Consider the following 57,671-nt stretch of genomic DNA (forward strand, 5'->3'; position numbering starts at 1 on the left):
TAGCCACACATAGTCTCAGTTTGCAAAATTATGGTGGATTTTTAGAGATGCCCAAAAGTCTATCAGCGCATATTAAATGCTAAAAGCCATGAAATTATTCTAGAGATTTTTAACGAACCAATAGCTGAGAACGAATTTTCTAATTGGTCAATGGGGTTCTGTTACGCCCCAATCAGTGTTATACAAAAATTATCTCAAGAAAAATGGTTAAACGACTCAATGAGTTTGCAAACTAAAAAATACAAATCTCACGGTTTAGAAATGTTAAAAACGTTTTGGAACAGCATGAACGCGAACCCAGCCATTTAAAAGTCGCCCATGTTAAAACTGTATCGCACGGGCATTAAAACGGCTCACGCATCACCATGATATTAAAACAAGTTTACAAGGCATTTGCACGAACCAATTTAAAAATCAAAATGGATTCCCGCGTACGCGAGAATGACGGGGTTTGCGAGGTTTTTAGATTTAACAAGCAACGGTGAAAATTCAACGCTTTAACGCTTTTAAACTTAAATCTCCTGCTACCGCGCCTGTTTTGCTGTGTTTCATGGGAGTTTTCGGCAAGCGGCTGTTTGAGCCAAATGATTTTTTTGGCGAGTTTCCGCTTGACGCCCATGAAGCACTGCAAAACAGGAATCAAGCGGTAGGGAGTAGCTTTTTCTTTGGTTACTTTCTTTTGGCTAAACAAAAGAAAGTAACTCGCCAGTCGCGCGAGAGCGACTTCTTACATACGGTGCGATGCCTTTTTGTTATTGCACCCTGCGCTTGCTAATAGCAAAATCTAAACTAAGCTTACTGCGCACCGAACTTCTTCAAAATAGAAATAATCTTATCTTTGGAGCCGTAAAAGTAGTCCTCAGGTATTGAATTAACCAGTTCTAATGAAGTCATTCCATTGCGATTTTTGATGTTTGGATTTGCACCACTTTCGAGCAAAATTTCTACTATATCTGGATTTTTGCTGCCTATTGCAAGTTCGAGTGAGCTAACTAAAATTGGCGGATTTTTATTTGATAAACTCTTCATAATGTCGAACTTAGTATTAACATTCAATCCTTTGTTAACTAAAAATCTTAAGTTTTCTAAGTTTTTATTCTTATTTCTCAATTTCCCATAATTCACGCTAGCGTGTTCATCATTCTGTCGTGCTATGTCATAAGCAGCAAAGGGACTTGAATTTAGAAAATCAATATCACTCTTATTTCCTCTGTAATTTTTCAAATGAATATCGCAAAGCGCAGGACTATAAGGCAAATAAAAATTAATATACCTCATCCAATATGGTATTTTTAACTGACTATTAGCTGTATTTAACAATCTCGCGCCGTAGTGTGTGCAATCTGTAATTCGACTGATACTTTCTCTTGGCAAGCCATAAAAGAAGAGCGCAGCATAAACTGCCGTTACAACAATCATCAAGGCAAAAAATACAGTTGTAAACTTTTTCATCTAAAACTTTTCAACCACCGCGCCGCATCCATCGCAAAATAAGTCAAAATCCCATCTGCACCAGCCCGTTTAAACGCTAACAAACTCTCCATCACACAAGCCTTTTCATCCAACCAGCCATTTTGCGCAGCGGCTTTCAACATGGCATACTCCCCACTCACTTGGTAAGCAAAGGTTGGCACACCAAACTCATCTTTCACGCGTCGCACAATATCCAAATACGGCATGCCTGGTTTCACCATCACCATGTCTGCACCTTCTGAAATATCGAGCGCAACTTCCTGCATCGCCTCGTCGCTATTAGCTGGATCCATTTGATAAGTATATTTATTACCTGAACCTAAATTGCCCGCAGAACCTACTGCATCTCTAAAAGGACCGTAAAACGCAGACGCGTATTTGGCTGAATAAGCCAGAATTTTGGTGTGAATGTTACGTGTGCTTTCTAGCGCCTCGCGAATTTGACCAATTCGACCATCCATCATGTCACTAGGTGCGACAATATCCGCCCCAGCATTAGCGTGAGAAATAGCTTGTTTCACTAGCACTTCAATGGTTTCGTCATTCATCACATAGCCAGAGTCATCTATCAAGCCATCTTGACCATGTGTGGTGAATGGATCTAAAGCCACATCGGTCATTACGCCGAGTTGCGGGAATGCGGCTTTTAATGCCATCACAGCGCGTTGCGCCAAGCCTTCTGGGTTGTAAGCTTCAGCGGCATCTAAGCTTTTAAATTTGCTATCCACCACGGGGAATAATGCAATAAGCGGAATGCCAAGTTCTACACATTTAGCAGCCGTTTTGAGTAAAACATCAATGCTTTGACGTTTAACACCCGGCATAGAAGCGACTTCTTCTGTGCGATTTTCACCATCTAACACGAATACTGGGTAGATTAAATCATTGGTCGTTAACACATTTTCACGCATCATTCGGCGTGAAAAATCATCTTTACGCATACGGCGTGGGCGGGAATAGGGATAGCTCATTTTGGTTACCTCAGTGATATAACTTTATACTCCCTCCCCATTTTAAGGGAGAGGGTTGGGGTGGGGGTAAAACGGTGAAACTTATCATGTTCTACCCCCATCCTAGCCTTCCCCCTTGAATGGGGAAGGACTCTCTTATAATTATCCAAATACTCTAGCTAGCTCGGCACCTGGGTCTGGTTGACGCATAAACGCTTCGCCCACTAAGAACGCATGCACATCGTTATCGCGCATTAACTTCACGTCTTCTGGGGTAAAAATACCCGATTCAGTGACCACAAAGCGGTCTTCTGGCAACACTTTTAATAAGTCTAAAGTCGTTTGCAGTGTTACATCAAAAGTGCGCAGATTACGATTATTGATGCCAATTAAAGGAGTATCTAACTGCAAAGCGAGTTCAAGCTCATCAGCATCGTGCACTTCTACCAACACTGCCATGCCTAAATCATGTGCGAGTTGTTCTAAAGCGCGCATTTGCTTAACTTCAAGCGCGGCTACAATCAGCAAAATACAATCTGCTCCCATTGACCGTGCTTCAAATACTTGGTATGGGTCTATCATAAAGTCTTTACGCAAAACTGGCAGCTTGCATGCTTTACGTGCTTGTTTTAAATAATCTGCGCTGCCTTGAAAATACTCAACGTCAGTAAGCACTGACAAACACGCCGCGCCGCCTTTTTCATAGCTTTTAGCGATTTCGGCAGGATTAAAATCTTCACGAATAATGCCTTTTGAGGGGCTGGCTTTTTTAATTTCAGCAATCACCGCAGGTTTGTTAGCACTAACTTTTTTAAAGATGCTTCCCACAAAATCACGCGGATCGCCTTGCGCTTCGGCCTGCTTTTGCAGCTCGGCCAAGCTTACAAGGCCTTTGCTAGCTTCAACCTCTTCACGTTTAGTGGCTAAAATTTTGTTTAATATATCACTCATATTTTTTTCCGTTATGTTCTAACCAACCAGCCGCATGATTGCCGCGTGGGTCTTTATGTGTCCAATGCACTGTGCCGCCCTTAGGGGTGTAAATGTACTCACCTTTAAAGCTCACTGTATCGCCCTCGTGAAGATCATCCACACGTTGTGCCAAATCAATATTATGTGCGATTAAAATCGTAATGTCGTCACTGACTTTCAGCAAAAACTTTTGGTGCTGTAAGCCCTTAGTGTCATCTTTTAACACCTTAACTACAATGCCACTGCCTTGTACTTGCGGTAGATTGCGATGCGCGCTGTAGGCTTCAACAATTGCGCCAGCATCCATATTAGCAGATGAAGCAACTGGTATTGACTCAAGCGATTGTGGGTTATTTGGTGCGTGGCAAGCGGAAAAACTTAGTGCTAACCAAATTGCTAATAATATTAAAAACTGCTTTTTCATTGCATTATTTCCCTTTTGCTGTCATTCCCGTGAAAACGGGAATCCATTTTGACTTTGGTATTTAAACCTAACATGGATTCCCGTTTTCACGGGAATGACGGATAGTAAATAATTTTAAGTTTTTCGCAAAAGCATTAAGCTGCTCTCAACGCATTTAATTTAGCTAGCGCTAACCCACTATCAATCACGTCACGCGCTTTATTGATGCCACTTTGCAAGCTATCTACAACGCCAGCCACATAAATGGCAGCACCTGCATTTAATAAAACAATGTCACGAGCAGCGCCTTGCTTACCGTCTAGAACCTCTAAAATCATCGCTTTTGATTCTTCAGCGTTTTTCACTTGTATGGTGTTTAAGTCATGTATTGGCATATCAAACTGGTTGGGGTTAATGGTGTATTGATTAATTGCACCGTCTTTTAACTCGGCCACATAAGTGTCACCAGTAAACGAAATTTCATCCATACCGTCAGCGCCGTGCACAACCATGACGTGCGTGCTGCCTAAGCGTTGCAATACTTGCGCAAGTAGCAGTGTAAGGTCTTTATGAAACACTCCCATCACTTGCCGTTTAGCGCCCGCAGGGTTAGTCATCGGGCCAAGCAAGTTGAACAGGGTGCGAATACCCATCTCACGACGTACAGGCGCGGCGTGCTTCATGGCGCTATGATGATTGGGGGCGAACATAAAACCAATGCCAATGCTATCCACGCACTTAGCCACTTGTTCGGGTGTTAAGTTAACGTTCACACCTAAAACTTCCAACACATCTGCACTGCCACAAGTGGACGAAACAGAACGTCCACCATGTTTGGCTACTTTTGCACCCGCCGCTGCGGCGACAAAAGCACACACCGTTGATACGTTAAAGGTTTGAATGCCATCGCCACCTGTGCCGCAAGTATCAATCAAGTGGCTTGTGTCGTTAATTGTGACTTTAGTTGAAAGGTCACGCATGACTTTAGCGGCGGCAGAGATTTCATCCACCGTTTCGCCTTTCATGCGTAAGCCCATCAGCAGGCTAGAAATTTGCACCGCAGTTAACTCGCCAGACATCATCATCCGCATGATTTCTAGCATTTGCGCATGGGTAAAGTGCTTGCGATCCAGTAGTTGCTGCAAGGCTTCTTTGAAGGTGATATCGATTGTCTGTCCTTCAGCCATCACTTTTCCTTCAAGAAGTTATCCAGCAACTCGTGGCCGTATTCCGTGAGGATAGACTCTGGGTGGAATTGCACGCCTTCTACCCGCAAAGTTTTATGACGCACGCCCATAATTTCGCCATCGTCAGTCCATGCGGTGATTTCTAGGCAATCGGGTATGGTTTCTTTTTCTATCACAAGCGAATGGTAACGCGTTGCGGTGTAAGGGTTAGGCAGGTCTTTAAACACGCCAATATTTTTATGATGTATCAATGAAGTTTTACCATGCATCAAAGTTTTAGCTTTGATAATGCACCCGCCAAAAGCTTGACCGATACTTTGGTGCCCTAAACAAACACCTAGCAATGGAATTTTGCCTGCGAATTCTTTAATGAGTGGCACACTAATACCCGCCTCATTTGGCGTGCATGGGCCAGGTGAAATAACGATATGGTCAGGTTTAAGTGAGGCGACCTTTGCTAAATCAATTTCATCATTGCGATACACCTGAACGTCTTGCCCTAACTCGCCCAAATACTGCACCAAGTTATAAGTGAAGGAGTCGTAATTATCTATCATAAGTAACATATTAATTCCCTGCTTTCGGTGCCGCTTCTAGGTTCGAGTCTAAACCGGCTTGGACTAATTCAGCCGCACGTAGCACTGCTTTGGCTTTGTTCTGGGTTTCTTCCCACTCCGAGAGTGGCACGGAATCCGCCACGATGCCAGCACCCGCTTGCACGTAGAGCATCTTATTTTTAATCACGCCAGTTCTAATGGCAATTGCCACATCCATGTCACCATTAAAGCCCAAATAACCCACCGCACCAGCATATATGCCGCGTTTGCTTGGTTCTAGCTCATCAATAATTTCCATTGCGCGTACTTTTGGCGCACCGCTTACCGTACCTGCAGGGAATGTTGCTTTAATCACATCAATCGCGTCCATGCCAGCTTTGAGCTTGCCTTCTACGTTGCTAACGATATGCATCACGTGTGAATAGCGCTCGATCATCATATTGTCGGTAACTTTTACACTACCAGTTTGCGCAACGCGACCGACATCGTTACGGCCTAAATCCATTAGTTGCACATGCTCTGCACGCTCTTTAGGGTCGGCTAACAGTTCTACCGCAAGCGCTAAATCTTGCTCACGGGTTTTGCCGCGCGGACGCGTACCTGCAATCGGTCTTGCCGTGACAGTACCATTTTCTAAACGCACTAAAATCTCAGGGGAAGCGCCGACCACATGGTGATCGCCCATATCGTAATAGAACATATAAGGTGATGGATTTAAGCTGCGTAAAGCACGATATAAACTTAATGGCGGCGCGGTAAATTTTTGCGACATGCGTTGTGACAACACCACTTGCATAATGTCGCCATCTAAAATGTATTGTTGGGCTTTTTTAACCGCGGCTTTGAAATTATCTTCACCAAACTCTGAAACGGCTACTGAAGATTCTGATGGACTTGATTGTGGAATCGTTACATTTTTTCGCAACATTTTACCTAGTTCATTCAAGCGATTGAGCGCTGTCTCGTAAGCATTTTCTTGATCAGTATTGGCGTAAACAATGAAATATAGCTTGCTGCTTAGGTTATCAACAACGGCAATTTCTTCAGATACCATGAGCAACACATCAGGCACATTAATCGCATCTGGCTTTTGCACGCCAGCTAAACGTTTTTCAATATAGCGCACAGTTTCATAGCCGAAATAGCCTGCCAAGCCACCAGTAAAACGCGGCAAACCTTCATAAGGCGGCGTTTTGTAGCGCGCTTGAAAGCTTTTAACAAAGTCTAATGGGTTGGTATTTTCGACTGTTTCAACCACGACATTATTTTCGAGCACTTGTACTTGATTATCGTGCGCTACGATACGTATTTTAGCTGGCAAGCCAATAATCGAGTAGCGGCCAAAACGCTCGCCGCCTTGTACGGATTCAAGTAGATATGAAAAAGGTTGATTGGCTAATTTCAGATACAGCGACAAAGGCGTATCTAAATCAGCAAAGGTTTCCAGCACTAGCGGGATGCGGTTAAATCCTTTTGCTGCTAGAGCATCGAATGCTGTTTTGTTAATTGTGGTAAACATGATGTAAAAATCTTTCTAATAATTTTCTAATATTTGCGACTTCACTTTTGCGGTTTTGCTCGACCGCATTGGCTACATTTCGCCTGTTGGTTGCTGGCAAGGTCGGCTCAGCTTCGCCAAGAGCCACGCCAGCTTAGAAAATCATTTTCAAAAGTCATCATATTTATTCTGTTCGTTAAGCAATTAAGCCAAAAGTGTTACTAAATCTTGTGAAACTAATTCGGTTAAGTCGGCAATCATTGCATCGACTTTAGACTCGTCAATTAACCGTCCCTGATTATAACCGTAAGGCACGGTAACAATAAAGCAACCTGCCGCATGGGCCGCTGCAATATCAGTTTCTGAGTCGCCGACTAACATCGCCTCAAAAGTATGAACGTCTAGCTTTGCGCAAATATGCTGCAATTGCATAGGGTTAGGTTTCTTTTTTGGCAAACTATCGCCAGACACTACTATCTCGAAAAAATCTGCCAAACCGCTTTTTTGCAACAACGGCAAAGTGAATTTTTCTGGTTTATTAGTCACACAAGCCAGCTTCAAGCCTTTATCACGCAAGGCCTGCAGGCCTTCCACTACGCCATCATACGGCTTACTATTGCTTACATTATTTGCATAATGAGAAAAAAACGACTTCTCAGCTTGAGCAAATAACGCCGCATCAGGTTCATCGTTCAAGCGACTAATCTCCAACTGGCTATTCAAGCAGCGCTTAATCAGTACAGCAGCGCCTTCACCTATATAACTTTCAACTTGCTTCTCAGGCAGCGCTGGCCGATTTAAATCAGCCAGCATTGAGTTGATTGCCGATGCGATTTCTGGCGCACTGTGGACTAGTGTGCCGTCGAGATCTAGCATGACGGCTTTTACTTTAAACATGGGCAGTCAACTTAAATGCTAAAGATAATTGAGCTTTTAAACAGTGGCCAATGCCGCGCGCATTTCGCCCACTACAGTGTTGTAACGGTTTTTATCGCTATCGTTACCTTTTGTGAAAATCGCGCTACCCGCTACAAATGTATCAGCACCTGCACGAGCGATTTCAGCGATATTTTGCGCATTTACGCCACCATCTACCTCTAACCAAATTTGACGGCCTGTTTTTTCGTAGTAAGCATCAATTCTAGCGCGAGCTAATTTCAATTTTTCCAATGTTTCTGGAATGAATTTTTGACCACCAAAGCCAGGGTTCACTGACATCAATAAAATCATATCGACTTTATCCATCACGTGGTCTAAGTAGCTTAATGAAGTTGCTGGGTTAAATACCAAGCCTGATTTACAGCCCAAGTCACGTACCATTGCCAAGCTGCGGTCGATATGATCAGAAGCTTCTGGGTGAAATGTAATGATGTTCGCGCCCGCTTTAGCAAAGTCAGGAATGATACGATCCACTGGTTTTACCATTAAATGCACATCAATCAATGCGCCGGCTTTTTGCGAAATTTCACGAATCGCATCACAAACTAAAGGACCAATCGTCAAGTTAGGCACGTAGTGATTATCCATCACATCGAAATGCACCAAATCTGTACCGGATGTGATCACATCTTCAATTTCTTGACCTAATTTAGCAAAGTTTGCAGAAAGAATACTAGGGGCAATTCTAAAAGTTTTATCCATGACGAAAATCCAAAAGTCCAAAAAATTAAGTAATAAGTCGTTATTTTAACGCGATTTTACACTTTTTGGATATGTGCCTTGCTTAACATAAGCCAATACATCAAAATTACGCTTCTAAGGATACTTGTATCAATACAAGTTTCTAAATGAGACAAGGCGCTAGCAAAAAATAATGACGTGGCATATAGATTGATATGTAAGGAATTATTTTTGGTCAGCAACGCAGTATAATGACGAAAATTGTATTGATACAAGCATCCTTATGCAGCTATATGTAATCGGCGTCAATCACACGACCGCACCCGTTCAGATTCGAGAAAATGTCGCTTTTACCAGCGAACATCTAGGTAGCGCCTTGCGTGAGCTCACCTCGCACGATGCGACTGAAGCGGCGATTCTATCTACATGCAACCGTACAGAACTCTATTGCAGCGCAGAAAATCCCGAAAAACCACTGCAATGGCTATCGCAATACCATAAGCTAGATAGCTCCATTATTCAGCCTTACATTTACACACTACCCAATGATGAAGCGGTAAAACATGCGTTCAGAGTCGCATCAGGGCTTGATAGCATGGTGTTAGGCGAAGCACAGATTTTGGGACAATTTAAGCAGTCTGTTAAAATCGCTCAAGATGCAGGCACACTTGGCACTTTATTACACAAGCTATTTCAACGCACGTTTGAAGTGGCAAAAGAAGTGCGCACTAACACAGACATTGGTGCAAACTCCATTTCAATGTCCGCGGCTGCAGTCAAGCTGGCTCAACGTATTTTTGGCGACATCAGCCAGCAAAAAGTGTTGTTTATTGGCGCAGGCGAAATGATAGAGCTATGTGCCGACCACTTTGCCGCACAAAAACCTAAAAGCATCATGGTCGCCAACCGAACCCTAGAACGCGGTACGGCTTTGGCAGAGAAAATTTCTGCGCAAGGTATTAAAGCGCAAGCAATCTTGCTAAACGATCTGCCTGAACGCTTTGCCGAATTTGATATTGTGATTACCAGCACGGCCAGCCAATTGCCAATTGTAGGTTTAGGTATGGTAGAAAGCGCGATTAAAGCCCGTCGCCATCGTCCAATTTTCATGGTCGATTTAGCCGTACCACGCGACATTGAAGCAGAAGTTGCACAGCTAGATGACGTATTCTTATATACCGTTGATGACCTTGCGCAAGTGGTGACTGATGGCATGGCGAACCGTCAAGAAGCGGCTGTGGATGCTGAAGTAATTGTGACCGCACGCGTGGAAAATTTTATGCAGTGGATGAAGAAGCGCGATGCCGTGCCAACCATAAAAGCATTGCGCGACCAAGCAGAAGCCACTCGTCAAATGGAGTTAGAAAAGGCAATCAAGCTCATTCAAAAAGGTGAAAGCGCAGAAAAAGTCTTAGAAGCACTAAGTAATGCGCTCACCAACAAATTCTTACACGCGCCAAGCCATGCGTTGAATCGAGCGCATGGGGATGAGCATGCCAAGCTGGAAGATGTCATTAAACAGCTCTATCTAACTAAAAGTTAGCCACCTTAAATGCCTAATACATACTTAAATTACCGTCATTTCCGCGCAGGCGGGAATCTAGTCGATGTGAATTTCAGTATTACATGCTTCTACAACTAGGCATGACCGCCATCTAAACTGGATTCCCGCCTACGCGGGAATGACGGATTTTTGATAGATTTACTCAAAGCAACGCGTAAAACTGATGCATGCAAAGCGCTCTAACTAGATCTCGCCATACTCAGAATGACAGAGTTTGAAGCATTTAGGGTTAAAATAGCCCAAATCGAAATCCACCATAAAAACATATTACAAAGAATCACCCTATGAAACCTAGCATGATTAGAAAACTCGCCACATTGAGCGAGCGTTTAGAAGAAATCAATCGCCTCATGAGTTCTGAGGGCGTGACTAACAATATGGACAATTATAGAAAACTCACTCAAGAACATGCGGAAATCACGCCGATTGTTGAGCAATATCATCTGTATGAGCAAGCTGAGGCTGATATGGCTGAAGCACAAAAAATGTTGAGCGACCCTGACATGAAAGAGTTTGCTCAAGAAGAAATTGAAGCTGGAAAAGAAAAATCGGAGCAAGTTGAAAAAGCACTGCAATTACTACTTTTGCCAAAAGATCCTAATGATGATAAAAACCTGTTTTTAGAGATTCGCGCAGGTACAGGCGGCGATGAATCTGGCTTGTTTTGTGGCGACCTGTTTAGAATGTATTCTAGATACGCAGAAAAACAAAAGTGGAAAGTCGACATCATGTCTGCCAACGAAAGTGAAGTGGGCGGCTACAAAGAAATTATTGTCAAAATTGAAGGCTATGGCGCGTACTCCAAACTCAAATTTGAGTCAGGCGGACACCGCGTACAACGTGTGCCAGATACCGAAACACAAGGTCGCATTCATACCAGCGCCTGCACGGTAGCGGTGCTGCCAGAAGCAGATGAAGTTAGCGATGTAGTCATCAACCCTGCCGATATTCGCATTGATACTTACCGCGCCAGTGGTGCGGGTGGTCAGCACATTAACAAAACCGACTCCGCAGTACGTATTACCCATGCGCCTACAGGTATCGTGGTGGAATGCCAAGAAGGTCGCAGTCAGCACGCCAACAAAGCACAAGCCATGGCCGTACTCGCCGCACGTATTAAAGCTAAACAAGTGGATGAACAAAATAGCAAAATAGCCAGTGAGCGTAAAAGTTTAATTGGTTCAGGCGACCGCTCAGAACGCATCCGCACTTACAACTACCCGCAAGGCCGCATTACCGACCATCGTATTAACCTGACACTGTATAAAATTGATGCGATTACCGAAGGTGATATGGATGAATTGATTGGTGCATTAGCGGCCGAGCATCAGGCTGATTTGTTGGCAAGCTTGGGTGAGGATAACTAAGGAATATTGCTATGCTTGATAGCCTGTACGGAAAAACTTTTCTAATTCTAGGTAGTCAATTAGGATTGACTTGGTTAGTAAGTCTAGCGGCTATATCTATATTCCGAAATCTCTTTTGGTCACAAACCAGCTGGGTTTCAGGCTCAATTGATGTTAATGGAACCTTAGACTTGGAACTCGACTGGGAGGTAATAAAACCTTATTTCTATAGTCTGCTTGTAGTAGATATACTTGTATTTTTAGCACTACTTTTTCACGGCACATCTAATCCAATTATAGGAATACCTCTTTTTTACCTATGGTCAATTATTACAGGTATTGAACTAGCTTTGTGTCTCATCGATGTAGATGAAAACCTTGGTGGGCAGATACTTGGATTAACTGCGCTTATCACCTTCGCTGCTGGACTTATTGGTGCAAAGTCAGGTATAGACTTTTCATTTCTTGGTAAGGGGCTATTTATATCCTTACTACTATTAATCGTTTTTGGCTTAATCCGCATATTTTTTTCTATTCCGCGCTGGATTCAGCGTATGGGCGCCCTTGCTGGAGTGGTTATTTTTACTGGATATTTATTGTACGATTTTCAGCGACTTAGTTTATTAAATGAAAATATAGCCTCGAATAGCTGGTCAACTGCAATTAGAGTTTCGATAAGCATCTATCTAGACATTATTAATCTTTTTTTAGATTTACTAGACTTAATAAGCAAGTAGAACTCGTAGGTCAGAATACGCATAGCTATTGACGCCCTACAAAACCTAAAACCAAGCTGTTATCATCGCGTTAATGATAAACCCACAAACCGTTAAAAATACCCTGACTTCTGCCGCCGCACTTTTAAATAATGATGAGGCTACGCTAGAAGCGCAATTACTCTTACAACACGTGTTAAATGTAAACCGTGCATGGCTGATTGCGCATTCGGACGATGCCCTACAAGCCAATACTCTAGCGACTTTTGAGGCGTTACTTAAAAGAAGATTAAGCGGCGAACCGATTGCTTATATTTTAGGCGTTCGTGAGTTTTACGGTTTAGATTTAATGGTAACGCCTGATACCTTGATTCCACGCCCTGATACTGAAACGCTGGTGGAGGCTGCACTGGATAAAATTAATAGTCCGTCATTCCCGCGAAAGCGGGAATCCATTGGCATTTCAGAAGGTCAAATTCTTAAAGTGGATTCCCGCTTTCGCGGGCATGACGGTGCAGAAAATAGTGATGCTGATTTATCTGGATTGAGTGTTCTAGACCTCGGCACTGGCACTGGTGCTATCGCACTAGCCATTGCTAAAAACCGTCCGCAAGCTTTTGTAACAGCGGTAGATGCCTCCGAAGCCGCTTTAGAAGTTGCAAAAAAAAATGCTCAAAATCTCAACATCCCTAACGTGCAATTTATTTTAAGCAATTGGTTTGATGCATTTTCAACTGAAAAATTTGACCTTATAGTAAGTAACCCGCCCTACATCGAGCAAGATGATGCGCATTTAAACCAAGGAGACTTACGCTTTGAACCGATGAGCGCATTAGCTTCTGGTGTGGATGGTTTAGATGATATTCGCCAAATTGTGAGCAACTGTCTAGTTTACTTAAAACCACAAGGCTGGCTGATGTTGGAGCATGGCTATAATCAGGCGTTACAGGTTGCAGATTTAATGGCAGATGCGGGTTTAACTAATATTGAAACGATTAAAGATTTAGGTAACAATGACCGCGTGACTATTGGTAAAAATCCTTTAATTGTTAGTACACATTGGGATTAGTACTGAAATTAACAGCTCGACTAACACTTTGATAGAAATTTTTTTTAATAAAATAATCAATAAAAAATTAGAGAATAATAATGATAAACAATATTCGCCTCGCCATTCGTAACGATTTAGAAGCCCCTGCCGAAACGCGCACATTTGGCTCTGGTTGGCTCAGCGGCGTTGCGGCTTTAGTGATTGGGATTGCTGGTTTATTTTTAATGCTGAGTTCGCAATACTCTGCATTTTTCTCGACCAAAGAGCTTGGTGGTTTATACAAACTGCCTTATTTAAATTTAATCATCCAAATACTATTGGGCATTGGCTATGCCTTAGCTTGCGTCAACATGATGCTAAGACGTAACAGAGTGCTTGGTTTTAGCGCGATAGCTGTGGTATTTCTAGCCACGATTATTGGTGAAATGAGTTCTGGCGCGCTTGGCGTCACGGATACAACTGGCGCAGATCCAAATGCAACGCACTTAGCCTCGCTTGGTTTAGATTGGTTTGTGTTGAATATACTATTCACAGGCTTGCTTTTTGTGCCATTAGAAAAAATATTCGGCCGCCTTAATCAACCACTTTTCAGAACTGAATGGCGTGAAGATTTATTCTATTTCTTGCTAGGCAGCTTACTAGTACAAAGCTTGGCATTCCTCACACTGGCACCTTCTATGACAATTTTGCAGCACACTAGCAATTGGGCTGAATTTAGGCAGATGATGGCAAGTCAGCCATTATGGCTACAAGTAATTGAAATCATGTTTCTCACTGATTTTGTGCAATATTGGTTTCATCGCGCATTCCACCAAATCCCATTCCTATGGGGTTTTCATGCGGTGCATCACTCGGCTAAATATATGGATTGGCTGGCGGGTTCGCGCATGCATATCGTCGAAATTGTTGGCTTGCGTTCTATGACGATTATTCCTATGTATGCGCTAGGTTTTGCTGAAAACGCGCTGCATATTTATATTTTTCTAGTGTATCTCAATGCCACCTTTATTCACGCCAACGTGCGTTTTAATGTGGAATGGCTTAAACCTTTCATCGTCACGCCGCGCTTTCACCACTGGCATCATGGCATTGAAAAAGAAGCAATAGATGTGAATTTTTCTATTCACTTTCCACTGATTGATCGATTATTTGGCACTTATTATATGCCGCCAAAACAATGGCCTAGCGGCTACGGAGTGGGCGGACACCCAGTGCCAAATGGTTATTGGCAGCAGTTTTGCTATCCATTTAAACGCAAAGTCTAAATTGACGGGCGGTAACAAAAGCCCTCAATTTAGGTTTTCAGTATAGGTTTTTCAGTTGCACATAATTATCGGCTGATGCCATTAAACCTGCGATTTCTTCTTGTGTTAATGCGCGGATTTTCTTAGCAGGGCGACCCACATATAAATAGCCGCTTTCCAACACTTTACCTTCTGGCACAAGGCTACCCGCGGCTAGCAATACGTTCTTTTGCACCACGGCTTTGTCCATTACGATACTGCCCATACCAATCAAACAAGCGTCTTCAATGGTACAGCCATGCAAAATCACCGTATGCCCTATCGTGACATTATCGCCAATGATTAAGGGTGAGCCTTGCGGATCAGCGCTAGATTTGTGGTTTACATGCAGCATGCTTAAATCTTGGATATTGGTATTTTTGCCAATGCGGATAAAATTCACATCACCGCGTATCACTGCACTAGGCCACACTGAGCTATTTTCGCCTATGCTCACTTCACCAATAATGGTAGCGGATTCGTGCACATAGGCGTTGTTGGCCAATTGCGGTGTTTGATTCTGGAATGTTTGAATGTTTCGCACGATTGATCTCAATTAAAAATAAATTCATCTAAAGCCTAAAGTGCGGTGTTTATTTGCCGTAAACGCTAATGAGGCTCAAAAGGCCGATACTTTAATTTAACCTTTATAAAGGATAAAACGATGATTTCAGAGAATAATTCTCTCTCACTTTTAGCTTATACCAGTATAGCTAACCATTACATGTCACACCAAGAATTGATTGATTTACTTGCCGTATGTCGTGAAAATAACAGTCATGCAGATGTAACTGGCATGCTGCTTTACTTAGAGGGTTGTTTTTTTCAGGTATTAGAAGGCGAGCACGATAAAATTGAGGCGCTTTATGAAAAAATTTCTAAAGACAAGCGACACCATAGTGTGATGAAGCTGACTTTTGAGCCACTAGTTGAAAGAGGCTTTGCGAATTGGACGATGGGCTACCAGAGCGTCACTAGGGAGGAGTTGGCAGAAATTACGGGGCTCACTGACTTCTTAGATACTGAAAATACTGGCTTTCATGGCATGGAAACGACACGCGCACTCAAACTGATTGAATGCTTTCGCGATGGACGGTGGATTCGCAAAGATTTAACGCAATATAAGCCTATTAGCATAGGCGCTTAATACGTAGCTGCTTAATATGTGGCGGCTTAAAACAGACCTCGAGATTGAGCAATGTGATATTTATCAAACGCCATAGTATAATTGGCGCATGTCAGAAAATAACAATACCACAGGCTCAGTAGGGATCGTTGCTCCTCAAACCGCACATTTCAATACACTACTCACGCTTAAAAGCGGAGCTGTACTACCTGAACTTGACCTCGTTTACGAAACCTACGGCACGTTAAATGCAGATAAATCAAACGCGGTTTTAATCTGCCATGCGCTTTCTGGCACGCATCACGTAGCTGGAAAATATACTGAAAATGATAAATATCCAGGTTGGTGGGACAATTTAGTTGGCCCGAACAAGCCTTTAGACACGAATAAATTTTTCGTCATTGGACTCAACAACCTTGGTGGCTGTCACGGCAGCACTGGGCCAGTCAGCATCAATCCTGAGACCAATCAACAATGGGGTTCACAATTTCCTATCGTGACAGTTGAAGATTGGGTTAAGTCTCAAGCGTTATTAGCGGATTACTTAGGTATTGAGCAATTAGCTGCAGTCATTGGCGGTAGCCTTGGTGGTATGCAAGCCCTGCAATGGACTATTGCTTACCCAGAGCGTGTACGTCATGCTTTGGTCATCGCCTCTGCACCCAACCTTACGGCACAAAACATAGCGTTTAACGAAGTGGCTCGCCAAGCCATTATTACTGACCCTGAATTTCATGGTGGCGATTATTACGCACACAATGTATTACCACGCCGCGGCCTACGAATCGCGCGTATGCTTGGTCACATTACCTATTTAAGTGACGATGCGATGGGCGCTAAATTTGGTCGTAAACTTAAAGGTGACATTAAATACAGTTTTGATGCTGAGTTTGAAATGGAGTCATACCTGCGTTATCAAGGTGATAAATTTGCGGGTGAGTTTGATGCCAACACTTATCTGCGCATGACGCGGGCTTTAGATTATTACGACCCTGCGCTCAATTTCGATGGTGATTTAAGCGCCGCTTTAAACAAAGTCACTGCAAAATTCTTAGTGGTTTCTTTTACCAGTGATTGGCGCTTCTCACCTGCGCGCTCACGTGAAATTGTAAAAGCACTGCTCGACAACGAACGCACGGTCAGTTATGCAGAAGTCACCGCTGCGCATGGTCATGATGCATTCTTAATGCCAGACGCGCATTACCACAACATTTTGCGCGCTTATTTAAATAGTATTGAAGTTGGTATTCACCATGCAAAATAATGTAAATATTACAAATTCAACGCAAGAGTTCAGACAAGACTTTGCAATTATCTCTGGCTGGGTGAAGTTTGGCTCAAAAGTGCTCGATTTAGGCTGTGGCGATGGTGCATTATTACAATTTTTACGTAGCGGCTTGGAAGTAAAAGGTTACGGCGTAGAAAAAGATGATGCCAATTGGTTGGCATGTATGAATAATGGCGTCAATGTTATTCAAATGGATTTGGAAGATGGGTTGTCAGGCTTTGAGTGCCAATCCTTTGATACAGTCATTCTGTCGCAAACACTGCAAGCCATGCACAATACAGAACGAATTGTGTTGGAGATGTTACGTGTTGGTCGCGAAGTGATTGTCACTTTTCCTAACTTTGGCTATTGGCGCAACCGCATACAGATTCTCACGGGCAATATGCCTGTGTCTAAAATATTGCCATATCAGTGGTTTGATACGCCTAACGTACACCTTTGCACGATTAATGATTTTGACCAATTTTGTAAAAATCACAAAATTTCAGTGCTAGAGCGCAAAGTGATTACTGATGGCAATCAAATAGATTTTATGCCTAACTTCTTAGGCAATTTGGCTATTTATCGCTTGAAAGCTAATTACTTGAAGGCCAATTGATAGTGCAGCAAAACGCCGCTCAGCCGAGCATCTGGCAATCGATTTTCACTAAAAGAATGTTGGCCTGCGTGTTCTTGGGCTTTACGTCTGGCTTGCCTTTATATTTGCTTTTGCAACTACTACCTGCGTGGTTACGCTCTGAAGGCATGAATCTCAAAACGATTGCCGCATTTGCATTTATACAACTGCCATACTCATGGAAGTTTGTATGGGCGCCACTGATGGATCGATACAACCTTATTCCACCGCTTGGTCGCAGACGCAGTTGGATGCTCATTACGCAAGTCGCACTTTTTATTAGCATGGTGGCTTACGGCTTTTATGAGCCAAAGCTCAGCATCACTACTATTGCTGTTATTTCAACGCTGATTGCGTTTTTCTCCGCCAGCCAAGACATAGTGATTGATGCTTTTAGGCGCGAAATTTTAAGCGACCATGAGTTAGGGCTTGGTAATAGCATCCATGTGAACGCATACCGAATTGCAGGTTTAGTGCCAGGTTCACTTGGGCTGATTTTGGCAGACCACTTGCCTTGGTCATCTGTGTTTTGGATTGTTGCGCTGTTTATGTTGCCGGGCATTATCATGACTCTGGTGATCAAAGAATCGAATAAGATTGCTGCGCCAAAAACACTGTACGCCTCAGTAGTTGAGCCCTTTCATGAATTTATTACGCGCCAAGGCTGGCAAAGCGCGTTATTAATTTTGGTATTTATTTTGCTCTACAAACTAGGCGACAGCATGGCAACCGCCCTTGCCACGCCATTTTATTTAGACATGCATTTTACAAAAAGTGACATTGGCGCCATTGCAAAAGGCAGTGGCTTAGTCTTGCAAATTGCAGGCGCTTTTGTGGGCGGCTTGTGGATGCTAAAACTAGGAATAAATCGAGCCTTGTGGGTGTTTGGTATTGCACAAGCTGTGACTATTTTAGGCTTTGCTTGGCTAGCCCACGCAGGGCCTTTTGATGTCATTGGTGCAGCTGAACGCAGCATGCTTGCTATTGTGATTGGTGCAGAAGCCTTTGGCGTCGGCTTAGGCACCGCCGCATATGTGGCCTATATGGCGCGCGAAACTAACCCCATTTATACCGCCACGCAACTCGCTTTATTTACCAGCTTATCTGCCGTACCACGCTCAGTGTTTAACGCACTAACAGGCGGCATGGTAGAAAATTTAGGGTGGGAGAATTTCTTTTATGTTTGTACATTCTTAGCTATTCCTGGCATGGTACTTTTGTTAAAAGTAGCGCCTTGGCAAGCGGCTAAAGTAAATGATTAGTCCTTCATTCCGTGCTTACCACGGAATCCAGCGGTATATTATCCAATTGTAAGTAATACCTCAAGTTAGCAAGCCTTGCTGAAGACACTTGATTCCGACCTGCGTTGGAATGACGGTATAAAAAATTTTGTAAGTTTTCTGCGATAACTCCGACCAACTCCTAGTAATCACAAAAAAGGAGTTTGACCATGCGCCTTATCACCAAAGTAGCATTCACTTTAAGCTTAGTTAACCTTGTCTGCCAGCCCGCAATCGCTGCAGAATGTAGCGCCAAAAGCGGCGCAGCAACAGTACCCTTACTCGAGCTATATACCTCAGAAGGTTGCAGCAGCTGCCCACCAGCAGATAAGTGGTTAAGTGATTTAAAGCCAGACACTAAAAAAATCATTCCGCTCGCTTTTCACGTAGATTATTGGGATTACATAGGCTGGAAAGATAGATTCTCTAAGGCAGAATACTCCGATCGTCAACGTAGAACTGCCGCGTTTGCAGGCGCTGGTTTTGTCTATACCCCGCAATTTGTATTAAGCGGTCGTGACATGAAAGGCGCAGATACCTCGCGTTTAAACCAAGCGGTTTCTGCCAGCCAAAAACTAGCCTCGCGTGCCAATTTAAGTCTTGATGCAATGACACAGGCGAACGGTGAAATCACACTCAAAGCCACTGCACAGGCGGTTAACCCCGCAGACATTAACAATGCAGATATTTTTGTGGCAATCTATGAAAACAAATTAGTCAGCCAAGTGAATGCAGGTGAAAACAACGGCCGCGAGCTAAAACATGATTACGTGGTGCGTGATTTATTAGGCGCTTATCAACTGAGTAATAAAAATGAGTTTGCAAAAACCATAACCTTAAAACCTGAGTGGAAAGGCAGACAAGCAGGCGCTGTGATATTTGTGCAAAATTCAAAAAATGGTGAGATTTTGCAAAGCTTACAGTTGCCATTTTGTAGCTAAATTTAGAGCAATCAACTAGCTCATCAAAATTTGAGGTGAGCAAAAATTGATACCAATTTAAGATAGAATATGGCTCTACCCTTAATATAGTAACGTTACGTGAACACCGAGCACCCTCAAAAAGGCATTTTATTCATCTGTGCCGCCGTGTTTCTCTTTGCAAGTAGTGATGCACTCTCAAAATACCTCACCAATTTTTACCCTGTGGTGATGGTGCTATGGGTGAGGTATGTGGTGCATGTTTCACTAATGTTAGTCGCATTAAGGCCACCATCATTAAAGTCATTAATCGCCACTCAAAATCCCAAGCTACAGATTATTCGTGGCTTATGCATGGTGAACACCAACTTAATGTTTATCAGTGCCTTACACTATATTCCACTAGCGGAAGGCACCGCGATTATTTACCTCAGTCCGTTAATAGTCACGGCGTTGTCGGCTCCACTTTTAGGTGAGCACATTGCACGTATACAGTGGATTGCGGTAGCCATCGGCTTTATCGGCGTGTTATTCATCGTACGCCCTGGTGGCAGCATGTTCCACCCAGTCGCTTTGCTGGCCTTAGGTGCTGCTCTCTCGTTCAGCGTGTATCAAATCATTACCAGAAAACTTAACTTTACTGACAGCTCAAGTACCACAAACTTTATCAGCGGACTAGTGAGCACCTTGGTCACTAGCTTGTTGCTGCCTTTTTTCTGGAAAACACCCTCCCTATATTTTGCATTATTGATGGTGATATTAGGTGTATCCGCACTCGTCAGCCACTTATGGATGACCAAAGCCTACCAATACGCAAAACCCTCCACACTTGCGCCTTTTTCATACATGCAGCTATTATTTGCAGGCTTAATCGGCTATGTCTTTTTTAACCAATTACCAGATTTCTTAGGATTGATTGGCATGCTGGTGATTGTGGCGGGCGGGTTGGTGGTGTTTAGTAAAATTAGTTACAAAAAATAAGGTAGAAAAAGCTGTGCTATCTAGCCTAAGCACAACAAGCACTCAGCATACTCAAAAAAGGGGAAATTAAGCGTTTAGCTATGATGCAAACTTAATTAAGGTGACCTTACAAATTAGCCCATTTTCTAACCAGCCAGCTAGATATTGTGCCGCAGTTGCCATGGCTTGCTCCTCATCCATTTCAACTTCCAGGTTAGCGCAAATTTCTCCAAAGGTTGCTCCCATCACCGCCATATTTAAGGCAATAACTTCCATTTCTGTTGTCAGCCTAAATTGTGAATTGAAATTCTTTCGCCAAATGAGCCATGATTGATAAGTGCTTTCTTGCGCTGGCTTTGGTGGCATTTCTTCTACTTCGAGCGCTTGCCAAATCGGTATTGTGTTCCAACGGGTACGGACGAATTTGATGGCGGGTTGAAATTTAAAACTTAGCGCATCCCAGTTTTCTGGCGGAATGGCGGAAAGTTCTTGCAGACTTAATTCCGGAACATCTTCCGCATCAAAAGCAAGTGATAGCGCCGATTCAAAATCCGCCATCTCAGCGGCGACAGGGTGCTGCGCTAATGTAGTGAGTAAGTACTCGCGCATCTCACTACCATACCAGCGTAAGTTTCTATAAGTAGAAGGGTAAGCAGTAATATATTCACGGGCAATCTTATTAAACAACACGTCGCCTAACAAGGCTTTTAGCTGAGGGTAAGCAGTAGCGAGCGCTTCTATAATGCGAAGTCGATAGGCATCGTGGTAAATACTAAGGCGCTTTTTCGCACCTACTTTGTTGTCGTCAATCATCGCTTTTATGAAACTTGAGCTTTTAACATCATCTAATAAATAGGCCTGAAAATCAGCTTGAAGTTTAGCTAGTTGGGTCATGCTGCTGCTCTGAGTACGTTGGCTGATAGGTCACGTGCGATTTGCAGCTCTTGCACTAGTACATCTAATTCTGGAATGTTGTCATCACGCTCTATCATGGTAGAAACGTCTCCAATTTTAGAAATTGCGTAGCCATATAACTCCCACACTGGATCTATGATGGGCGCATCATGAGTATCAATAATATAATCGCCATTATTTTGATGCCCAGCTAAATGTATTTGCTGGACTCTCTGTTGAGGAATGCCGTCAATAAATGCTTTTGCGTCAAATTGATGGTTGTAGCTGCTGACGTAAATATTGTTGACGTCTAATAACAATAGGCAATCGGCTTGCTCACAAATGAGAGAGATGAACTCCCACTCACTCATGTTGGAATCTACATAACTCGCGTAGCTAGAAACATTTTCCAGTAAAATTTGGCGGCCTAGATAATCTTGCACAATCTTCACACGCTCGGCTACGTGTTTGGCGGTTTCTTCGGTGTAAGGTAATGGCAATAAGTCATGAATGTTTTGACCGTGTATGCCAGTCCAGCATAGATGGTCAGAAATCCATGCGGGCTGAATTCTATCGGCTAGTTTTTTTAAGTCTTTTAAATACGTTAGGTCGAATGGCTCTGTAGAACCAATTGATAGTGATACCCCGTGCATCACCACTGGATAATCTGCACGAATACGGTCTAAAAAATTAAGCGGCAAACCGCCTGGTATCATGTAATTTTCAGAGAGTGCTTCAAACCAATCCACCTGCGGCTTGGTGTCTAAAATAGCATTGTAGTGCTCTGTTCGTAAGCCAAGACCAAAACCTAAAGCGGGTAAATTGTTACGCATATTGATCTCAAATAGTCACGTAATTTATAAATAGCAAATTGAGCATGGCATGCCACCATCACCATGCTCAGCTCGACTACTAAACTAAATGACCGCCTTTAGCATCACAATCAGCGCCTGTTAAAGCTAAGTGACCCTGACCCTTACACTCGTTTTGACCCTTGCATGCGTTTGCAGCAGTTTTGCATGAGCCTTGGCCTTTACAAGCATTGGCTGCAGTTTTACAAGAATTATGCCCTTTGCATGCATTGCCAGCAGTTTTACAATCGCTAGTGCCTTTACATGAGTTTACGCCTACACATGCGCCCACTGTGCTATTAGCCGCTGTATTAGTGCCTGCGCCGGTTGCTGCACAGCCTGCTAAGATAAGTGCCGCGGCGCCAATCGCCAATAGTGCACCGCGACGAGTTTTTGATGTTTCAATAGACATGATGATTCCTTCCAAATTGATGATAAAAAGCTTCCATCTCAAGTTTTCTAGACTTCTGAATTTATTGAAGCCTAACAAAATCAATTAGAAACGTAGCGTATTTAATTACGTGAGATTGCATAATTTAGATGCATCATGCGCCACACTCAATTTAGTCGTAGTGAATAATCAGTCCTTACAAAATAATTCAAAAAAATTTATATCCTCAGTTGCTATGCTAAATACTCAATAATTAAAGGCGCATGATCGCTAAAGCGCTCAGCTTTATAAATACTGGTTGAAACCGCTTTTGCCGCAGTTGCTGGCGTAGCAATTTGATAATCAATACGCCAACCAACATTTTTCGCCCAAGCCTGTCCGCGGTTGCTCCACCATGTATAGCTTTCATCTGTGGTATCGGGGTGTAGGGTTCGGTAAACATCCACCCAGCCCACCTCATCAAATAACGTAGTTAGCCAAGTGCGTTCTTCTGGCAAAAATCCTGAGTTTTTCTTGTTGCCTTTGTAGTTTTTAAGGTCAGCCTCTTTGTGTGCGATGTTCCAATCGCCACAAACAATGACTTCACGACCACTACTTATCAGCGCTTGCATGTGCAACATAAAGCGCGTCATGACGCTAAATTTGAAGGCTTGGCGCTCCTCTCCGCTAGAGCCGCTTGGTAAATACAGCGAAATTACGCTTAAATTACCAAACTGGCATTCTAAATAACGGCCTTCGCTATCAATATCTTGCACGTCATTATTAGAGCCGCCTAAACCTTCAATCACGGCATCTGGCTTGGTTTTACAATAAATACCAACGCCGCTGTAGCCTTTTTTCTCAGCATAATGAAAATAGCCGTAATAACCAGCAGGGTTAAGCATTTCTGGTGTCATATCGGCTTCTTGTGCTTTAATTTCTTGCATACAAACGACGTCAGCATTTTGTGTTTGCAGCCAAGTTTGTACGCCTTTATTTGTTGCGGAGCGTATGCCATTCAGGTTTAGCGATATAATCTTCAAAACTTAATTCCTTAATATAATTATCTAGAACATGAGCACGAAACATACAATTGAGCAGTCTGACCAATTCAGACAAGAGTTTATCGCATTTGCCATTAAAAAAGAGGTTTTACGCTTTGGTGAATTTACAACTAAAGCGGGTCGCCTAAGCCCCTATTTTTTTAATGCCGGTTTGTTTAATGATGGCGAAAGTTTGATGAAACTTGGCGAATTTTATGCGGCCGCCATTAAAAATTCGGGCATAGAGTTTGATATGCTTTTTGGCCCAGCTTACAAAGGTATTACGCTAGCGGCAAGTATTGCCATTGCATTTGCCAAAGATGGTCACAATGTGCCATACGCTTACAATCGTAAAGAAGCCAAAGATCATGGCGAAGGCGGTGTGATTGTTGGAAGCCCACTAAAAGGTCGGGTTCTTATCATCGATGACGTAATTTCGGCAGGCACGTCAGTGAGGGAGTCTGTTGACCTTATTCGCCAGAATGGCGCTATTGCTTGCGGCGTGGCTATTGCCATAGACAGGCAAGAAAAGGGTTTGGGCGAGCTATCAGCGGTGCAAGAAGTCATTAAAAATAATGAAATACCAGTCTGTGCAATCGCTAATTTGAATGACTTATTGACCTATCTAGAGAATCAAAATGATATGGCACAAAATTTGCTACTGGATAAAGTCATGTCGTATCGCCAAATGTATGGCGTTATTTAATTAATTTAAGGTTGAAAACAGCGCCTTAAGAATTGGTCAAAAATGGTGAGAAAGAAGCTTTAACTTTATAAAATGAGACCGTTAGCTGAAATTAACTCACTTTGTGCCGACAAGGCTAGACTTGATTATTCGAGTTCAGCCTTATTTGCTTTGTTTTTTTCTGGCTTACTGATACTGACTAGCTATTCGCATCTGGCGCATGCAGATGGCAGCAAAATCGTGAAATGGAAAGACGCAAGTGGCGTCACTCATTATGGCGACAAGATGCCAGCGCAAGAATCAGGTCGTAGTAATAGTGTGTTAAATAATCACGGTACCGTAATTAAAACAAATGAATCTTTTAACCCTAAAGATAACACTCAAGAAGCCGAAAAACTTTCAACAGAACAACAAAGGCAAGACAAGGCTTTGTTAGCGTCTTATTCCTCTGTAGAAGAAATTGATATGGCGGAAAAACGTAACTTAAAGAGTGACGAAACGGCTTTACTCACTTTAAATCAAAATCAAGAAGAAACTAAAAAGTTACTGGCGAATATTTACGCGAAATTTTCTGGAAAAAAAATGCCCAGTCAAGCCGCAGAAGATGCTCAGAATTATCAAAACCAAATGATAAAAACAAAATCACAAATTGTTGCCGTGCAAAATAGTATTGCTCAAACAAAAACTCGTTTTAATCAATATCGATCTAGGTATGTTGAGCTAAAACCACAATAAAGCGCACGTAAAAAAACAACCATAAGCTTCTAATAAAAAAGCCGCCAATGCCCGAAACTTTCTCGTCACTGGCGGCAATTTACTTTATAGCCACTGAATTTTTAACTTACAGGTCTAGCTTAGCTTTTTCTTCAAAATGTCGTTCACTTGCGCTGGGTTGGCTTTACCTTTTGAGGCTTTCATGGCTTGCCCTACTAAAGCATTAAACGCTTTTTCTTTACCCGCTTTAAACTCTTCAACCATGGCAGCATTTGCGGCTAAGACTTCGTCAATAATCGCTTCAATTGCGCCGCTGTCGGACTCTTGTTTTAGGCCTTTTGCCGCGATAATTTCATCAATGAAAGATAAGCTAGCTGTTATCGTAACTGTACTAATAGCGCTTGCAGAAAGACTTGTCCACATTTCCTCAAAAGCCACTTTAGCGCCATTATTAGCCAGCGTTCCATCTTGCAAGCGTTTCAATAGGCTAGCTAAAGCCAACGATGATATATTAGATTTAGAAATATCTATACCAGTCTCATTTAGCTTTGCTGTCAAAGCCCCCATAATCCAGTTAGCCGCTTGTTTTGCATCAGCACCTGCATCAACGGTTGCGACAAAATAATTGGCTAAATCTCGTGAGGTGGTCAGCGCGTTTGCATCGTAGCTAGACAATGCATATTGCGCTTCAAAGCGTGCTTTCATCGCTTCTGGCAACTCTGGCATCTTTGCTCTTACCGCATCTTTATCTGCCTCTGAAATGACTAATGGTAATAAATCTGGGTCTGGAAAATAACGGTAATCGTTCGCCTCTTCTTTGCTACGCATAGCTTTGGTTTCGCCCGTATCTGGGTTAAATAGCACAGTAGCTTGTTGGATTGTTCCACCATCTTCTAGCGTTTCGATTTGCCAACGTGTTTCATACTCAATGGCTTGCGTCATGAATTTGAATGAGTTCAGGTTTTTAATCTCGCGGCGCGTACCTAGCTTTTCTGTGCCTTTAGGGCGCACAGATACGTTGACATCACAGCGGAAACTACCTTCTTGCATATTGCCATCGCAAATGCCTATCCATTGCACCAGTTCGTGCAATTTTTTGGCATACGCCACAGCTTCAGCCGCAGAGCGCATATCTGGCTCAGTCACGATTTCTAACAAGGGCGTACCCGCGCGGTTTAAATCAATACCACTCATGCCTTCAACAGCACCATGGACAGACTTACCAGCATCTTCTTCCAAATGCGCGCGCGTGATATTCACCACTTTTTCATACGCTGCATTTTTACCTACCGCAGGCACTTGCATGGTGACCGCGCCTTTGCCAACCACAGGCAACTCAAACTGACTGATTTGATAACCTTTTGGTAAGTCAGGGTAAAAATAATTTTTACGTGCAAATACAGAGCGCGGCGCAATATGGGCATTAATCGCTAGGCCGAATTTAATAGCACACTGCACGGCTTCCTTATTCAACACTGGCAACACACCTGGCAAGGCAATACTCACTTCACAAGCCTGCGTATTAGGCTCTGCACCATACTTAATGGATGCACCAGAAAAAATCTTAGTATTTGTTTTTAGTTGGGTGTGAGTTTCTAGCCCAATGACGACTTCCCATTCCATGCTTTACTCCAAACCTGCTGGCATACGGGTATGCCAATCTGTCACTTGTTGATATTGATGCGCCACATTCAACATACGTGCCTCATCAAAATAATTACCGATAATTTGCAAACCAACGGGCAACGATACACCATCGTCACTTTGGGCAAACCCAGCAGGTATACTCATGCCCGGCAATCCAGCTAAATTAGTAGAGATGGTATATATATCTTGCAGGTACATGGCGACTGGATCATCCACTTTTTCACCTGCTTTAAACGCAGTGGATGGCGCAGCTGGTCCCATAATCACATCGCATTTTTTGAAAGCTTCAACAAAGTCTTGCGCGATTAAACGGCGAATTTGTTGGGCTTTTAAATAGTAAGCATCATAATAACCTGCGCTTAACACATAAGTACCAATCAAGATACGGCGCTTCACTTCCGCGCCAAAACCTTCAGCGCGACTCTTGTTATACATGTCCATCAAATCAGTGTACTCAGCAGCGCGATGGCCATAGCGCACACCGTCGTAGCGCGACAAGTTACTTGAAGCTTCAGCGGGTGCCAACACATAATAAACAGGAATCGATAAGCCAGTATTAGGTAATGAAATATCAATAATTTCAGCACCCAATTTTTTGTATTCGGCAATCGCCGCTTCAATCACTTTGCCTACATCGGCATCTAAACCTTCGGAGAAATATTCTTTTGGCAGACCAACTTTTAAGCCTTGTAACGGCTTGGCTAAATCGCGGGTGTAATCTTCTTTTTCACGATTCAAGCTAGTTGAATCGCGCTCATCAAAACCTGCCATCACATTCATCATCAGCGCGCAGTCTTCTGCACTTTTTGCCATTGGGCCCGCTTGGTCTAATGATGATGCAAAGGCAATCATACCGAAGCGTGACACTGCGCCATAAGTTGGTTTTAACCCAGTAAAGCCACACAATGAAGCTGGTTGACGAATTGAACCACCAGTGTCTGTACCTGTTGCAGCTGCACACAGTCTTGCAGCTACCGCCGCTGCGCTACCGCCGCTGCTGCCGCCTGGCACACGGTCAAAACTCCAAGGGTTTTTTACACCACCGAAATAAGAAGTTTCATTCGATGAACCCATCGCGAACTCATCCATATTGGTTTTGCCTAAATTCACCGCACCTGCAGCATCAAACTGGGTGATGATATGCGCATCGTATGGTGCAATAAAATTGGCAAGCATTTTAGAACCGCAAGTGGTCTGCCAGCCTTTTGCACAAAAAATGTCTTTTTGCGCGATTGGTATACCCGTTAACGGGGCGACATTGCCAGCAGCGATGCGCGCATCGGCTGCTTTGGCCTGTGCCAAGGTTTTGGTTTCGTCTAGAGAAATATAGGCATTAATACTGGGGTTGTATTGCTGAATTCTATCTAGAAAAGTTTGTGTCAATTCAACACTAGAAATTTTCTTCGCTTGGAGCATCTCGCCCAGCTGTTTTAGGCTGCTGTTAATCATATTCAAGTCTTATTTTAAAGTCTTATATTTAAGTGTTTACTCAATTACTTTAGGTACCAGATACAAACCACCTGCTACCGCTGGCTCTGCTGAGCCATTGCCAAGTGCAGGTGCGTTTTTCTGAAATTCTTCGCGCAGATTCGCTTTAGTGACGACATCGTCACGCAAACGCTGGCTTAAATCTTGAGAATGCGACATAGGCTCAATACCCGTGGTATCTACAGCTTGCATTTGCTCAATCAGACTAAGGATCCCTGTCAGCTTAGTGAGCGTAGCCGCGGCGTCACTTTCGCTCACTTCAATGCGCGCTAAATGTGCAACTTTTTTGATGTCTTCAATGCTTAATGCCATGTTTCATTAACCCGAAATTTAGTTAGACTATTTTAATGTTCAAAATGAGTCACTTGTTATGACTTCTCTTTGTAATTAAGTTGCAATCACATCTTAATTTTCAACGTAATATGCGGTATTATACCTGCAATTTACTGACGTCTTAATTGCGCTTTAACATTTACTTCGCGCCACAAATCGTCATCTTGCATCAAATCACAGGATAAACACAATGTTCGGTTTTATAACTAGCTATTTTTCAAACGATCTTGCTATTGACTTGGGTACAGCAAACACGCTGATTTACTCTCGCGGCAAAGGCATCGTTTTAGATGAACCTTCAGTGGTTGCCATTCGCCTAGAAGGCGGCCCAGGCGGCAAAAAAATTCTACTGGCTGTAGGTGCTGAAGCCAAAGGCATGCTGGGCCGTGCGCCAGCAAATATTCAAGCGATTCGCCCGATGAAAGATGGCGTGATTGCAGACTTTACTATTACCGAGCAAATGCTCAAATACTTTATTCGCCGCGTGCATGACGCACGTTGGTTTTCACCAAGCCCACGCATTATTATCTGTGTACCAGTCGGCTCCACTCAAGTAGAACGTCGTGCGATTAAAGAATCTGCGGAGCGTGCTGGTGCTAAACAGGTATTCTTAATTGAAGAGCCAATGGCAGCCGCGATTGGTGCTGGCATGCCAGTTTCAGAAGCAACTGGCTCTATGGTGGTGGATATTGGTGGCGGCACTACTGAAGTGGGGGTTATTTCACTTGGCGGTATTGTTTATGCGAAGTCTGAACGCGTTGGAGGTGATAAATTCGACCAAGCGATTATTGATTATATTCGCCGCAATTATGGCATGCAAATTTCTGAGCCTACTGCTGAAAACATCAAAAAAACCATTGGTTCAGCTTTCCCAGGTTCGGCCGTGTTAGAAATGGAAGTCACTGGTCGTAACCTTGCAGAAGGTTTGCCACGTAAATTTACCATTTCTAGCAATGAAATTTTAGAAGCGTTAACTGAACCATTGAATGCAATCGTTGGCGCGGTAAAATCAGCGTTAGAACAAACCCCACCAGAGCTAGGCGCTGACATTGCAGAAAAAGGCATGGTATTAACAGGCGGCGGCGCTTTATTGCGTGATTTAGATAGATTACTAGTAGAAGAAACTGGTTTGCCTGTCATCGTAGCTGAAGATCCTCTAACCTGCGTAGCACGTGGTTGTGGCCAAGCTTTAGAAGAAATGGATAAACTAGGCAGTATCTTTGCTTACGAATAATAACGACTGAATAGCCTGCGTGATGAAGTAAATTTAGGCCGTGCTACACGGCCTAAATCATATAAGAAGTTAAACTTCTACCTTAAAGAGAAATTGAATATCGCTTAACCAATGGCACTCCGCTTTAATCACAGACTCGAGCAACAATCCGCCCCAGCATTTTTTGTGCGCGGTCCAAGTCCGCTTGCGCGCTTGGCTTTTTTCTCAGCGCTTTCGCTAGCATTAATGGCGGCGGATTCTCGCTTTGAATATCTCAACAGCGTGCGCCAGAATCTACAAGCGCTATTGCACCCTTTGCAACTACTGGCCAATGCGCCATCAAGGCTTTATCGCGATACTACTGAATACTTTTCAACGCATGAGTATTTACTGAGCGAAAATCGAAAATTAAAACAAAACGCACTTAAGCAAGCGGTAGAACTGCAAAAGCTCAATACACTTGAACTTGAAAACAATAACCTTCGCCAATTGTTACAAACCAACAAATCAATCGTTGAGACCAGTGTAGCGGCTGAAATTATGCACGTAGGGCGCGATTTATTTACTAAGAAAATCATCGTGAATCGTGGTGCATCCCATAACATCGCAGCAGGCGAAGCTGTGGTGGATGCGACAGGTGTGATTGGTCAAGTGACGCGTATTTACCCACTGAGCAGCGAGGTCACGCTCATTACAGATAAATCATTAGCCATTCCAATACAAGTCGAACGTAATGGTTTGCGTGCGATTGCATTTGGGCATGGCCGCGACAATACCTTGGATTTACCATACCTACCAACCAATGTAGACATTCAACGTGGCGACAAATTAGTGACATCAGGCATCGATGGAGTTTATCCCGCAGGGCTAGCTGTTGCAACTGTTTCGCAGATTGAAATTACACCAGACTCACCATTTGCACGCATTATTTGCGTACCGACGGGTGGCGTAGAAAATCATAAACAAGTACTTTTAGTTAGCATTCCACACGCAGTAGCCCCTGTTGAAACCGAGATAATTACGCTAATCAAACCAGATGCAAAAAACAAAAAATCTGAAATTAAACCCATACCGATAAAACCAATAGTAGCTAAACCTGAAATGACAAAACCTGCTGCAATTAAAGTTGAACCAGCCAAGCCAAAACTTGCATCAGAAACAAAGCCAATATTAGCCACCCCTCCCAACAACACGAGCAAGCCACATGCCGCCGAGTAAGCTCAAATCTATCTACCTATCGCTAATAATAGCGTTCGTTTTTCTACTGCTACCATGGTCTGGATTTGCACTGAAAATACGTCCAGATTTTATATTGTTGGCCATTATTTTTTGGTTAATACGTGCGCCTAATTTATGTAATGTAGGCACAGCTTGGTTTTTAGGTCTTTTTGTAGATTTAGCCACGGGTGGAATATTTGGCCAATTTGCTTTGGCTTATACTATTACGGCCTTTTTTGCGGTGACCTATCAGCGCCGCCTAGTATTGTTTAATCATACGCAGCAATTATTTTATGTATTTTTGCTATTGATGATTTCGCAGATTGTATTGCTCATCATTAAGACATTCTCTGGTGCAGATGCTTTAGGTTGGAGTTATTTCTTACCAAGTATTCTTGGCGTTTTATTATGGAGAGTTGCTGTCATTTTTGGCTTGAATACGGGCGGTCGCTCGCGTGGGACTTAACAATCTCATGGCTGGCATTTAACTATGCGCGCTGAACTGAAGAACTTTCAGCACGAACAATATTACTTTAAGCTGAGATTAGGCTTCACAGGTTTTGTTGTAATAGCGCTATTTGGCGTGCTAGCGCTACGTTTCTCTTATTTGCAAATCAAGCAATATAAACACTATCAAACGTTGGCTGAAAATAATCGCATTTCACTCGTGCCAATTGTGCCTAACCGTGGTTTGATTCTAGATAAGAATGGCGTGGTCCTTGCCCATAACTTTTTCGTCTACACTTTAGAAATCACCCCATCCAAGGTAGATGATCTGGAAAAAACTATTTCCGAAGTCAGTAAGTTGGTAGAAGTCAGCTCATTAGACCGAAAGCGCTTTAACAAACTTAGAGAAGAAAGCCGCAATTTTGAAAGTGTACCTATTCGTACGCACTTAAATGAAGTTGAAGCTGCCAGTTTTGCGGTTAACCACTATCGATTCCCAGGAGTGGAAATCAAGTCGCGATTATTTAGGCACTACCCACTAGGCAAGCTAGGCGCGCACATGGTGGGGTACATAGGACGCATCAACGATAAAGATTTAGAGAGTCTTGAAAAAAATGGCGATCTTTCTAACTACAAAGGCTCTGACCATGTAGGCAAAAGCGGCATAGAGCAGTTTTATGAACGCCAACTGCATGGCACCACAGGGTTTCAACAAGTAGAAATTGATGCTGATGGTCGTGCAGTGCGAGTATTATCAAGCACACCACCTGTGCCTGGCAGCAACCTTGTTTTAACGATTGATAGCAAAATTCAAGAGATTGCTGAAACTGCTTTTGGTGAACATCGCGGTGCATTAGTCGCCATTAACCCAAAAACGGGTGAAGTACTGAGCTACGTTAGCCAGCCGACTTTTGACCCCAATATGTTTGTAGATGGCATTGATGTGGAAAATTGGAGGCTACTCAATGACTCTTTAGATAAGCCACTGATTAATCGACCCATACGCGGCATTTATCCGCCAGGCTCTACTTTCAAGCCCTTTGTTGCAATGGCTGGGCTAGAAAATGACAAACGCGTTCCACCTTTTAGCATCAGCGATCCCGGTTACTTTACTTTAGCCAATAGTGTGCATAAATATAGAGACTGGAAACCCACAGGTCACGGCATGGTAGACATGCAGCGCGCCATCACAATATCTTGTGACACTTTTTTCTATGGTCTAGCATTGGAATTAGGGATTGATAAACTGACAGACTTTGTCAGACACTTTAACTTTGGCAGGAAAACTGGCATAGACATTCAAGGTGAAAATGCAGGGCTATTACCAACACCAGAGTGGAAAATGCGGCGCTTTAAACAGCCTTGGTATCAGGGCGAGACCGTCATAGTTGGTATCGGTCAAGGCTACACCTTGGTGACACCTTTGCAGCTAGCGCAAGCCACGGCGACATTGGCAAACAATGGTGTGGCTATGAAACCGCATTTAGTCGCAAAGATTCAAAAAGCCATTAGCAATGAAACGCAAACGCTACCATTAGTCGTGCAAGATACTATTCCACTAAAACCTGAAAATATTGATATTGTTAAACGTGGCATGATTGCGGTAACGCAACCTGGCGGTACCGCAGCCGCCGTGGGTGCAAATGCGCCATATGCCATTGCTGCAAAAACAGGTACAGCTCAAGTGATTGGTATCAAACAAAATGCAAAATATAATGCTAGTAGCATTGATGAACGCCATCGCGACCATGCTTTATTTATAGCCTACGCTCCAGCTGAAGACCCGACAATCGCGATTGCGGTCATTGTAGAAAATGGTAATCACGGCGGCACCACAGCAGGACCAATCGCCAGAAAAGTAATGGATTACTATCTATTAGGTAAAATACCTGTGCCTGAACAAGCCAAGGATGATAAAAAAGTACCGACAAAACCACCTAATAATGCATTAGGTGCAGCGGCAACTCAACCAGTGCCAGAAGAAGAATTGCATGATTAGTAAACTGTTAAAGCAATTTCTCAAACACATCGACCCATTCCTCATGGTGTGTTTGTTTTTCACCTTAATGGTAGGTTTATTCGTGCTGTATAGCGCATCTGGGCAAAGTGTTGCTCGCATATACGGGCAAGGCATTAACATCGTGGTTGCCTTAAGCTTTATGTGGATAGCAGCCAATATTGCGCCAAACCAACTAGAGCGTGTTGCACTTCCACTTTATATTTTTGGCGTACTGCTATTAATCGCAGTCGCACTATTTGGCTCGATTAGTCACGGTGCACAGCGCTGGCTTAACCTAGGTTTTACTAAAATTCAACCGTCTGAAATTATGCGAATTGCCATGCCAATGATGCTTGCTTGGTATTTTTCTAAGCAAGAAGGTAAACCTAAAATGGCCGATTTTGCCATAGGCGGTTTATTATTATTAGTACCTGTCGCTTTAATTATGAAACAGCCTGATTTAGGCACATCATTGCTGATTACTGCATCAGGCTTTTATGTGTTATTTTTAGCGGGATTAAGCTGGAGATTACTATTGGGTAGCGCAGTATTATTTGCCGCATCTACGCCAATTTTGTGGTCGATGTTGCATGATTATCAACGTAAGCGTATCGAAATTTTACTAGACCCTACACAAGACCCACTTGGCGCTGGTTACCATACCATACAAGCTATTATTGCAATTGGCTCAGGAGGCACCGCGGGTAAAGGCTGGCTAAACGGCACGCAAGCTCAGTTAGACTTTTTACCAGAACGTACAACTGACTTTATTTTTGCTGTATTCGGTGAAGAGTTCGGATTATTAGGTAATTTATTGCTCCTGCTATTATTTACTTTGATTATTCTACGTGGATTAGTCATTGCATCTCAGGCGCAGAGCACTTTTGCAAGGCTATTAGCAGGTAGCATCACGCTTACCTTTTTTACTTATGCATTTGTGAATATGGGCATGGTGAGCGGCATTTTACCCGTGGTAGGTGTACCATTGCCGTTAATTAGCTATGGTGGAACTTCCATGGTAACGCTATGCCTTAGCTTAGGCATTTTAATGAGCATACATACCCACAAAAAATTGGTAGCCACTTAATGAATTTCAATATTTCAAACCATCAATTGATGCGTTCTCCCTTATTAATACTGGTAATTACCGCACTGTTGGCGGCTTGCGGACAGAATCCGCCGCTCAAATCTGCCACTAAAGCGCCTACCGCTTCTACACCAACAAAACAAACACCAACCTCACCGAACAACGAATCAAGCAATAAACCAGCAACAACACCTGAACCTAAACCAGGCTCAGGCGGCTATTACCTCGATGATGGTCCAGGTGAAAATGCCCCAGCGAATATAGATAGCATTCCGGGTGCTACATTAAAAACGGAGCAGCCTTACAAACGTTCAAATAAGCCATACTTGGCATTGGGTCAGCAATACACGCCCATGACTAGCTACGTGCCTTATAAAAAACAAGGCATTGCTTCTTGGTATGGTAAACGCTTCCATGGCAAAAAAACTTCAACAGGTGAAGTGTATGACATGTACGCCATGACTGCCGCACATACTGTCTGGCCGATTCCTAGCTACGCAAAGGTCACTAACACAGCCAATGGTCGCTCCGTCATCGTGCGCATTAATGATAGAGGGCCATTTAAACGGGATCGTCTTATCGATTTATCTTACGCTGCCGCTTATCAATTGCGCTTAATTAAACAAGGCAGTGGCTTGGTTGAAGTAGAAACGATAGATACGAGCCCTGAGGCTTTGCGTAAAATTTCGACTGATGCACCAATACAAACAGCTGCCGCGCCTCAGAATCTATCTTCTGAAAGCACACCGCCAAGCAATGTCTCCCCTATGGCTCAAAATGCTGCGATTGAAGCAGCGCCTGCAATAACGACAACTGCTACCAGCACACTAAGCTCACAATTCTATGTTCAGGTAGGTGCTTTTAAGAATGAAGCGAATGGTGATCTATTACAGAAAAAAATCCAAAGTTTAGATCTGGGCGAAAATGTAGGGGTAGCTAACGTGTATAATAGTGGTCTGTATCGCGTAAAACTTGGGCCATATACCAGTAAATCTGAAGCCGACGTTTCGGCTGCAAACATCCGCAGACAATTAAACATTGCCGCACGTGTCACTAATTAATCAATCAAATCATCAAAACATAATTACATGCAAAAACTGACTTCAACTCCATTAAAAAATATTTTATGTGCTTTTGTGCTTAGCACAACTGCGCTGGCTCTTTCTTCAGTAGCTCAGGCTGAAAGTGCGCAAATTGCGCCGCCACCAAACCTGGCGGTTAAGGCCTATTTACTTAAAGATTTTAATAGCAACTATGTGATCGCGTCACAAAATAGCAGTATGCGTATTGAGCCTGCGTCACTGACTAAAATCATGACTGCATATTTAAGCTTTAAAGCACTTAAAAATGGACACCTATCACTGACACAGACGCTACCAGTCAGCGAAAAAGCTTGGAAAGTTGAAGGTTCAAAAATGTTTATTGAACCTAACAAACCTGTCACTGTAGACGAACTTTTACACGGAATGATTATTCAATCCGGCAATGACTCCTCTATCGCACTAGCAGAAGGTATTGCAGGGACTGAGCCACAGTTTGCAGATATGATGAACAAAGAAGCCGCAAGATTGGGCATGAAAAATACGCATTATATGAATGCAACAGGCTTACCAGATGCTCAGCACTTCACTACAGCTGACGATTTGGCTACGCTTGCTACCGCACTGATACGTGACTTCCCAGACCAATATCAGCGTTTATATTCAATAAAAGAATATACCTATAACAAAATCACTCAGCCTAATCGCAATCGCTTATTATGGTCAGACCCTAATGTGGACGGCATGAAAACTGGCCATACTGAAACTGCAGGTTTTTGTTTAATTGCATCAGCAAAACGAGATGGTATTCGTCGAATTTCTGTAGTGCTAGGTGCGCCAACAGATTCGGCACGAGCAAGCGAAAGCCAAAAACTACTTAATTATGGTTTCCAATACTTTGATTCAAAATTAATCTACAAACAAGGACAAAGTATTAACCAGCTTAAAGTATGGAAAGGTGCTGAAAATCAAGTAGCTTCAACCGTCGCTAACGATTTGTATGTAACTGTTCCAAAGGGTGACTATGCGAACGTTAAAGCGGTTATGTCTAGCACTCAACCGTTGATTGCACCCATTAAAAAAGGTCAAGTAATCGGCACTGTGAAATTCACACTCAATGGCAAAACAATAGAAGAGCGCAGTTTAGTTGCCGCAAAATCTATTGATGGCGCAGGTATTTTAGGGCGCGCTTGGGATTCAATTAAACTATTAATGCAATAAGTATTACTGCAAATTTACTAGGCTAAACACCATGGCTGATATAGAACCTCACACCGCCCCCCCATTAATTGACTTCCCAAGTGACTTTCCAATTAAAGTCATGGGGAAGACGGAGAGCCAGTTTCCCGAGACTGTGATTTTGCTTATCCAAACAATAGTACCGACGTTCAACCCTGAAAATATTGAATCTAGGATAAGCTCTTCTGGTAAATATACCAGTCTCACCTGCACTGTGCATGTCGAGTCACAAGTGCAATTAGACGATATTTATCGTTTAATCAGTGCACACCCTTTAGTAAAATTTGCGCTTTAAAACTATCACATCATTTTTAAAGTAATTTCACCAGACTAAAACCAATGACTGTGCAGCCACCTTTCTTAATCAGGCAGCTAGGGCTTACTGATTTTGAAGCTACTTGGCATGCCATGCAAAAGTTTACCGCAGAACGCACCGCAAACACGCCAGATGAGCTTTGGTTGACTGAGCATTCGGTCGTGTATACGTTGGGGCTGAATCGTAAAAATGTGCGTTTACCCGTTCGAAATAATATTCCTTTGGTGCCAACTGACCGAGGTGGAAAAATCACTTATCACGGGCCTGGTCAGCTGATTATTTACGTGCTGTTTGACTTAAAACGTGGCAATCTAAACATCCGTAAACTGGTGAGTTTGCTCGAAAACTCTGTCATAGAACTACTCAACAATTTTGGCAAACAGGCCGTCTCAAAAGCTGATGCGCCAGGTGTATATGTTGAAGAGGCCAAAATAGCAGCGCTTGGATTACGCATCAAAAATAATTGCTGTTATCATGGCTTAAGTTTAAATATAAACATGGACTTATCGCCGTTCGATGCCATTGACCCATGTGGCTACGTGGGCTTAAAAGTCACGCAAACTAAAGCATTAGGCATCAACGCCAATGTAGAAACCATCAGTGAGTTGTTACTGAACATACTCATGACAAATCTTGGCTCACAAAATAATTTAGTAAATGGAAATACAAATGACTGACGTAAATACGTTAAATATTAAAATATCAAAAATAGCTGGTGTAAAAGAAATTGATAGTGCGAAAACCTCACGCATTCCTATCAAAATTATTCCAATGCCTATGCTGCGCAAGCCTGAGTGGATACGCATGAAAGCGCCTGATTCAGCACGCTACCAAGAAATTAAAAAGATTCTACGAGAGAATAATCTTCATACAGTATGTGAAGAAGCCAGTTGCCCAAATATCGGCGAATGCTTTAGTGGCGGTACTGCCACCTTTATGATTCTAGGTGACATTTGTACTCGCCGCTGCCCATTTTGTGATGTTGCACACGGCAAACCTCTGCCACCTGACGTAAATGAACCAGAGAACTTAGCGCGCACGATTGCACAAATGAAACTCAAGTACGTGGTGATTACTAGTGTGGATCGCGATGACTTAAAAGATGGCGGCGCGCAACACTTTGTAGATTGCATACAGGCTGTGCGTGCGCAATCACCCAATATTAAAATTGAGATCCTCGTTCCAGATTTTCGTGGTCGTTTAGATGTTGCGATGGAAATTCTGCGAAATGCGCCACCTGATGTGATGAATCACAATCTTGAGACCATTCCTCGCCTGTATAAACAAGCAAGACCAGGTTCAGACTATCAAAATTCATTACAGCTATTAAAAACCTTTGGCGAAATGTACCCAGAAGTCCCAACAAAATCGGGCTTAATGTTGGGTTTGGGTGAGACTGACGAAGAAATTTTAGAGGTCATGGCAGACTTACGTGCGCACAACGTCAGTATGCTAACCTTAGGTCAATACTTACAGCCTAGCGTGCATCACTTGCCTGTCATGCGCTATGTAGAACCTGCATCATTTGAAAAATTAAAAGAAAAAGCTGATGTGATGGGCTTTAATAATACGGCTAGTGGCCCCATGGTAAGAAGCAGTTATCACGCGGACGTTCAAGCACATGAAGTCATTTAAAAAGGCATACAAAAGCCTGTTCAAACGTCGCGATGATAAAGTAGCCTAAACTAGATACCGAAAAGAGATTCTATGGTTCCACACTTAACAACCGCGCTTAACGGCCCTTTACTCAGCTTAGAAAAAAGCATGCTCGATGCCATGCCAAAAATCGAACATTGGTTTCGCTCGCAATGGCTGGAGTATTCCTCACCGTTTTATGCCAGTGTAGATTTACGCAACTCAGGCTTTAAATTAGCCCCTGTCGATACCAACTTATTCCCTGGTGGCTTTAACAACCTTAATCCTGATTTCCTACCACTAAGCGTTCAAGCAGCGATGGTAGCGGTTGAGAAAGTCTGTCCAGAAGCGCATCGACTACTCATCATCCCTGAAAACCATACACGCAACACTTACTACCTACGCAATGTGGTTGAGCTTGTGAATATCATGAAACAAGCAGGTCTTGATGTAAGAGTTGGCTCTATTTCGCCTGAAATTACAGAACCTACCAAGTTAGAAACTCATGATGGCCATACGCTATTATTAGAACCCGTTGTTCGTGTAGGCAACCGCATTAAACTCGTCAACAATGAGCTTGGCGACTTTGATAGCTGTGCGATTTTGCTTAACAATGACCTATCTGCAGGTATTCCTGCCATTCTTGAAAATCTTGAACAGAATTTAATCCCACCGCTACACGCAGGCTGGAGCACGCGCCGTAAATCACAACACTTTTCTGCCTACAATCGTGTGGCAAGCGAGTTCTCTGCGCTACTTGGCATTGATGAGTGGTTATTAAACCCATATTTTGACACCTGTGGTGAAATTGATTTCCATGCGCGGACTGGTGAAGAGTGTCTGGCGCTTAAAGTAGAAGAGTTATTGGCAAAAATCAAAATTAAATACGCTCAATACGGTGTAACTCAAGAGCCATTTGTCATTGTAAAAGCCGATGCTGGTACTTACGGCATGGGCATTATGACGGTGAAGTCACCCGATGATGTACGAGATTTAAATCGTAAAGCTCGTAATAAAATGTCTGTGGTAAAAGAAGGTTTGCAAGTTTCAGAGGTGATTATTCAAGAAGGCGTTTATACGTTTGAGAGCATTAATGATGCTGTTGCAGAACCTGTGGTGTACATGATGGACCACTTTGTGATTGGTGGATTCTACCGTGTACATACAGGTCGTGGTGTGGATGAAAATCTCAATGCACCCGGTTCACAATTTGTACCATTAGCTTTTGAAAAACCTTGTAGCATGCCAGATTACGCAGGTGCGCCAGATGCTGCACCTAACCGCTTTTATGCTTACGGCGTTGTGGCGCGTTTGGCCTTATTAGCCGCCGCCATTGAGTTGCAAGAACAAGATCCGCTCAACCAGTAAAGCATGTGACTATGAGTATACAAACATGAAATTCAACTTCATTCTCGACCCGTTAGAGAGCCTCAAAAGTGCCAAAGATACTAGCTTAGCCATCATGCGAGAGGCAAGCATGCGCGGACATGAGTTGTTTGTCAGCATGCAGCATGAGCTATTTTTACGTGGTGCAACAGCAAGGATTAGTGCGAAAAAATTCACTTTTACTGAACAAATCTACACACTTGAAGAGGCTATAGAATATGCACCCGCAGACTTTGATGGCATTATCATGCGCAAAGACCCGCCATTTGATAATGAATATCTATACAGCACTTATTTACTTGAAATAGCCGCTAATCAGGGTGCAAAAATTTATAACAATCCAAGTGCAATTCGTAGTTGGAATGAAAAACTATCCGTTACCCGTTTTCCGCAATTTGCACCTGAGTTTTTAGTCACCGCTAATAATGGTTTAATCAGGGAGTTTTTAAATACTCACCAAGATATAGTCGTTAAACCGCTTGATGGCATGGGTGGCAGTAGCATATTTAGGTTAAATTTGACTGACCCCAATATCAGTGTGATACTAGAAATCATTACCGACTTTGGCAGCCGCACGATTATGGCACAGCGTTATTTACCAGCAATTTTGCAAGGCGATAAACGTATCATCTTGATTGATGGCATTCCTTTGCCCTATTCATTAGCACGCATTCCAAAAGCTGGTGAAACGCGTGGTAACTTGGCCGCAGGCGGCACAGGGGTTGCACAGTTACTAAGTGAACGTGATTTAGAAATCGCCACAACAGTAGGTAAGGTACTTAAAGCTGAAGGTTTTCTTTTAGTGGGTTTAGACGTAATTGGCGAGCATTTAACTGAAATTAATGTCACTAGCCCCACAGGCATGGTTGAAATCGCCAAGCAAACTAGCCACTTAACTGAGCCGTGCAACCCCGCTAGCATCATGGTGGACGCTTTGGAGCGGCATGCCGCATTTTAAATGCGCAAACCAAAAATTATCATTGCACTAGTTGCCTCCCTCGCATTTGGCGCTTATCTGCTCGCGCGCGAAGAGCCGCTTTACCACACGCAAAGTTATGTTTTTGGCACTTTAGTCGACATTAGTATTTATGGTGAAAATGCAGAGCGCGCAAGTTCACTTTCCAACCATATATTGCAAAACTTCCAAAGTCTGCATAACCGCTTACACGCATGGAAACCAACCGCTGAAGGCAAGCCAAGCGAGTTAGGTCAACTTAATTCGACATTTGAGCGCGGTCGAATGCTGAAAAATGTTAGCCCCGACCTAATAGCCATGCTAGCTGACGCAAAAGCGCTATCGATTAAATCACATGGTTTATTTAACCCCGCGATAGGCCATTTAATTGGCACTTGGGGCTTTCAGCGCGATGAATTTACTGCTGTGGATATTAATGACAGAATAATCAAAAAACTCGTCAAATCAGACCCAAGTATGAGTGACATCGTACTTGAAAACAATACGGCTTATAGTAAGAATTCAGCGGTAAAGCTTGACTTAGGCGGCTATGCAAAAGGCTATGCACTTGACCTTGCAGCTCAATATTTACGCAAACAGCATGTGAATAATGCACTGATTAACATAGGTGGCAACATTATTGCGATAGGCAAACATGGCGACAAGCCTTGGCGAGTAGGGATACAGCACCCCCGAGCGCCCACAGCCATTGCCACCATCGATTTACCCGATGGCTGGGCGGTAGGTACTTCTGGTGATTACCAACGCTATTTCATGCTAAATGGTAAGCGTTACTGCCATATCATAGATCCTCGTACAGGATATCCAACTCAACACACGCAATCAGTCACATTACTCGTGCCGCCACAACCAGCTAATCAAACGCAAGCAGGTGTATTGTCGGATGTGGCATCAAAACCTATTTTTATTGAGTCACCTCAAAACAGAAGCAAAGCAGCACAAGAGTTAGGTGTAGAAAACTATATGGTGATTGATGATCAAGCCAATATTTTTGTTTCTAAGAGTATGGTGACAAAACTCAATTGGCTAAGCCCTAATGTTAAATTTACCACGCTGCAATAACTTAATCTCGCAACTTAAATGCCTTACTCAAGAACTTCTGGCTGGTGACTGGTTGGTGCTGATAGTCAGCACCTTATGTGTCATTTATTTATTTCAAACCTTGTGGACTAATGAACATGCTACCAAAGTCCAAATCAGGTTAGGTGATCAAGTTTACGCAACCTACAGCCTAAACCAACAACGCGAAATTTATGTACATGGGAAATTAGGTGATGCAACCATCAGCATCGCACAAGGCAAAGCAAGGTTTGCGAAATCACCCTGTCATACGCAATACTGCGTGCATCAAGGCTGGTTAACTCACGCAGGACAAGCCGCAATTTGCCTACCAAACCAAATTAGTTTGGAGTTACTTGGTGAGAAAAAACCTTACGACACGCTTAATTATTAGCTCCAATACAGAGCAGCCACATTGAAAATCACGCAGATTCAGACCACTGAAGAAGACCACCGCATCGCTAAACTTGCAGCAATTGCAATTGTTTTGCATATGGTTGAAGCGGTTATTCCATCACCACTACCTGGTGTAAAACCTGGCATCGCTAATATAGTCACTTTATATGTGTTATACCAATATGGCTTTGCAACAGCAGCGTGGGTAAGCATTTTGCGTGTATTTGCCAGCAGCTTGTTACTCGGGCAGTTCTTATCCCCCACATTCGTACTAAGCTTAAGTGGCGCTTTATTAAGCCTATGTGTTTTATGGCTAGCGATGCACTTACCAAAGCGATGGTTTAGTCCAATCTCTTTAAGTATATTTGCAGCATTCGCACATATAGCAGGGCAGTTAATTGTTGTGCACTTATGGTTAATTCCAAATGCTGGGGTAAGTTATTTGATTCCTATCTTTGCTGTTGCGGCTTTATTTTTTGGCTTGATTAACGGTCTAATTACTCAGAGTCTTATTGAAAGTTAGGAAGCTAGAATTACTTATTTTCTAAAGTAATATCAATATAGCTATCTACTGCGACACCATTTTTTTTAGCTGGGATAAACGTTAGATTTTTAACTTGCTCCTCGACTTGAGAGTAGAAAAGTTGAGAGTCTCTATCCTTATTGAGGTTGACCACTCGGTCTACAATACCATTTTTACTAATAAAAACTCTTAACTGATAAACCTCTAATAGTTTACTTCCACTTAACATTGTTGGTTGTTCTATCCCGTGTATGGGAATTGCACTCATATCAACTTCACTAGATTTGTAATACTGTTTATTCGTAAGTTTATCTCCAGAATTAGAAGTATTTACCGTTGCATTATTTAACGGTAGACCATGCTCTATTATTTCAGGTTCTAACTGCACCTCTTGACTACGTTCGAACTGAGCATGTGTTTCTTCTTTATTTCTATCATGACCTGTAAGCTCTAACTCATTTTGTATAGATTGTGGTTTAGGCTGACTCAAAACTAAAAACCCAACTTGAAGTACGTCCGTACTCAAGTTGGGAGCTGTTAATTCAGCTTTTATATTATATTTAGATAAGTTACAGTTAATAAATTTTAAGTTCAAGACTAGAGCAACATGCATTAAAGCAGAGACAACTAAAGCAGTAAGTATCTTATCATTCATCAAGCAATTTAATGTTATTTAACTAATCAGATGAAGGAAGCTCTCGCCAATTTAGCAACTTGAATCCTGTTCCACTAGGCTGATTAATATCGATTTTCGTACCCTTACCAGTGTCATCACCTACCACAATGCCAGTGCTGTTTGGATTACCGTCCTCTCTCTCTGGAACTAATACTGAACCTCTCCCTGGACGCTTGATTGTATCTACGATTGAGCTACCACTTAAAATAACAGATTTACCCCCACCGTAAGTAAATGCATATACTTTGTAGAATCCTGACGGACTACATGCATCTCCACCTAAAGAGTTTGCAATGAATGCCACAACACCCGCAGAACTTACCATATCAATATTCACTCTATATGTTGAACCACTTTCACTACCTAAATCAATATAGTAACCCATCGGCTTTGTATTATCAGCAACTACACCAGTGGTAGCAAGCGTAGTTGTATTATCTACCATTTGGCTTCTGGTCACTGGGTATGAACCGTTAGCTGGCAATGTGCTAGAACTAAATGGTTGAGTCTGATTACCATCCAAAATAGCATAGAAAGATTGAGCTTGAGTATTATTCACATCACTATCAGCTAGAATACGACCTGTACCTACAAAAACATAACGCTTTGAAGTACTCTGATCAATTTCGATAAGAGGAGGAGTGGTAATTGGTTGACTCAAACCAAAAGCCGCTATCTTAGTTGGTGCTGGAATCGCACCAGTGCCAGATAAATCTAAACGCCAAACATTACCCAGAGCATCGCCTGCATAAGCAGCATCAGCCAATCCATTCCTATAGTCGCTCACAAATGCATTAGCATTTGCCAAGCCAGCATCGTTTGTCGTATCACCTTCTCCAGTTGAAATGCTTTCTAGTAAGGCGCCAGTTTTAGGATTTACTAAGAAAAAATAACCCTTACCATCTGTATTGTTATATCCAGAAGTTAATATTGCAGTCCAGCCATATTTTGCTGTTTTAACTACAACGGCCCTACCAAAGGTATAGCCCATATCTTTATGGGTAAACTCCCACAAAACTTTTGTCCTTAAACTAGCTTCGCTGGTAATGCCTGCGGGATTAGTTACATCCAATGCATAATATGCATTACCCCCCTTTCCTAAACCGCCAATTAACACTGAGTGCCAATCGCCAGTACATGCCGTATTTACGCCAGAACATGAAAAGTCTAAGTCATTAATTGCTGGTGTAGCATCTACAAAATATCTATGCTCATATGCAGGATTAGCAAGCACACCTATGCCATTATCATTAGGCGTATTCGTCGGACCTTTAATGACTGCATTTGGTACATAAGCAAATAACTCATCACCCCCAGTAGGCACGCCATTAAATGCATGTAACATACCATCGTTAGCGCCTACATAAGCTACAGTTGAGCGATTTGTATTTGCCAATTTAAATGCTACATATCCTGGATTAAATTCCTCTGTATACGGAGCGCGTGGTTTCCCAATTGCAACCACTTTTGAGTTAACTATATCGCCCAGCACACTTGTACGTACTCTAAAGCTTTTTGTACCTGACGAACCTGTATTGCTTGCATCGCCACGCAGAAAATCAACTGCACTAGCCTGGTCGGTAGTCACAGCTGAAAAATTTGATAACAAACTCGTTAAATTTGCTGATCTAAATGGAGTCCCTGTACAAGTTTGAGTGCCTGAAGTACCTGAAACACATGTTGATGTGGCGATTTTTCTAGCCGTACTCCAGCCTGTACCTATCACTTGTGCATCTAACTTATCTGAAGCATTCCAAGCGAAAGTTTCAACTGGGACACCGCTAGCGAATGTTACTGTGTTGCCTACCACATTTCCTGTCCAAGCATCAGCCTTGTAACCTGTAGCAAAACTCATACTTCCGGCTGAAATACTAGGATTAGTTACGGCAAAAGTATTCGAAGAGCCAGACAGCTTACTTAAAATATCCGCAAATGCTTTATCCAAACCAGCAATCATAACCGCTGGGTTATTTGCTCGATAGTAATTATCTGGGTCGCCATCATTATTCTTATCCCAAGTGGTGACGGCTGGCATTAGTGTGGCTGCGTTATAAGGATCAAAAGTACTTGGTACATCAAAACCACCAAATTTAGCTGCTAGATAAAATTGGTTAAAACGATTACCACCATCATTTCTAAAACCACTTTCCAACACATCTAACCAGTAAGTTGTGACAGTTTGTTTGCCTGCGAAGTCAGGGCGAATATCACGTGTATGTAAATCATAAGCTATACCTGCCATATAGTAACGAGCATTTCCAGCGCCTGTATTAAAGTTACTTAACGGTGCGGGGGTGCCTTGCAATACACCAACTCTATTAGTTGCAGTCGCTGCATTTAGGTTATTAACTAATGCCGTTGCGGCCGCCGACATATCTCCGTTGCCTAAGTCTGCTGTTACTTCTGCTGGCAATGCAGGTTCATCAGCTCCCCGAGAAGTGCTTCCTGGTACGTTAGCGTCATTCCAAGTATTGGTATCGCCAATACCAATAATAAAATTGGCTTGACATGAATACTTAATAGGGTCGTTCCATGCAGTTATGACTGGGAACCCATCAATCATAGCTGGGGTCAATCCGCTGGTGTAACTTGCCACATTACCTTTATTTCGATAATAGCGACTTGCCGTGTAAAACAACTCACTCACAGAGTCGTAAGTTTTATAAGTACCCGCAGTCAATCCAAATTTATTCAAATAATTAATTACACCACTATTAGCCACACCACTCGCTGCAGCATCTACTGGGTCAGGATTAGTGTTAAATATGCCTGTTGCAGCGTCCCATTCAGAGTTCGGGTTAATTGTATCAACTCCACCAGGAACAGCCACCAAAGGACCTACAGGCGCCATTTTGGCTCGCAATACTCCACCATCTCTAAGTTTATTGCCATCATTAAGATAACCGAATGCTGCAAAATTAAGTTTTTTTGAGTTTTTCTGAATTTGCCCTGTTGGCTTGTAATTTCCACCATACTGCGTACAGTTATCCTCTAGCAATCCTGCAACACACACATTTGCTCGAGCATAAAATTCATAGAGATTAGCACTTGGTGGGGCAATGGGTATAACAGCAACTGCAGTAGTACCTATTTCTACACCTGCATTACTTAAATTACCATTTTGGGTAATTCTAAATTTTTTGCCTAATCCATTAATCCTTAAATTTATAGATGTCCAAGTAAAAGGTGTGTATAAATTGGCGTTGGCAGCAATTGATGGGCTATTAACCCCCCCGCCTTGTCCTGACGCATAAGCTTTTTCTAGGACTGTCAAACCGGCAGTATCAACACTTCTATATCCACCTGACAAAGCTTTTCTTAAGGGGTCTATGGTCTGGGTTAATGCATAGTTAAGAAAATTACCACTCCATGCTGTATTTGCTGGGCATTGATGATTGACTGCATTAGCAACTCTAGGTTGAAAGTAACGTAGCTCTACGTTCACATCACCTTTATAGTCATAGCATTTTTTGTTATCAAAATAGCCAATGTAGTCAATTGCATTGCTATACGCCCCCTGATACGCTGACCCCAACGCAGTAGGAAACTCTGCAGAAATGGTGATAGCCACATTCCCCTGAACAGAATTTCCAGTTAATATCGGCTTATCGGCTAGATCAGTTGCAGCCATTGAGAGCAATGGTAGAGTCAAAGTAGAGAGTGCAAATAATTTTTTAATGTGTTTAAACATAAGATTCTCGATATAAACTAATTAAATAGTAAATGTTGATTGCATAAATGCTTCTGTATTTTTAGGACCTGTCGCGCGGATGCTAATACGATATATCACACCATCCGTTCCAGAAAGTTTATCTGGCATTTGAAGATTACCTCCTCCAGGGTCCGTATTAGCGGCACTAATTGTACAATTGGAAATTGAAATTGCACCTGTGGCCAGACACATGCGATCTATGACATAACGAATAGTTACGCCTGCACTGCTATAAGCTATATTGTTATTGGGCATCGTGCTGTCAAAGGTTGTTGTGTTTAATAATACGTTTGGAATACCTAAAGAGTTACCTGGTTGAATTGTTGCGTAATAGTTGTTACTACTTATGCTATCAACCTCTCTAGCAGAAATAATATTCAAAGCACCTGTCGTGAATTGAGCTTTGATTTCAGGTATGCTTCTTTCAGCTTGATTTACCACATCTCTTTTAAACGCCAAACTACCTGAAATTAAAAGATTTGTGTCAGTAGAACGAATTAAAGCAACACTTGCAATCAGCATAATTACTAAAGCAACTAGAGTAATAAAAAGCACTACTCCGGATTGCCTTCTAGCACTTGATAAATTGATTTTTTGTGAATTAGTCATGGTTTAGTTTTAAATGTAGTTTAGCTATTTCAACATCAAAGAATTACGTAATGGAATCACAGCTTCAAACGAACGATATCGGTAAGTTGTGGGATTTAAATTTACGGTAATAGGCAATGTTGTGTCACTAAATAGTTGTAATGTTGAAGCACTCACCGCTTGGCGCTCTAGCAAAGGGGTGCGCATTACAACGCCTATCTTTATTGCTTTAATTCTTTTTAAGGTTGCAGCTGCTGCTAGTGTGCCAGTTAACAAATTGGCAGCCGAGAATGTTCCTGTAGGTGCAACCCACGTTAATGAGGAGCTTGCCGGGATTGTGTCAACACCATATAGTGCATGTAGTTGATAAACACTATCTACATACACGCTAGGATTAGGAGATGCAGCAACTGCACTAGTTTGCCTAGCTTGCATTAGGTCATATCTCATTAAAGTATTATTTGCGCCAACTGCAAACATGTTTAGATTCGGTGATTGGCCCAAATTTATCGCCTGAGAGGTTGCTGTAAAGTCAGAAGCTGATCGAGAGTTTACGGTCGCGCTATAGTAACTACCCCCCAATGTCACATTACTACCGCCAGCAGCCGGGATAAAAGTTGATGCTACTTGCTGTACTAAGCAGGGCAAAATACTTGTTCCTGCATCTGCAAGTAGCAATACATCATTTGGGCGAATACCCGCCTGATTGACCAATTTAAGTGTAGCTGTAGTAGCTAAAGATGAAAAACCAGTTGGAGCCTCTCCTAGTCCAGCGTTCCCTGACATGGCAATAATGACATCTCCACCAGCACCTGCTGCACCATCATAAATAATCACCGGAGCAACCCTAATCGCCGAACCCACTGAAGCAAATGGTGCCGGAAAAGTAGTTGCAGGGGTTAGCTGACCACCACTCAACGCCATATCAAGTAGGCAGCCGAAAGTGTAATCCGCACCAACTTTATCACCACCGCTAGTAAATCCACTACCAGCGCTTCTGATTTGTTTGTCTAATTGATAGATAGCATAACTACCAGCTTGGTTAACATCATTTAATGAGGTGGTAGTTCTTTTTCTACCTTCATTTACATTCAAAACATTATAAACAACAAGTGACATGAGCAAGCCTATCACCAGACCAACCATAAGCTCGACTAAAGAGAACCCTTGCTGCTTAGATGCGTGCCGCTGTATCAAATGAGTGTTAAAAAAGATTTTCATTTAACTAAATCCCTAAGCTTTTGCTTTGTCACAATTTTGTAAAAAATTTCAGTAGACATTATTGTACAAACACACTAGTTTCGTACTTATTTAAGTTGTCTGTACTGAGCTTTGTAGGCGCCTTCCATGTGATGGTAACTGTGGCCACACCCGTGGCGTCAGAAACTACATTGCCAGTTGCTGGATAAGTGGCATTCGACAATATTGAATTCTGAACTTTTGCTTTCCAAGTCACAATGTCACCCGATATCGCGGTTGAAGCGACTGTGCTTGTTTTCTTTGCCCACATTTGTGAGACCATATCATTAGCTAAAATAGATGCAATCGCTCTATCTTGAGAACTCATTGAGTTTTGAGCAGCTATCGTCTGCATCCCAACCAAACCAAGCACACCAAAAGCAAAAAGTAGGATGGAAATAAGCACCTCTAATAGAACTGCACCTGAATTATTTTTCCCTAAATTGCGATACTTATTATTCATATCAACACCCATCTGCTGCAGTTGCTATAATTTTAGCTGGATCACACATCCTGACACTACCAGCGCTGGTAACCACTACTCGCAAAGGCCTTGTCCCTTTAGCATTTGAAACATTAAAATTAACCAGACTTGCGCTATTAACAAGCCTTCCTATGGAATTGAATCGTATTTCTGCAACATCTGCATTCACAACTACAGAGCCACCCTCACCATTTAAAACAGCCCCCTGCAAATATCCATTCGCATCTGCTTGAGTGGGTACAACAACTCGAATCCCCCAATTACTACCTGGTGAAGTAGCTACCGAAACCGCTGAAGGTTGAACATTAGTAACAAAAAAAGCGACCTGACGGCCTTTATTTACCGCTTCAGTTTGTGCTAAACGAATACCATTTTGTAATGACTCAGCGATTGTTCTAGTTTTAGAATCTTGAATCCAAGTATTAAAGCTTGGAATTGCGAATGCCGCGATTAAACCAAATACAGTTACTGCTACCATTAACTCAATTAAAGTAAAACCCAAATTATATTTATTAGTTTTCATATTATTCTTAGGTTTCGCAAAGTATTAACAAGTAGCACCTTTTTTCGTTAACCAACAATTTGCAGGTGCCGTCCCCCATCCAGACTTCACTGAAGTTGTAGCTTGAGTGTTAGCCTGATTGATCGTGTATGCAAAATTAGCCACAATGCCACTACCTGTAGCAGTAATTGTATAAGTAGTCGCAGTTAAATTAGAGCATGCAAAGCTAAACTTACCTGCATTAGCTATTGCCGCACATGGAGAAGTAAAACCACCTACTGTTTGATAATCGCGATTATCTTGGAAATGTTGTTCCATTCTAGCTCTTGTCGCCATAAGCGTGCTTGTTGCATCTGGCAAACTTGCTCGTATGACGTAATCTGTATATTGAGGTATAGCAATAGCAGCTAAAATACCTATGATAGCTACGGTAATCATCACCTCAATTAGTGTAAAACCAGATTCACAACGAATAGCTGATCTTTTAGGTTGAATCTTTTCTTTAAGACACATCTTATTTCCCCTTTTTACTTAAAGCTATCATCCTTATTTGCCTGGTCAATGTCTAGCTCTAACCGACAATCGGCATGCGGTAATGGATAGACGGCAATTAATTTGATTAAAATGCATTTCAATCGGGATGTAACACCAAGTGCAAAATCATGAAATATGACTATGCAAACCTTTATGTTAAAATTTAATTACTATTTAATAGCCTCAATAAAATTAATGAAAAAAAATACTGTCAATATACTACTGTTATTATCCGTGTGCTTTGCAATGAATGCCTGCGGCACTAAAGGTCCGTTGTATATTCCTGAACAGGAGTACCCCCAAGCAGCCCAAGCAAATAAATGACTTAGTTTTATTTTCTATTCACTTCCAACATAATTAATAAGCCAACCCGTGAACTCTTTTACACTCAAAAATAATACGCTACACATTGAAAACGTAGCACTATCCAGCATTGCAGATGAATTTAGTACGCCTTGCTATGTCTATTCAAAATCTGCGCTGACTAGGGCTTTTGAAAGCTTTAGTGCAGGCTTTAAAGGCAGTGACCACCTGGTATGCTTTGCGGTAAAAGCAAACCCTAGCTTAGCAATTTTAAATTTGTTTGCTAAGCTAGGTGCTGGTTTTGATATTGTTTCTGGTGGCGAGCTTGCGCGTGTTTTAGCTGCAGGTGGTAATCCTAAAAAAATCGTATTTTCTGGCGTGGGAAAAACGGAAGCGGAAATGCAAGCTGCGCTTAACGCTGGTATTTTTTGCTTCAATGTTGAATCTGCCAGTGAGTTGCAGCGTTTGAATGATGTGGCGAGCTTTATGGGTAAAGTTGCACCAATCTCGCTACGCGTAAACCCTAATGTGGATGCAAAGACACATCCTTACATTTCAACTGGTTTAAAAAATAATAAATTTGGTGTTGCTTATGAGGATGCATTAGATATCTATTTGCAAGCCTCAAAAATGAGTAACCTCGCCATTCATGGCGTGGATTGTCATATAGGCTCACAAATTACCGAGTTATCACCATTTTTAGATGCTTTTGACCGCGTATTAGCACTAGTCGATGCGTTGGCACAAAACGGCATAGTCATTCAGCACATTGATGCGGGTGGTGGTATTGGTATTTGTTATAACGATGAAACACCTCCTGAGTTCAACGTATTTGCCGCAGCTATGCGCGCGAAGCTTGGTAACCGTAATGTCAAACTAGTCTTTGAACCTGGTCGCGCTTTAGTGGGGAATGCAGGAGTACTACTGACTAAAGTTGAGTATTTAAAACACACTGAGTCAAAAAATTTCGCAATCGTAGATGCAGCTATGAACGACTTAATGCGCCCAGCTTTATACGATGCTTATCATGATATTAAAGCTGTACAGCCAAGAGAAGATGGTACAGAAGCACTCACCTACGAAATCGTTGGCCCTGTATGTGAAAGCGGTGACTTTCTTGGCCACGATAGAACGCTTGCACTAGTTGAGGGCGACGTGCTCGCCATTATGTCAGCAGGCGCTTATGGCATGAGCATGTCTAGCAATTACAACACTAGGCCTCGTGCGGCTGAAGTCATGGTTGATGGCGACCAATGCCACTTGATTAGAAAACGCGAACAGATTGCGGACTTATTTGCACTAGAACAGTGCCTGCCATAACCCTAAACGACTATTTATGTTGCACAAGCTATTCTCTGGGTGTAAATTTATGTTTAAGAGTATTCAACTCTTAAACATAAATTTAAAAACAGTTGCTTAGAATAGGGGAAAGTATGAAAAAAGTTCTTTTAGTTTTATCAGCACTATTTGCATTTGGCGCCATTTCTGCATACGCAGATGAAGCGTTACCTGAAATTGCTCCAGTTGATGAAGCGGCAGTTCCACCGCTTGATGCACCAGCGGCAGATGATAATAAATAGTTAAGCAAGCTGTTTTAAAATCAAAAAGCGAAGCATCACCTGCTTCGCTTTTTTATTGTTTTTACTTTAGATTGAATGCTTAGTCAAAAATCACAGTTTTATTCGCATACAACAAAATACGATTTTCAATATGCCAGCGCACAGCTTTGGATAATACGATACGCTCTAAATCTCGGCCTTTTTGAATCAAATCTTCAACTTGATCACGGTGCGAAATACGGTCAATATCTTGTTCGATAATTGGTCCTTCATCTAACACTTCAGTCACATAATGGCCTGTGGCGCCTATCAACTTAACGCCGCGTTCAAATGCACGATGATAAGGCCGCGCGCCGATAAATGCTGGCAAGAATGAATGATGGATATTAATAATTTGTTTAGGGTAGCGCGCTACAAAATCAGGCGACAATATTTGCATATAGCGTGCTAATACGATTAAATCAATTTCATATTGATCAAACAGGGCAAATTGCTGCGCTTCAGCTTCCGGCTTATTGTCTTTTCTAACTTCAATATAGTGAAAATCAACGCCGTAAAACTTAGCTAAGGCTTCGGTATCCCTATGATTACTAATAATCAATGGAATATCACATAACAACTCACCACTTTTATGACGGTGCAACAAATCAGCTAAACAATGGTCATATTGCGACACCATAATGGCAACGCGTAACGGTTTTTGTGAAAGTTTTAGCTGCCACTCCATGCTGAAGCGTTTTGCAATCTCAGTAAAGTGCTGCTCGAAGTCTGCTGGCAAAAGGCTAAAGCCTGCCAAATCCCACTCAACGCGCATGAGAAAAAGATTATTCTCTGCATCTTGATGCTGATCAGCGTGCAAAATATTGGCATTATGCTGATATAGAAAATCAGCGATGGCAGCAACAATCCCTTTGCTATCTGGGCAGGTAATTAATAGTGTTGCCGTATTTTTAGCGGCAGTGGTTTTTACAGCAATATTATTCATATTTCAGCATGCTTGAATTTTAAGCGCACCCTTATTTAGGTTAATATGTGCATTATACCTTAAGTGAATTTAATGATTAAAAAGTGTGTATGACAGATATCGATTCCAAAAACCAAATTTCAGCAGATGTAGTATTAGCAAACCCGCGTGGCTTTTGTGCAGGGGTTGATCGCGCGATTATTATTGTTGAACAAGCTCTCGAAAAATTTGGTGCGCCTATTTATGTTCGGCATGAGGTCGTCCACAATAAATTTGTGGTGGACGAACTTCGTAGCAAAGGCGCTGTGTTTGTTGAAGAGTTGGACGAAATTCCAACGGGTAGCACCGTCATTTTCAGTGCGCATGGTGTTTCAAAAGCCGTTCGTGCTGAGGCGGAATCTCGCGGGTTAAGCGCTTTTGATGCGACCTGCCCACTTGTGACGAAAGTACATATTGAAGTGGCTAAAATGCGCGCCGCCAATATGGAAATTGTGATGATTGGTCATAAAGGTCACCCTGAGGTCGAAGGCACTATGGGACAAGTGGAAGGTAGTGCTGGCATTTATTTAGTAGAAACGCCCGAAGACGTTGCTAATTTAACGGTTAAAAATCCATTAATGTTGGCTTACGTCACACAAACGACTCTGTCCATTGACGATGCATCTCTAGTCATAAACGCACTAAAAACTAAATTTCCAGAGATTAATGCGCCAAAAAGCGATGATATTTGCTATGCCACGCAAAATCGTCAAGATGCAGTAAAAATCATGGCAAGAGATTGTGATTTGGTGATTATTGTTGGTTCACCTAATAGCTCCAACTCAAACCGCTTACGTGAAGTGGCTGAGCATCAGGGGGTTGAAGCCTATATGATAGATAATGCCAGTTACTTAAAAGCAGAATGGCTTGTAGGCAAGAAAAAAATCGGCGTTTCCGCTGGCGCTTCCGCACCTGAAGTGCTGGTGAATGAAGTGATTGCTAAGTTGCAACAACTAGGCGCAAGTAACGTACAAGAATTACAAGGTGTGATTGAAAGTGTTGTATTCCAGCTACCTAAAAATTTAGTGCACGCACAGAAAACCCAATAACAAGCTACGCAACAAGCTGCTTTTATTCAATATGTTTAAAACCCCTATTTCCGCCTTGGTGCTGATTCACACTAAAGACTTGCAAGTACTCATTATGGAACGGGCGGATAAAGTAGGCTATTGGCAATCTGTCACTGGCAGCTTGGAGCAAGGTGAAACGCCAAGGCAAGCAGCGATTCGTGAGGTACAAGAAGAGACCGGCTTAAACGCAACTCAATTTGATTTGCAAGATTGGCAAGCCTCTAATGTATATGAAATTTATCCACATTGGCGGCATCGCTATGCGCCAGACGTGACTCACAACACTGAACACTTATTCGGTTTAGAACTTCCTTCACAGTTAGCTATCAAACTAGCACCCGATGAACACTTGCGCTATGAATGGGTTGACTGGCGAAAAGCTGCAAAACGCGTTTTTTCGTGGACGAATGTAGACGCATTAAGTAAATTAGGTGAACGACACGGCTTAAAGTTGTAAACTATCACATTGAATTAATTGCCTTATTAAGTAAAAAATCATGCAAACAGACACTATTAGCACCGAAAGTAAAAGCATTCCTATTAAGTTTGAGCGCTTTCAAGCGAGCGAAGACGCTGACTGTCAGCGCCGAATTATTGCCGCTAAAGAAAAGTTAGGTAAGCGCTTGGTGATTCTTGGTCACCATTACCAAAATGAAACTGTCTATCGCCATGCCGATTTCACAGGCGACTCACTAAAATTATCACGCTATTGCGAAACTTTAGATGCGGAATATATCGTGTTTTTAGGCGTACACTTTATGGCAGAAGTCGCTGACATTCTAAGCCGCCCAGACCAGATTGCTATTCTGCCAGACCTTGCAGCAGGCTGCTCTATGGCAGATATGGCAAACCTTGCCAAAGTTGAGCGCAGCTATCGCGAGCTAAGTAAAGTACTAGATTTTGATGAAACGATTACACCCGTCACTTACATTAACTCGGCCGCAGACCTGAAAGCGTTTTGTGGCGAGCATGGTGGCATTGTTTGCACCAGCACCAATGCGCCTAAAATCTTAGAGTGGAGTTTTAAGCAACGCGAAAAAGTATTGTTCTTCCCAGACCAAAATCTAGGTAGATGGTCAGGCTACAAAATGGGCATACCCCTTGATGAAATGCCGATTTGGGATCCAGATCAACCGATGGGTGGTTTGACTGAAGAGCAGATCAAAAAAGCGAAAATCCTGCTATGGAAAGGCCATTGCGCGGTGCATCAAATGTTCCGCCTACAGAATATTACCAAATTTCGTGCTGACCACCCTGATGGCATTGTGATTTCTCACCCTGAAGCACCATTTGAGGTATGCCAAAACTCTGATTATGTAGGCTCGACTGAATACATTCTCAAAACGGTTTCTGACGCACCCGCCAATACTAAATGGTTGGTTGGTACTGAACTAAACTTAGTGAATCGCTTAGCTGACCAAATGAAACCGCAAGGAAAGTTAGTGCAGTTTATGAGCCATGTTGTTTGTGAGTGCTCAACAATGGCTCGAATAGACCCTCAGCACTTGGCTTGGGTGCTGGAAAACTTGGTAGATGGTAATGTAGTAAATCAAATTAAGGTTCCCGCGCATGAAGCTAAACTTGCCAAATTAACGCTTGATAGAATGTTAGCGGCTTCTTAGTGGCTGAATGCGCCTTATGTGTTGCTACACCCCACGTCATCCTCTGGCAAGATGATTTCTGTCGTGTAGTGTTACTTAATGACGCTGATTATCCCGCCTATTGTCGCGTAGAGTTAATCGAACACATTAAAGAAATGACAGACCTAGCACCATCAAAGCGTGCCCGCGTGATGAAGACAGTGTTTGCAGTAGAGACGGCACTTAGAGAGATGTTTAATCCAGATAAAATCAACTTAGCCAGCTTGGGCAATAAAACACCGCATGTGCATTGGCATGTGATTCCACGGTTTGAAAATGACAAACATTTTCCAAACTCTCACTGGGGTGACGCTGTGCGTGATGGCAACGTTATTGCGCTTGATGAAGCTACAATTAAAAAGTTAGCGGAAAAAGTCAGCACACTCATCAACTGTGCATTAGACTCAACAGCTGCTTAAACCTAAATCGCAAGACGCTCCACCACTTTGCCATTGATTAAATGGCTTTCAATAATTTCATCTATGTCTTCATTATCGACAAAAGTGTACCAAATCGCTTGCGGGTAAATTACCAACAAAGGCCCTTCACCACAGCGGTCCAAGCAACCAGCGCGATTAATACGCACTTTGCCTTGACCACTTAACTTCAATTTTTTGACACGCGACTTCATATGGTCAAATGCTGCCTCTGCCCCTTTATCCATACAACAAGCCGCACCGTCAGCACGTTGATTGAGGCAGAAAAATACGTGGTGTTCAAAATAGTTGGTCATTTTAAAAAAATTTCTCACTCAAAATATAATGATTACCTAATTAATTCTGCTTCAAAATTGTAATAATCAAGAAAGAGAGCCGCAGACAGTACGATTAGTACGGCAAGGTGAATCTGACGCCAAGTATTGCAATTTTCAAGCAGAATTTACTCCGTAGCTAGACTATCTTCTTTAGTAAACGTCCAAGTACGCGTAATACTCACAATATCCACTTCTTTGTGCATATCATCGGGAAATCTAGAGTACGGTGCTGCGAGTT

General features: G+C 42.5%; 63 protein-coding genes (1 of these 63 running past the window's edge). 36 read left to right on the plus strand and 27 right to left on the minus strand.

The window, feature by feature from the left end; translation table 11 throughout:
* Positions 1-481 precede the first annotated feature (481 nt).
* Positions 482-775, plus strand: coding sequence for a hypothetical protein (locus PSU78_RS06500; RefSeq protein ID WP_300385987.1), 294 nt, complete (start codon positions 482-484; stop codon positions 773-775).
* A gap of 20 nt (positions 776-795) precedes the next feature.
* Here PSU78_RS06500 and PSU78_RS06505 read toward each other — a convergent pair whose 3' ends face one another.
* From PSU78_RS06505 to rpe, 9 genes are all read right to left on the minus strand, one after another.
* The gene (locus PSU78_RS06505; RefSeq protein ID WP_300385990.1) at positions 796-1,452 is read right to left on the minus strand and encodes a hypothetical protein; all 657 of its coding nucleotides are present in this window, start codon (positions 1,450-1,452) and stop codon (positions 796-798) included.
* Positions 1,449-2,444, minus strand: coding sequence for a porphobilinogen synthase (hemB, locus tag PSU78_RS06510; protein WP_300385992.1), 996 nt, complete (start codon positions 2,442-2,444; stop codon positions 1,449-1,451). The genes PSU78_RS06505 and hemB overlap by 4 nt, the downstream gene beginning before the upstream one ends.
* Before the next feature lie 141 nt (positions 2,445-2,585).
* On the minus strand, positions 2,586-3,374 hold the full coding sequence (gene trpC, locus PSU78_RS06515; protein WP_300385995.1) for an indole-3-glycerol phosphate synthase TrpC: 789 nt from the start codon (positions 3,372-3,374) through the stop codon (positions 2,586-2,588).
* A complete protein-coding gene (locus PSU78_RS06520) occupies positions 3,367-3,819 on the minus strand; it encodes a DUF3465 domain-containing protein (RefSeq protein WP_300385998.1) in 453 nt (150 codons plus the stop codon). Before PSU78_RS06520 ends, trpC begins: the two co-directional genes overlap by 8 nt.
* Positions 3,820-3,953: 134 nt before the next feature.
* The gene (gene trpD, locus PSU78_RS06525; RefSeq protein WP_300386001.1) at positions 3,954-4,985 is read right to left on the minus strand and encodes an anthranilate phosphoribosyltransferase; all 1,032 of its coding nucleotides are present in this window, start codon (positions 4,983-4,985) and stop codon (positions 3,954-3,956) included.
* A complete protein-coding gene (locus tag PSU78_RS06530; RefSeq protein ID WP_300386004.1) occupies positions 4,985-5,551 on the minus strand; it encodes an aminodeoxychorismate/anthranilate synthase component II in 567 nt (188 codons plus the stop codon). Before PSU78_RS06530 ends, trpD begins: the two co-directional genes overlap by 1 nt.
* A gap of 1 nt (position 5,552) precedes the next feature.
* Positions 5,553-7,061 carry an anthranilate synthase component I gene (gene trpE, locus PSU78_RS06535; protein ID WP_300386006.1) on the minus strand — a complete coding sequence of 503 codons (1,509 nt, stop codon included), beginning with the start codon at positions 7,059-7,061 and terminating at the stop codon, positions 5,553-5,555.
* A 183-nt stretch (positions 7,062-7,244) separates the two neighbouring features.
* Complete coding sequence (locus PSU78_RS06540; RefSeq protein WP_300386009.1) at positions 7,245-7,937, minus strand: phosphoglycolate phosphatase; 693 nt, start codon at positions 7,935-7,937, stop codon at positions 7,245-7,247.
* 36 nt (positions 7,938-7,973) lie between these two features.
* Complete coding sequence (gene rpe / locus PSU78_RS06545; RefSeq protein WP_300386012.1) at positions 7,974-8,681, minus strand: ribulose-phosphate 3-epimerase; 708 nt, start codon at positions 8,679-8,681, stop codon at positions 7,974-7,976.
* Positions 8,682-8,943: 262 nt separating this feature from the next.
* Between rpe and hemA the strand changes: the two genes are divergently transcribed.
* The 5 genes from hemA (at position 8,944) to PSU78_RS06570 (ending at position 14,602) form a co-directional block, all read left to right on the plus strand.
* Complete coding sequence (gene hemA, locus PSU78_RS06550) at positions 8,944-10,203, plus strand: glutamyl-tRNA reductase (RefSeq protein WP_300386015.1); 1,260 nt, start codon at positions 8,944-8,946, stop codon at positions 10,201-10,203.
* 305 nt (positions 10,204-10,508) lie between these two features.
* Complete coding sequence (gene prfA, locus PSU78_RS06555) at positions 10,509-11,591, plus strand: peptide chain release factor 1 (RefSeq protein WP_300386018.1); 1,083 nt, start codon at positions 10,509-10,511, stop codon at positions 11,589-11,591.
* 11 nt (positions 11,592-11,602) lie between these two features.
* Positions 11,603-12,307: a Bax inhibitor-1 family protein gene (locus PSU78_RS06560; protein ID WP_300386021.1), complete on the plus strand. Its 705-nt coding sequence runs from the start codon at positions 11,603-11,605 to the stop codon at positions 12,305-12,307.
* 73 nt (positions 12,308-12,380) lie between these two features.
* Positions 12,381-13,355 carry a peptide chain release factor N(5)-glutamine methyltransferase gene (prmC, locus tag PSU78_RS06565; RefSeq protein WP_300386024.1) on the plus strand — a complete coding sequence of 325 codons (975 nt, stop codon included), beginning with the start codon at positions 12,381-12,383 and terminating at the stop codon, positions 13,353-13,355.
* Between the two features lie 80 nt (positions 13,356-13,435).
* Positions 13,436-14,602: a sterol desaturase family protein gene (locus tag PSU78_RS06570; RefSeq protein ID WP_300386027.1), complete on the plus strand. Its 1,167-nt coding sequence runs from the start codon at positions 13,436-13,438 to the stop codon at positions 14,600-14,602.
* A gap of 37 nt (positions 14,603-14,639) precedes the next feature.
* Here the strand turns inward: PSU78_RS06570 and PSU78_RS06575 are convergent, their stop codons facing one another.
* Positions 14,640-15,164: a gamma carbonic anhydrase family protein gene (locus tag PSU78_RS06575; RefSeq protein ID WP_300386030.1), complete on the minus strand. Its 525-nt coding sequence runs from the start codon at positions 15,162-15,164 to the stop codon at positions 14,640-14,642.
* Between the two features lie 120 nt (positions 15,165-15,284).
* Between PSU78_RS06575 and PSU78_RS06580 the strand changes: the two genes are divergently transcribed.
* From PSU78_RS06580 to PSU78_RS06605, 6 genes are all read left to right on the plus strand, one after another.
* Positions 15,285-15,767: a BLUF domain-containing protein gene (locus PSU78_RS06580; RefSeq protein WP_300386033.1), complete on the plus strand. Its 483-nt coding sequence runs from the start codon at positions 15,285-15,287 to the stop codon at positions 15,765-15,767.
* Between the two features lie 88 nt (positions 15,768-15,855).
* Positions 15,856-17,010 (plus strand): homoserine O-acetyltransferase, encoded by a 1,155-nt coding sequence (locus PSU78_RS06585; RefSeq protein ID WP_300386035.1) that lies wholly within the window; start codon positions 15,856-15,858, stop codon positions 17,008-17,010.
* Positions 17,000-17,632: a methionine biosynthesis protein MetW gene (metW, locus tag PSU78_RS06590; RefSeq protein WP_300386038.1), complete on the plus strand. Its 633-nt coding sequence runs from the start codon at positions 17,000-17,002 to the stop codon at positions 17,630-17,632. The genes PSU78_RS06585 and metW overlap by 11 nt, the downstream gene beginning before the upstream one ends.
* 56 nt (positions 17,633-17,688) lie before the next feature.
* Positions 17,689-18,912, plus strand: a complete 1,224-nt coding sequence (locus PSU78_RS06595; protein WP_300386356.1) for an AmpG family muropeptide MFS transporter — start codon at positions 17,689-17,691, stop codon at positions 18,910-18,912.
* Positions 18,913-19,100: 188 nt separating this feature from the next.
* Positions 19,101-19,871, plus strand: coding sequence for a thioredoxin family protein (locus tag PSU78_RS06600; RefSeq protein WP_300386041.1), 771 nt, complete (start codon positions 19,101-19,103; stop codon positions 19,869-19,871).
* A gap of 99 nt (positions 19,872-19,970) precedes the next feature.
* Positions 19,971-20,831, plus strand: coding sequence for a DMT family transporter (locus PSU78_RS06605; protein WP_300386044.1), 861 nt, complete (start codon positions 19,971-19,973; stop codon positions 20,829-20,831).
* Positions 20,832-20,909: 78 nt separating this feature from the next.
* Here PSU78_RS06605 and PSU78_RS06610 read toward each other — a convergent pair whose 3' ends face one another.
* The 4 genes from PSU78_RS06610 to PSU78_RS06625 all read right to left on the minus strand — a co-directional run bounded on the left by PSU78_RS06610 (position 20,910) and on the right by PSU78_RS06625 (position 23,968).
* A complete protein-coding gene (locus PSU78_RS06610; protein WP_300386047.1) occupies positions 20,910-21,704 on the minus strand; it encodes a DUF2063 domain-containing protein in 795 nt (264 codons plus the stop codon).
* Positions 21,701-22,537, minus strand: coding sequence for a DUF692 domain-containing protein (locus tag PSU78_RS06615; RefSeq protein ID WP_300386050.1), 837 nt, complete (start codon positions 22,535-22,537; stop codon positions 21,701-21,703). Before PSU78_RS06615 ends, PSU78_RS06610 begins: the two co-directional genes overlap by 4 nt.
* Positions 22,538-22,616: 79 nt before the next feature.
* Positions 22,617-22,967, minus strand: coding sequence for a hypothetical protein (locus PSU78_RS06620; RefSeq protein ID WP_300386053.1), 351 nt, complete (start codon positions 22,965-22,967; stop codon positions 22,617-22,619).
* Positions 22,968-23,179: 212 nt separating this feature from the next.
* Complete coding sequence (locus PSU78_RS06625) at positions 23,180-23,968, minus strand: exodeoxyribonuclease III (RefSeq protein ID WP_300386056.1); 789 nt, start codon at positions 23,966-23,968, stop codon at positions 23,180-23,182.
* A gap of 31 nt (positions 23,969-23,999) precedes the next feature.
* Between PSU78_RS06625 and pyrE the strand changes: the two genes are divergently transcribed.
* Together pyrE and PSU78_RS06635 are read left to right on the plus strand one after the other, a co-directional pair.
* Positions 24,000-24,674 carry an orotate phosphoribosyltransferase gene (gene pyrE / locus PSU78_RS06630; RefSeq protein WP_300386058.1) on the plus strand — a complete coding sequence of 225 codons (675 nt, stop codon included), beginning with the start codon at positions 24,000-24,002 and terminating at the stop codon, positions 24,672-24,674.
* Positions 24,675-24,746: 72 nt separating this feature from the next.
* Positions 24,747-25,388 (plus strand): DUF4124 domain-containing protein, encoded by a 642-nt coding sequence (locus PSU78_RS06635; RefSeq protein ID WP_300386061.1) that lies wholly within the window; start codon positions 24,747-24,749, stop codon positions 25,386-25,388.
* Between the two features lie 114 nt (positions 25,389-25,502).
* Here the strand turns inward: PSU78_RS06635 and gatB are convergent, their stop codons facing one another.
* Genes gatB through gatC form a run of 3 tightly spaced genes read right to left on the minus strand, consistent with a single transcriptional unit; the run spans position 25,503 to position 28,814 of the window.
* On the minus strand, positions 25,503-26,990 hold the full coding sequence (gatB, locus tag PSU78_RS06640) for an Asp-tRNA(Asn)/Glu-tRNA(Gln) amidotransferase subunit GatB (RefSeq protein ID WP_300386064.1): 1,488 nt from the start codon (positions 26,988-26,990) through the stop codon (positions 25,503-25,505).
* 3 nt (positions 26,991-26,993) lie between these two features.
* Complete coding sequence (gene gatA / locus PSU78_RS06645; RefSeq protein ID WP_300386067.1) at positions 26,994-28,463, minus strand: Asp-tRNA(Asn)/Glu-tRNA(Gln) amidotransferase subunit GatA; 1,470 nt, start codon at positions 28,461-28,463, stop codon at positions 26,994-26,996.
* Positions 28,464-28,499: 36 nt separating this feature from the next.
* Positions 28,500-28,814, minus strand: a complete 315-nt coding sequence (gatC, locus tag PSU78_RS06650) for an Asp-tRNA(Asn)/Glu-tRNA(Gln) amidotransferase subunit GatC (RefSeq protein WP_300386070.1) — start codon at positions 28,812-28,814, stop codon at positions 28,500-28,502.
* Between the two features lie 211 nt (positions 28,815-29,025).
* Here gatC and PSU78_RS06655 point away from each other — a divergent pair, with 211 nt between their 5' ends.
* The 15 genes from PSU78_RS06655 to PSU78_RS06725 all read left to right on the plus strand — a co-directional run bounded on the left by PSU78_RS06655 (position 29,026) and on the right by PSU78_RS06725 (position 43,369).
* Positions 29,026-30,069, plus strand: coding sequence for a rod shape-determining protein (locus tag PSU78_RS06655; RefSeq protein ID WP_300386073.1), 1,044 nt, complete (start codon positions 29,026-29,028; stop codon positions 30,067-30,069).
* 111 nt (positions 30,070-30,180) lie between these two features.
* Positions 30,181-31,266, plus strand: a complete 1,086-nt coding sequence (mreC, locus tag PSU78_RS06660; protein WP_300386075.1) for a rod shape-determining protein MreC — start codon at positions 30,181-30,183, stop codon at positions 31,264-31,266.
* Positions 31,253-31,732: a rod shape-determining protein MreD gene (mreD, locus tag PSU78_RS06665; RefSeq protein WP_300386077.1), complete on the plus strand. Its 480-nt coding sequence runs from the start codon at positions 31,253-31,255 to the stop codon at positions 31,730-31,732. The genes mreC and mreD overlap by 14 nt, the downstream gene beginning before the upstream one ends.
* Positions 31,733-31,756: 24 nt before the next feature.
* On the plus strand, positions 31,757-33,712 hold the full coding sequence (gene mrdA, locus PSU78_RS06670) for a penicillin-binding protein 2 (protein ID WP_300386079.1): 1,956 nt from the start codon (positions 31,757-31,759) through the stop codon (positions 33,710-33,712).
* Positions 33,705-34,799, plus strand: a complete 1,095-nt coding sequence (gene rodA, locus PSU78_RS06675) for a rod shape-determining protein RodA (protein ID WP_300386082.1) — start codon at positions 33,705-33,707, stop codon at positions 34,797-34,799. Before mrdA ends, rodA begins: the two co-directional genes overlap by 8 nt.
* Positions 34,800-34,828: 29 nt before the next feature.
* Complete coding sequence (locus tag PSU78_RS06680) at positions 34,829-35,860, plus strand: SPOR domain-containing protein (protein ID WP_300386085.1); 1,032 nt, start codon at positions 34,829-34,831, stop codon at positions 35,858-35,860.
* Between the two features lie 27 nt (positions 35,861-35,887).
* Positions 35,888-37,060: a D-alanyl-D-alanine carboxypeptidase family protein gene (locus PSU78_RS06685; RefSeq protein ID WP_300386088.1), complete on the plus strand. Its 1,173-nt coding sequence runs from the start codon at positions 35,888-35,890 to the stop codon at positions 37,058-37,060.
* A 31-nt stretch (positions 37,061-37,091) separates the two neighbouring features.
* Positions 37,092-37,373, plus strand: coding sequence for a DUF493 domain-containing protein (locus tag PSU78_RS06690; RefSeq protein WP_300386091.1), 282 nt, complete (start codon positions 37,092-37,094; stop codon positions 37,371-37,373).
* A gap of 44 nt (positions 37,374-37,417) precedes the next feature.
* Positions 37,418-38,071, plus strand: coding sequence for a lipoyl(octanoyl) transferase LipB (gene lipB, locus PSU78_RS06695; RefSeq protein ID WP_300386093.1), 654 nt, complete (start codon positions 37,418-37,420; stop codon positions 38,069-38,071).
* On the plus strand, positions 38,064-39,029 hold the full coding sequence (lipA, locus tag PSU78_RS06700; RefSeq protein ID WP_300386095.1) for a lipoyl synthase: 966 nt from the start codon (positions 38,064-38,066) through the stop codon (positions 39,027-39,029). Before lipB ends, lipA begins: the two co-directional genes overlap by 8 nt.
* Positions 39,030-39,101: 72 nt before the next feature.
* Positions 39,102-40,397: a glutamate--cysteine ligase gene (gene gshA / locus PSU78_RS06705; protein WP_300386098.1), complete on the plus strand. Its 1,296-nt coding sequence runs from the start codon at positions 39,102-39,104 to the stop codon at positions 40,395-40,397.
* Positions 40,398-40,422: 25 nt separating this feature from the next.
* A complete protein-coding gene (gene gshB / locus PSU78_RS06710) occupies positions 40,423-41,373 on the plus strand; it encodes a glutathione synthase (RefSeq protein WP_300386101.1) in 951 nt (316 codons plus the stop codon).
* On the plus strand, positions 41,374-42,453 hold the full coding sequence (locus PSU78_RS06715; protein ID WP_300386104.1) for an FAD:protein FMN transferase: 1,080 nt from the start codon (positions 41,374-41,376) through the stop codon (positions 42,451-42,453).
* Complete coding sequence (locus PSU78_RS06720; RefSeq protein WP_300386107.1) at positions 42,428-42,844, plus strand: NusG domain II-containing protein; 417 nt, start codon at positions 42,428-42,430, stop codon at positions 42,842-42,844. Before PSU78_RS06715 ends, PSU78_RS06720 begins: the two co-directional genes overlap by 26 nt.
* 21 nt (positions 42,845-42,865) lie before the next feature.
* Complete coding sequence (locus tag PSU78_RS06725; protein WP_300386110.1) at positions 42,866-43,369, plus strand: Gx transporter family protein; 504 nt, start codon at positions 42,866-42,868, stop codon at positions 43,367-43,369.
* A gap of 10 nt (positions 43,370-43,379) precedes the next feature.
* Here the strand turns inward: PSU78_RS06725 and PSU78_RS06730 are convergent, their stop codons facing one another.
* From PSU78_RS06730 to PSU78_RS06760, 7 genes are read right to left on the minus strand one after another with little or no spacing between them, the layout of a single operon-like run.
* Positions 43,380-44,027: a hypothetical protein gene (locus PSU78_RS06730; protein ID WP_300386113.1), complete on the minus strand. Its 648-nt coding sequence runs from the start codon at positions 44,025-44,027 to the stop codon at positions 43,380-43,382.
* Positions 44,028-44,046: 19 nt separating this feature from the next.
* Positions 44,047-47,736, minus strand: coding sequence for a PilC/PilY family type IV pilus protein (locus PSU78_RS06735; protein WP_300386116.1), 3,690 nt, complete (start codon positions 47,734-47,736; stop codon positions 44,047-44,049).
* A 21-nt stretch (positions 47,737-47,757) separates the two neighbouring features.
* On the minus strand, positions 47,758-48,366 hold the full coding sequence (locus PSU78_RS06740; RefSeq protein WP_300386119.1) for a hypothetical protein: 609 nt from the start codon (positions 48,364-48,366) through the stop codon (positions 47,758-47,760).
* Positions 48,367-48,390: 24 nt separating this feature from the next.
* The gene (locus tag PSU78_RS06745; RefSeq protein WP_300386123.1) at positions 48,391-49,566 is read right to left on the minus strand and encodes a PilW family protein; all 1,176 of its coding nucleotides are present in this window, start codon (positions 49,564-49,566) and stop codon (positions 48,391-48,393) included.
* A 58-nt stretch (positions 49,567-49,624) separates the two neighbouring features.
* The gene (locus PSU78_RS06750; protein ID WP_300386126.1) at positions 49,625-50,047 is read right to left on the minus strand and encodes a hypothetical protein; all 423 of its coding nucleotides are present in this window, start codon (positions 50,045-50,047) and stop codon (positions 49,625-49,627) included.
* 1 nt (position 50,048) lies between these two features.
* On the minus strand, positions 50,049-50,591 hold the full coding sequence (locus tag PSU78_RS06755; protein ID WP_300386129.1) for a GspH/FimT family pseudopilin: 543 nt from the start codon (positions 50,589-50,591) through the stop codon (positions 50,049-50,051).
* Positions 50,592-50,615: 24 nt separating this feature from the next.
* Positions 50,616-51,083: a type IV pilin protein gene (locus tag PSU78_RS06760; RefSeq protein ID WP_300386132.1), complete on the minus strand. Its 468-nt coding sequence runs from the start codon at positions 51,081-51,083 to the stop codon at positions 50,616-50,618.
* A 216-nt stretch (positions 51,084-51,299) separates the two neighbouring features.
* Between PSU78_RS06760 and PSU78_RS06765 the strand changes: the two genes are divergently transcribed.
* From PSU78_RS06765 to PSU78_RS06775, 3 genes are all read left to right on the plus strand, one after another.
* On the plus strand, positions 51,300-51,428 hold the full coding sequence (locus PSU78_RS06765; RefSeq protein ID WP_300386359.1) for a lipoprotein: 129 nt from the start codon (positions 51,300-51,302) through the stop codon (positions 51,426-51,428).
* A gap of 48 nt (positions 51,429-51,476) precedes the next feature.
* Positions 51,477-52,727, plus strand: a complete 1,251-nt coding sequence (gene lysA / locus PSU78_RS06770) for a diaminopimelate decarboxylase (RefSeq protein WP_300386134.1) — start codon at positions 51,477-51,479, stop codon at positions 52,725-52,727.
* A 113-nt stretch (positions 52,728-52,840) separates the two neighbouring features.
* Entirely contained in the window at positions 52,841-52,987 is a 147-nt protein-coding gene (locus PSU78_RS06775) for a hypothetical protein (RefSeq protein WP_300386137.1), read from the plus strand.
* A gap of 79 nt (positions 52,988-53,066) precedes the next feature.
* Here the strand turns inward: PSU78_RS06775 and purU are convergent, their stop codons facing one another.
* Entirely contained in the window at positions 53,067-53,951 is an 885-nt protein-coding gene (gene purU / locus PSU78_RS06780) for a formyltetrahydrofolate deformylase (RefSeq protein WP_300386140.1), read from the minus strand.
* Positions 53,952-54,040: 89 nt separating this feature from the next.
* Between purU and ispH the strand changes: the two genes are divergently transcribed.
* Genes ispH through PSU78_RS06800 form a run of 4 tightly spaced genes read left to right on the plus strand, consistent with a single transcriptional unit; the run spans position 54,041 to position 57,098 of the window.
* A complete protein-coding gene (gene ispH / locus PSU78_RS06785; protein WP_300386143.1) occupies positions 54,041-55,018 on the plus strand; it encodes a 4-hydroxy-3-methylbut-2-enyl diphosphate reductase in 978 nt (325 codons plus the stop codon).
* A 31-nt stretch (positions 55,019-55,049) separates the two neighbouring features.
* On the plus strand, positions 55,050-55,496 hold the full coding sequence (gene nudB, locus PSU78_RS06790) for a dihydroneopterin triphosphate diphosphatase (protein ID WP_300386146.1): 447 nt from the start codon (positions 55,050-55,052) through the stop codon (positions 55,494-55,496).
* A 40-nt stretch (positions 55,497-55,536) separates the two neighbouring features.
* A complete protein-coding gene (gene nadA, locus PSU78_RS06795) occupies positions 55,537-56,661 on the plus strand; it encodes a quinolinate synthase NadA (protein ID WP_300386149.1) in 1,125 nt (374 codons plus the stop codon).
* The gene (locus PSU78_RS06800) at positions 56,661-57,098 is read left to right on the plus strand and encodes an HIT family protein (RefSeq protein WP_300386152.1); all 438 of its coding nucleotides are present in this window, start codon (positions 56,661-56,663) and stop codon (positions 57,096-57,098) included. The genes nadA and PSU78_RS06800 overlap by 1 nt, the downstream gene beginning before the upstream one ends.
* A 2-nt stretch (positions 57,099-57,100) precedes the next feature.
* On the opposite strand, the gene PSU78_RS06805 is transcribed toward PSU78_RS06800, so the two are convergent.
* Together PSU78_RS06805 and PSU78_RS06810 are read right to left on the minus strand one after the other, a co-directional pair.
* Positions 57,101-57,412 (minus strand): ferredoxin, encoded by a 312-nt coding sequence (locus PSU78_RS06805; RefSeq protein WP_300386155.1) that lies wholly within the window; start codon positions 57,410-57,412, stop codon positions 57,101-57,103.
* A 146-nt stretch (positions 57,413-57,558) separates the two neighbouring features.
* Positions 57,559-57,671: the final stretch of an energy transducer TonB gene (locus PSU78_RS06810; protein WP_300386362.1), read on the minus strand. 844 nt of this gene lie beyond the right edge of the window; only the last 113 of its 957 coding nucleotides appear in the window; its start codon lies beyond the right edge, outside the window; the stop codon is at positions 57,559-57,561.

It is taken from the genome of Methylotenera sp., assembly GCF_029945705.1.
In the GTDB taxonomy this organism is placed as follows: domain Bacteria; phylum Pseudomonadota; class Gammaproteobacteria; order Burkholderiales; family Methylophilaceae; genus Methylotenera.

Coding starts and splice junctions, on each gene's coding strand:
- PSU78_RS06505 (WP_300385990.1), bottom strand. CDS start 1,452: ATGAAAAAGTTTACAACTGTATTTTTTGCCTTGATGATTGTTGTAACG.
- hemB (WP_300385992.1), bottom strand. CDS start 2,444: ATGAGCTATCCCTATTCCCGCCCACGCCGTATGCGTAAAGATGATTTT.
- trpC (WP_300385995.1), bottom strand. CDS start 3,374: ATGAGTGATATATTAAACAAAATTTTAGCCACTAAACGTGAAGAGGTT.
- PSU78_RS06520 (WP_300385998.1), bottom strand. CDS start 3,819: ATGAAAAAGCAGTTTTTAATATTATTAGCAATTTGGTTAGCACTAAGT.
- trpD (WP_300386001.1), bottom strand. CDS start 4,985: ATGGCTGAAGGACAGACAATCGATATCACCTTCAAAGAAGCCTTGCAG.
- PSU78_RS06530 (WP_300386004.1), bottom strand. CDS start 5,551: ATGTTACTTATGATAGATAATTACGACTCCTTCACTTATAACTTGGTG.
- trpE (WP_300386006.1), bottom strand. CDS start 7,061: ATGTTTACCACAATTAACAAAACAGCATTCGATGCTCTAGCAGCAAAA.
- PSU78_RS06540 (WP_300386009.1), bottom strand. CDS start 7,937: ATGTTTAAAGTAAAAGCCGTCATGCTAGATCTCGACGGCACACTAGTC.
- rpe (WP_300386012.1), bottom strand. CDS start 8,681: ATGGATAAAACTTTTAGAATTGCCCCTAGTATTCTTTCTGCAAACTTT.
- hemA (WP_300386015.1), top strand. CDS start 8,944: ATGCAGCTATATGTAATCGGCGTCAATCACACGACCGCACCCGTTCAG.
- prfA (WP_300386018.1), top strand. CDS start 10,509: ATGAAACCTAGCATGATTAGAAAACTCGCCACATTGAGCGAGCGTTTA.
- PSU78_RS06560 (WP_300386021.1), top strand. CDS start 11,603: ATGCTTGATAGCCTGTACGGAAAAACTTTTCTAATTCTAGGTAGTCAA.
- prmC (WP_300386024.1), top strand. CDS start 12,381: ATGATAAACCCACAAACCGTTAAAAATACCCTGACTTCTGCCGCCGCA.
- PSU78_RS06570 (WP_300386027.1), top strand. CDS start 13,436: ATGATAAACAATATTCGCCTCGCCATTCGTAACGATTTAGAAGCCCCT.
- PSU78_RS06580 (WP_300386033.1), top strand. CDS start 15,285: ATGATTTCAGAGAATAATTCTCTCTCACTTTTAGCTTATACCAGTATA.
- PSU78_RS06585 (WP_300386035.1), top strand. CDS start 15,856: ATGTCAGAAAATAACAATACCACAGGCTCAGTAGGGATCGTTGCTCCT.
- metW (WP_300386038.1), top strand. CDS start 17,000: ATGCAAAATAATGTAAATATTACAAATTCAACGCAAGAGTTCAGACAA.
- PSU78_RS06595 (WP_300386356.1), top strand. CDS start 17,689: ATGTTGGCCTGCGTGTTCTTGGGCTTTACGTCTGGCTTGCCTTTATAT.
- PSU78_RS06600 (WP_300386041.1), top strand. CDS start 19,101: ATGCGCCTTATCACCAAAGTAGCATTCACTTTAAGCTTAGTTAACCTT.
- PSU78_RS06610 (WP_300386047.1), bottom strand. CDS start 21,704: ATGACCCAACTAGCTAAACTTCAAGCTGATTTTCAGGCCTATTTATTA.
- PSU78_RS06615 (WP_300386050.1), bottom strand. CDS start 22,537: ATGCGTAACAATTTACCCGCTTTAGGTTTTGGTCTTGGCTTACGAACA.
- PSU78_RS06620 (WP_300386053.1), bottom strand. CDS start 22,967: ATGTCTATTGAAACATCAAAAACTCGTCGCGGTGCACTATTGGCGATT.
- pyrE (WP_300386058.1), top strand. CDS start 24,000: ATGAGCACGAAACATACAATTGAGCAGTCTGACCAATTCAGACAAGAG.
- PSU78_RS06635 (WP_300386061.1), top strand. CDS start 24,747: ATGAGACCGTTAGCTGAAATTAACTCACTTTGTGCCGACAAGGCTAGA.
- gatB (WP_300386064.1), bottom strand. CDS start 26,990: ATGGAATGGGAAGTCGTCATTGGGCTAGAAACTCACACCCAACTAAAA.
- gatA (WP_300386067.1), bottom strand. CDS start 28,463: ATGATTAACAGCAGCCTAAAACAGCTGGGCGAGATGCTCCAAGCGAAG.
- gatC (WP_300386070.1), bottom strand. CDS start 28,814: ATGGCATTAAGCATTGAAGACATCAAAAAAGTTGCACATTTAGCGCGC.
- PSU78_RS06655 (WP_300386073.1), top strand. CDS start 29,026: ATGTTCGGTTTTATAACTAGCTATTTTTCAAACGATCTTGCTATTGAC.
- mreC (WP_300386075.1), top strand. CDS start 30,181: ATGGCACTCCGCTTTAATCACAGACTCGAGCAACAATCCGCCCCAGCA.
- mreD (WP_300386077.1), top strand. CDS start 31,253: ATGCCGCCGAGTAAGCTCAAATCTATCTACCTATCGCTAATAATAGCG.
- mrdA (WP_300386079.1), top strand. CDS start 31,757: ATGCGCGCTGAACTGAAGAACTTTCAGCACGAACAATATTACTTTAAG.
- rodA (WP_300386082.1), top strand. CDS start 33,705: ATGATTAGTAAACTGTTAAAGCAATTTCTCAAACACATCGACCCATTC.
- PSU78_RS06680 (WP_300386085.1), top strand. CDS start 34,829: ATGCGTTCTCCCTTATTAATACTGGTAATTACCGCACTGTTGGCGGCT.
- PSU78_RS06685 (WP_300386088.1), top strand. CDS start 35,888: ATGCAAAAACTGACTTCAACTCCATTAAAAAATATTTTATGTGCTTTT.
- PSU78_RS06690 (WP_300386091.1), top strand. CDS start 37,092: ATGGCTGATATAGAACCTCACACCGCCCCCCCATTAATTGACTTCCCA.
- lipB (WP_300386093.1), top strand. CDS start 37,418: ATGACTGTGCAGCCACCTTTCTTAATCAGGCAGCTAGGGCTTACTGAT.
- lipA (WP_300386095.1), top strand. CDS start 38,064: ATGACTGACGTAAATACGTTAAATATTAAAATATCAAAAATAGCTGGT.
- gshA (WP_300386098.1), top strand. CDS start 39,102: ATGGTTCCACACTTAACAACCGCGCTTAACGGCCCTTTACTCAGCTTA.
- gshB (WP_300386101.1), top strand. CDS start 40,423: ATGAAATTCAACTTCATTCTCGACCCGTTAGAGAGCCTCAAAAGTGCC.
- PSU78_RS06715 (WP_300386104.1), top strand. CDS start 41,374: ATGCGCAAACCAAAAATTATCATTGCACTAGTTGCCTCCCTCGCATTT.
- PSU78_RS06720 (WP_300386107.1), top strand. CDS start 42,428: ATGTTAAATTTACCACGCTGCAATAACTTAATCTCGCAACTTAAATGC.
- PSU78_RS06735 (WP_300386116.1), bottom strand. CDS start 47,736: ATGTTTAAACACATTAAAAAATTATTTGCACTCTCTACTTTGACTCTA.
- PSU78_RS06740 (WP_300386119.1), bottom strand. CDS start 48,366: ATGACTAATTCACAAAAAATCAATTTATCAAGTGCTAGAAGGCAATCC.
- PSU78_RS06745 (WP_300386123.1), bottom strand. CDS start 49,566: ATGAAAATCTTTTTTAACACTCATTTGATACAGCGGCACGCATCTAAG.
- PSU78_RS06750 (WP_300386126.1), bottom strand. CDS start 50,047: ATGAATAATAAGTATCGCAATTTAGGGAAAAATAATTCAGGTGCAGTT.
- PSU78_RS06755 (WP_300386129.1), bottom strand. CDS start 50,591: ATGAAAACTAATAAATATAATTTGGGTTTTACTTTAATTGAGTTAATG.
- PSU78_RS06760 (WP_300386132.1), bottom strand. CDS start 51,083: ATGTGTCTTAAAGAAAAGATTCAACCTAAAAGATCAGCTATTCGTTGT.
- PSU78_RS06765 (WP_300386359.1), top strand. CDS start 51,300: ATGAAAAAAAATACTGTCAATATACTACTGTTATTATCCGTGTGCTTT.
- PSU78_RS06775 (WP_300386137.1), top strand. CDS start 52,841: ATGAAAAAAGTTCTTTTAGTTTTATCAGCACTATTTGCATTTGGCGCC.
- purU (WP_300386140.1), bottom strand. CDS start 53,951: ATGAATAATATTGCTGTAAAAACCACTGCCGCTAAAAATACGGCAACA.
- ispH (WP_300386143.1), top strand. CDS start 54,041: ATGACAGATATCGATTCCAAAAACCAAATTTCAGCAGATGTAGTATTA.
- nudB (WP_300386146.1), top strand. CDS start 55,050: ATGTTTAAAACCCCTATTTCCGCCTTGGTGCTGATTCACACTAAAGAC.
- nadA (WP_300386149.1), top strand. CDS start 55,537: ATGCAAACAGACACTATTAGCACCGAAAGTAAAAGCATTCCTATTAAG.
- PSU78_RS06805 (WP_300386155.1), bottom strand. CDS start 57,412: ATGACCAACTATTTTGAACACCACGTATTTTTCTGCCTCAATCAACGT.